The 57,671-nt window shown below is 63.2% G+C and carries 48 protein-coding genes (1 of these 48 running past the window's edge); 26 read left to right on the top strand and 22 right to left on the bottom strand.

The genetic code is table 11. From position 1 onward, the window contains the following. From BBX50_RS05920 to BBX50_RS05900, 5 genes are all read left to right on the top strand, one after another. A protein-coding gene (locus tag BBX50_RS05920; protein WP_065774396.1) for a type I polyketide synthase crosses the window boundary here: on the top strand, positions 1-2,851 show its 3' end. Its footprint begins 4,658 nt before the window's first position; only the last 2,851 of its 7,509 coding nucleotides appear in the window; the start codon falls outside the window, past its left edge; the stop codon is at positions 2,849-2,851. Continuing rightward, complete coding sequence (locus BBX50_RS05915; protein WP_065774395.1) at positions 2,848-4,263, top strand: aminotransferase class I/II-fold pyridoxal phosphate-dependent enzyme; 1,416 nt, start codon at positions 2,848-2,850, stop codon at positions 4,261-4,263. Before BBX50_RS05920 ends, BBX50_RS05915 begins: the two co-directional genes overlap by 4 nt. Before the next feature lie 140 nt (positions 4,264-4,403). Continuing rightward, positions 4,404-5,243: an SDR family oxidoreductase gene (locus BBX50_RS05910; protein ID WP_065774394.1), complete on the top strand. Its 840-nt coding sequence runs from the start codon at positions 4,404-4,406 to the stop codon at positions 5,241-5,243. A gap of 97 nt (positions 5,244-5,340) precedes the next feature. Beyond that, positions 5,341-6,933 carry an LTA synthase family protein gene (locus BBX50_RS05905; RefSeq protein WP_065774393.1) on the top strand — a complete coding sequence of 531 codons (1,593 nt, stop codon included), beginning with the start codon at positions 5,341-5,343 and terminating at the stop codon, positions 6,931-6,933. A 28-nt stretch (positions 6,934-6,961) separates the two neighbouring features. Beyond that, entirely contained in the window at positions 6,962-8,272 is a 1,311-nt protein-coding gene (locus BBX50_RS05900) for a capsule biosynthesis protein (protein ID WP_065774503.1), read from the top strand. A 24-nt stretch (positions 8,273-8,296) separates the two neighbouring features. Here the strand turns inward: BBX50_RS05900 and BBX50_RS05895 are convergent, their stop codons facing one another. Continuing rightward, a complete protein-coding gene (locus tag BBX50_RS05895) occupies positions 8,297-9,469 on the bottom strand; it encodes an MFS transporter (protein ID WP_065774392.1) in 1,173 nt (390 codons plus the stop codon). Between the two features lie 48 nt (positions 9,470-9,517). Here BBX50_RS05895 and BBX50_RS05890 point away from each other — a divergent pair, with 48 nt between their 5' ends. Continuing rightward, on the top strand, positions 9,518-10,042 hold the full coding sequence (locus BBX50_RS05890; RefSeq protein WP_065774391.1) for an Lrp/AsnC family transcriptional regulator: 525 nt from the start codon (positions 9,518-9,520) through the stop codon (positions 10,040-10,042). Positions 10,043-10,075: 33 nt separating this feature from the next. Here the strand turns inward: BBX50_RS05890 and BBX50_RS05885 are convergent, their stop codons facing one another. The 3 genes from BBX50_RS05885 to BBX50_RS05875 all read right to left on the bottom strand — a co-directional run bounded on the left by BBX50_RS05885 (position 10,076) and on the right by BBX50_RS05875 (position 12,137). Then, entirely contained in the window at positions 10,076-11,086 is a 1,011-nt protein-coding gene (locus BBX50_RS05885) for a KpsF/GutQ family sugar-phosphate isomerase (protein WP_065774390.1), read from the bottom strand. Positions 11,087-11,232: 146 nt separating this feature from the next. After that, the gene (locus tag BBX50_RS05880; RefSeq protein ID WP_065774389.1) at positions 11,233-11,688 is read right to left on the bottom strand and encodes an Rrf2 family transcriptional regulator; all 456 of its coding nucleotides are present in this window, start codon (positions 11,686-11,688) and stop codon (positions 11,233-11,235) included. A gap of 236 nt (positions 11,689-11,924) precedes the next feature. Beyond that, positions 11,925-12,137 (bottom strand): hypothetical protein, encoded by a 213-nt coding sequence (locus BBX50_RS05875; RefSeq protein ID WP_065774388.1) that lies wholly within the window; start codon positions 12,135-12,137, stop codon positions 11,925-11,927. A gap of 100 nt (positions 12,138-12,237) precedes the next feature. Between BBX50_RS05875 and BBX50_RS30205 the strand changes: the two genes are divergently transcribed. Further along, entirely contained in the window at positions 12,238-12,414 is a 177-nt protein-coding gene (locus BBX50_RS30205; protein WP_161952196.1) for a hypothetical protein, read from the top strand. Between the two features lie 290 nt (positions 12,415-12,704). On the opposite strand, the gene secD is transcribed toward BBX50_RS30205, so the two are convergent. From secD to BBX50_RS05850, 5 genes are all read right to left on the bottom strand, one after another. Beyond that, the gene (gene secD / locus BBX50_RS05870; RefSeq protein ID WP_065774387.1) at positions 12,705-15,245 is read right to left on the bottom strand and encodes a protein translocase subunit SecD; all 2,541 of its coding nucleotides are present in this window, start codon (positions 15,243-15,245) and stop codon (positions 12,705-12,707) included. 111 nt (positions 15,246-15,356) lie between these two features. Beyond that, complete coding sequence (locus tag BBX50_RS30695; protein ID WP_065774386.1) at positions 15,357-15,764, bottom strand: hypothetical protein; 408 nt, start codon at positions 15,762-15,764, stop codon at positions 15,357-15,359. Between the two features lie 164 nt (positions 15,765-15,928). Then, complete coding sequence (locus BBX50_RS05860; protein WP_065774385.1) at positions 15,929-17,536, bottom strand: 5-guanidino-2-oxopentanoate decarboxylase; 1,608 nt, start codon at positions 17,534-17,536, stop codon at positions 15,929-15,931. Continuing rightward, a complete protein-coding gene (locus BBX50_RS05855) occupies positions 17,533-18,723 on the bottom strand; it encodes a pyridoxal phosphate-dependent aminotransferase (RefSeq protein ID WP_065774384.1) in 1,191 nt (396 codons plus the stop codon). Before BBX50_RS05855 ends, BBX50_RS05860 begins: the two co-directional genes overlap by 4 nt. 17 nt (positions 18,724-18,740) lie before the next feature. Continuing rightward, positions 18,741-19,364 carry a TetR family transcriptional regulator C-terminal domain-containing protein gene (locus tag BBX50_RS05850; RefSeq protein WP_065774383.1) on the bottom strand — a complete coding sequence of 208 codons (624 nt, stop codon included), beginning with the start codon at positions 19,362-19,364 and terminating at the stop codon, positions 18,741-18,743. Between the two features lie 272 nt (positions 19,365-19,636). Here BBX50_RS05850 and BBX50_RS05845 point away from each other — a divergent pair, with 272 nt between their 5' ends. From BBX50_RS05845 to BBX50_RS05810, 8 genes are all read left to right on the top strand, one after another. Beyond that, a complete protein-coding gene (locus tag BBX50_RS05845; RefSeq protein ID WP_065774382.1) occupies positions 19,637-20,410 on the top strand; it encodes an ABC transporter ATP-binding protein in 774 nt (257 codons plus the stop codon). Positions 20,411-20,446: 36 nt separating this feature from the next. Then, positions 20,447-21,229 carry a transporter substrate-binding domain-containing protein gene (locus BBX50_RS05840; RefSeq protein WP_065774381.1) on the top strand — a complete coding sequence of 261 codons (783 nt, stop codon included), beginning with the start codon at positions 20,447-20,449 and terminating at the stop codon, positions 21,227-21,229. Positions 21,230-21,327: 98 nt separating this feature from the next. Then, the gene (locus tag BBX50_RS05835; RefSeq protein ID WP_065774380.1) at positions 21,328-22,053 is read left to right on the top strand and encodes an ABC transporter permease; all 726 of its coding nucleotides are present in this window, start codon (positions 21,328-21,330) and stop codon (positions 22,051-22,053) included. After that, on the top strand, positions 22,050-22,874 hold the full coding sequence (locus BBX50_RS05830; RefSeq protein ID WP_065774379.1) for an ABC transporter permease: 825 nt from the start codon (positions 22,050-22,052) through the stop codon (positions 22,872-22,874). The genes BBX50_RS05835 and BBX50_RS05830 overlap by 4 nt, the downstream gene beginning before the upstream one ends. Position 22,875: 1 nt before the next feature. Then, the gene (locus BBX50_RS05825) at positions 22,876-24,045 is read left to right on the top strand and encodes a M20 aminoacylase family protein (RefSeq protein ID WP_065774378.1); all 1,170 of its coding nucleotides are present in this window, start codon (positions 22,876-22,878) and stop codon (positions 24,043-24,045) included. Between the two features lie 309 nt (positions 24,046-24,354). Then, the gene (locus tag BBX50_RS05820) at positions 24,355-25,794 is read left to right on the top strand and encodes a cytochrome ubiquinol oxidase subunit I (protein ID WP_139108376.1); all 1,440 of its coding nucleotides are present in this window, start codon (positions 24,355-24,357) and stop codon (positions 25,792-25,794) included. Beyond that, complete coding sequence (gene cydB, locus BBX50_RS05815) at positions 25,784-26,788, top strand: cytochrome d ubiquinol oxidase subunit II (protein ID WP_065774376.1); 1,005 nt, start codon at positions 25,784-25,786, stop codon at positions 26,786-26,788. The genes BBX50_RS05820 and cydB overlap by 11 nt, the downstream gene beginning before the upstream one ends. Before the next feature lie 426 nt (positions 26,789-27,214). Continuing rightward, positions 27,215-27,523, top strand: a complete 309-nt coding sequence (locus BBX50_RS05810; protein WP_065774375.1) for a chorismate mutase family protein — start codon at positions 27,215-27,217, stop codon at positions 27,521-27,523. 30 nt (positions 27,524-27,553) lie between these two features. Here the strand turns inward: BBX50_RS05810 and BBX50_RS05805 are convergent, their stop codons facing one another. Next, positions 27,554-28,720 (bottom strand): pyridoxal phosphate-dependent aminotransferase, encoded by a 1,167-nt coding sequence (locus tag BBX50_RS05805; protein WP_065774374.1) that lies wholly within the window; start codon positions 28,718-28,720, stop codon positions 27,554-27,556. A gap of 206 nt (positions 28,721-28,926) precedes the next feature. Next, positions 28,927-29,355 (bottom strand): large conductance mechanosensitive channel protein MscL, encoded by a 429-nt coding sequence (gene mscL, locus BBX50_RS05800; protein WP_065774373.1) that lies wholly within the window; start codon positions 29,353-29,355, stop codon positions 28,927-28,929. Positions 29,356-29,615: 260 nt separating this feature from the next. Here mscL and BBX50_RS05795 point away from each other — a divergent pair, with 260 nt between their 5' ends. Next, positions 29,616-33,119: a PAS domain-containing hybrid sensor histidine kinase/response regulator gene (locus BBX50_RS05795; protein WP_065774372.1), complete on the top strand. Its 3,504-nt coding sequence runs from the start codon at positions 29,616-29,618 to the stop codon at positions 33,117-33,119. A 52-nt stretch (positions 33,120-33,171) separates the two neighbouring features. Here BBX50_RS05795 and BBX50_RS05790 read toward each other — a convergent pair whose 3' ends face one another. Continuing rightward, positions 33,172-33,822, bottom strand: a complete 651-nt coding sequence (locus BBX50_RS05790) for a response regulator transcription factor (RefSeq protein ID WP_065774371.1) — start codon at positions 33,820-33,822, stop codon at positions 33,172-33,174. Between the two features lie 81 nt (positions 33,823-33,903). Continuing rightward, on the bottom strand, positions 33,904-34,323 hold the full coding sequence (locus BBX50_RS05785; RefSeq protein ID WP_065774370.1) for a hypothetical protein: 420 nt from the start codon (positions 34,321-34,323) through the stop codon (positions 33,904-33,906). Between the two features lie 169 nt (positions 34,324-34,492). Between BBX50_RS05785 and BBX50_RS05780 the strand changes: the two genes are divergently transcribed. Continuing rightward, a complete protein-coding gene (locus BBX50_RS05780) occupies positions 34,493-34,840 on the top strand; it encodes a DUF952 domain-containing protein (RefSeq protein ID WP_065774369.1) in 348 nt (115 codons plus the stop codon). Then, on the top strand, positions 34,837-35,922 hold the full coding sequence (locus BBX50_RS05775) for a quinone-dependent dihydroorotate dehydrogenase (protein ID WP_065774368.1): 1,086 nt from the start codon (positions 34,837-34,839) through the stop codon (positions 35,920-35,922). The genes BBX50_RS05780 and BBX50_RS05775 overlap by 4 nt, the downstream gene beginning before the upstream one ends. Here BBX50_RS05775 and BBX50_RS05770 read toward each other — a convergent pair. The 3 genes from BBX50_RS05770 to BBX50_RS05760 all read right to left on the bottom strand — a co-directional run bounded on the left by BBX50_RS05770 (position 35,898) and on the right by BBX50_RS05760 (position 38,353). Continuing rightward, positions 35,898-37,256: an MATE family efflux transporter gene (locus BBX50_RS05770; protein WP_065774367.1), complete on the bottom strand. Its 1,359-nt coding sequence runs from the start codon at positions 37,254-37,256 to the stop codon at positions 35,898-35,900. The two genes, BBX50_RS05775 and BBX50_RS05770, sit on opposite strands and share 25 nt — an antisense overlap. Before the next feature lie 324 nt (positions 37,257-37,580). Beyond that, positions 37,581-38,084 carry a CAP domain-containing protein gene (locus BBX50_RS05765; RefSeq protein ID WP_065774366.1) on the bottom strand — a complete coding sequence of 168 codons (504 nt, stop codon included), beginning with the start codon at positions 38,082-38,084 and terminating at the stop codon, positions 37,581-37,583. Between the two features lie 2 nt (positions 38,085-38,086). After that, positions 38,087-38,353, bottom strand: coding sequence for a DUF6460 domain-containing protein (locus tag BBX50_RS05760; RefSeq protein WP_065774365.1), 267 nt, complete (start codon positions 38,351-38,353; stop codon positions 38,087-38,089). A gap of 162 nt (positions 38,354-38,515) precedes the next feature. Here BBX50_RS05760 and BBX50_RS05755 point away from each other — a divergent pair, with 162 nt between their 5' ends. Together BBX50_RS05755 and BBX50_RS05750 are read left to right on the top strand one after the other, a co-directional pair. After that, on the top strand, positions 38,516-39,469 hold the full coding sequence (locus BBX50_RS05755; protein ID WP_065774502.1) for a methyltransferase: 954 nt from the start codon (positions 38,516-38,518) through the stop codon (positions 39,467-39,469). A 106-nt stretch (positions 39,470-39,575) separates the two neighbouring features. Then, entirely contained in the window at positions 39,576-40,211 is a 636-nt protein-coding gene (locus BBX50_RS05750; RefSeq protein WP_065774364.1) for a YitT family protein, read from the top strand. Between the two features lie 23 nt (positions 40,212-40,234). Here the strand turns inward: BBX50_RS05750 and BBX50_RS05745 are convergent, their stop codons facing one another. Together BBX50_RS05745 and BBX50_RS05740 are read right to left on the bottom strand one after the other, a co-directional pair. Then, the gene (locus BBX50_RS05745) at positions 40,235-40,699 is read right to left on the bottom strand and encodes a carboxymuconolactone decarboxylase family protein (protein ID WP_065774363.1); all 465 of its coding nucleotides are present in this window, start codon (positions 40,697-40,699) and stop codon (positions 40,235-40,237) included. A 34-nt stretch (positions 40,700-40,733) separates the two neighbouring features. Then, positions 40,734-41,237 carry an Rrf2 family transcriptional regulator gene (locus BBX50_RS05740; protein ID WP_065774362.1) on the bottom strand — a complete coding sequence of 168 codons (504 nt, stop codon included), beginning with the start codon at positions 41,235-41,237 and terminating at the stop codon, positions 40,734-40,736. Between the two features lie 109 nt (positions 41,238-41,346). On the opposite strand from BBX50_RS05740, the gene BBX50_RS05735 reads away from it, so the two are divergent. Beyond that, positions 41,347-43,893, top strand: a complete 2,547-nt coding sequence (locus BBX50_RS05735; protein ID WP_065774361.1) for a ligase-associated DNA damage response DEXH box helicase — start codon at positions 41,347-41,349, stop codon at positions 43,891-43,893. 300 nt (positions 43,894-44,193) lie between these two features. Further along, entirely contained in the window at positions 44,194-44,919 is a 726-nt protein-coding gene (gene pdeM, locus BBX50_RS05730) for a ligase-associated DNA damage response endonuclease PdeM (protein WP_065774360.1), read from the top strand. 53 nt (positions 44,920-44,972) lie between these two features. On the opposite strand, the gene BBX50_RS05725 is transcribed toward pdeM, so the two are convergent. The 4 genes from BBX50_RS05725 to BBX50_RS05710 form a co-directional block, all read right to left on the bottom strand. After that, complete coding sequence (locus BBX50_RS05725) at positions 44,973-45,209, bottom strand: Lrp/AsnC ligand binding domain-containing protein (protein WP_065774359.1); 237 nt, start codon at positions 45,207-45,209, stop codon at positions 44,973-44,975. A gap of 121 nt (positions 45,210-45,330) precedes the next feature. Further along, entirely contained in the window at positions 45,331-46,131 is an 801-nt protein-coding gene (locus BBX50_RS05720) for a TIGR02186 family protein (protein ID WP_065774358.1), read from the bottom strand. Continuing rightward, positions 46,131-47,057 (bottom strand): sulfite exporter TauE/SafE family protein, encoded by a 927-nt coding sequence (locus tag BBX50_RS05715; protein WP_065774357.1) that lies wholly within the window; start codon positions 47,055-47,057, stop codon positions 46,131-46,133. The genes BBX50_RS05720 and BBX50_RS05715 overlap by 1 nt, the downstream gene beginning before the upstream one ends. A 362-nt stretch (positions 47,058-47,419) precedes the next feature. Continuing rightward, positions 47,420-51,268 (bottom strand): peptidoglycan-binding protein, encoded by a 3,849-nt coding sequence (locus tag BBX50_RS05710; RefSeq protein ID WP_065774356.1) that lies wholly within the window; start codon positions 51,266-51,268, stop codon positions 47,420-47,422. Positions 51,269-51,800: 532 nt separating this feature from the next. On the opposite strand from BBX50_RS05710, the gene BBX50_RS05705 reads away from it, so the two are divergent. From BBX50_RS05705 to BBX50_RS05690, 4 genes are all read left to right on the top strand, one after another. Continuing rightward, positions 51,801-53,597 carry an acyl-CoA dehydrogenase C-terminal domain-containing protein gene (locus BBX50_RS05705; RefSeq protein WP_065774355.1) on the top strand — a complete coding sequence of 599 codons (1,797 nt, stop codon included), beginning with the start codon at positions 51,801-51,803 and terminating at the stop codon, positions 53,595-53,597. A gap of 65 nt (positions 53,598-53,662) precedes the next feature. Continuing rightward, positions 53,663-54,871 carry an acetyl-CoA C-acetyltransferase gene (locus tag BBX50_RS05700; protein ID WP_065774354.1) on the top strand — a complete coding sequence of 403 codons (1,209 nt, stop codon included), beginning with the start codon at positions 53,663-53,665 and terminating at the stop codon, positions 54,869-54,871. Positions 54,872-54,882: 11 nt separating this feature from the next. After that, positions 54,883-55,284: a YbaY family lipoprotein gene (locus BBX50_RS05695; protein WP_161490851.1), complete on the top strand. Its 402-nt coding sequence runs from the start codon at positions 54,883-54,885 to the stop codon at positions 55,282-55,284. Positions 55,285-55,295: 11 nt separating this feature from the next. Next, positions 55,296-57,512: an FAD-dependent oxidoreductase gene (locus BBX50_RS05690; protein WP_065774352.1), complete on the top strand. Its 2,217-nt coding sequence runs from the start codon at positions 55,296-55,298 to the stop codon at positions 57,510-57,512. Positions 57,513-57,671 lie beyond the last annotated feature (159 nt).

Raw genomic sequence — 57,671 nt, 5'->3', positions numbered from 1 at the left:
CGAAGCACCGGCGGCCAGCCCTTACCTGCTGCTGCAGATCGCGGGCCGTGAGCATAGCCAGTCCGCGAGTTCAGCGATCCCCGTCGGCCTGACCGGTGATACGTCGGCGGACAAGGCAGCGCTTCTCAACGCCTTCGAGGCCCTTGGCGATCAGCCGCTGCGGGCGATCTTCCTCGCCTCGCCGACGGCGGCGTTGCGCGCAGACGATTCCGCTTCTCTGCAGACGCAAATTCTGGCTCTCGGCGCTCTCGCCGAAGCACTGCGCCAGCATCTCGGAGGGGCCGAGCCAACCGACGACAAGCGTCCCCGTCTTGTGCTTGTTGCACCCGGCGGCGCCCCGATTGCCAGCCGGATGGTTGGTTTGCCGGTTGCAAGCGATGGCGTGAATGCCGGCCTCTGGGCCTTCGCACGCGTGCTTCAGAACGAGTATGAGTTCCTCGACGTGCACGCGCTCGACATCGACGGTTCTCCGACGACGGCAAAGCAGCTGGCGGCGGCGGCGCCTCTGCTCAGCGCTGCAGGGGCCAACCGCGAATGGTTGCTTGAGGGAGACGGCGCAGCACTTTCGGAAGTCCGCGCCGTGCCCGGCCCGCTCGATAACGCGCACGCGGCAACGGTCTCTTTCAAGGCTGCGACGATCCGCCAGCGCGTCAGCTCTCAGGTCGGTAGCATCGTCTGGGAGGAAAGCGATGTTCCGTCCGCAGGTGCCGGCGACGTCGTCGTCGCGGTTGCCGCCACCGGTCTCAACTTCCGCGATGTGATGTGGGCGATGGGTCTTCTGCCCGAAGAGGCGCTCGAAGACGGCTTCGCAGGCGCGACGATCGGCATGGAGCTTTCGGGCCACGTCGTTGCCGTCGGCGAAGGCGTCGATGACCTCGCCGTCGGCGACGCTGTCATGGCGATCGCGTCCTCCGCTTTCTCCACTCACGCCGTCGTCTCGCGTGCCGGCGTTGCCAGGCTGCCGCAATCGGTCAGCCCGGTCGCGGCCGCAACGGTCCCGGTTGCCTTCCTGACCGCCTACTACGCCATGGTGGAGCTCGGTCGCATCCAGCCGGATGAGACGATCCTCATCCACGGCGCCGCCGGCGGCGTCGGCTTGGCTGCGCTGCAGGTTGCCAAGCTGAAGGGCGCCAAGGTCATCGCCACGGCAGGCACGCGCGAGAAGCGCCGCTTCCTGTCGATGCTCGGTGCCGATCATGTCTTCGATTCCCGCTCGCTCGGCTTCGTTAACGACGTTCGCGCCGTGACGGACGGAGAAGGCGTCGACCTCGTCCTCAACTCGCTCTTTGCGGAAGCGATGGAGCAGAGCCTGGCGCTGGTGAAGCCCTTTGGCCGCTTCCTTGAACTCGGCAAGCGCGACTACTATGCCGACAGCAAGATCGGGCTCCGGCCTTTCCGCCGCAATGTCAGCTATTTCGGCATCGACGCCGACCAGCTGCTGGTCAATCAGCCGAAGCTCACCAAGCGGATCTTCACCGAAATCGGCGCGCTGTTCGAGGAAGGCAAGCTCACGCCGCTTCCCTACCGCGCCTTCGACTTCGACGAGATCGGCAACGCCTTCCGTCTGATGCAGAATGCCGGGCATATCGGCAAGATCGTCGTCCTGCCGCCGGTTGCCGGCAGGCACCGCGTCGCCACGCGGCCGCATGAGGGCATGAAGGTCGATCCGAACGGCATGCATCTCGTTGTCGGTGGCATCGGTGGCTTCGGTCTTGCCGCTGCCAATTGGCTGGTGGAGAAGGGTGCAAAGACGATCGCGCTCTGCTCGCGCCGCGGCCAGGCCGATGCCGAGACGACGGCTATGATTGAAGTCTGGGCCAAGGCCGGCGTGTCGGCCACGGTCCACGCCTGCGACGTCACCGATCCCCAGGCGACCGAGCGGCTGCTCAGGGAATTGCGCGCGATCGCGCCGCTTCGCTCGGTGGTGCACGCCGCGATGGTGCTCGACGACGCGCTGATCAGCAACCTCAACCGCGAGCGCAACCGCCCGGTCATCGACACCAAGGCCAAGGGCGCGGCCGTTCTCGATCAGCTGACCGGTGACGACAAGCTCGACAATTTCATCCTGTTCTCGTCGGCAACGACGCTCGTCGGCAATCCGGGGCAGGCAAACTACGTTGCCGCCAACGGCTATCTCGAAGGTCTCGCCCGCGCCCGGCGCACCCGGGGCCTGGCGGGCCTTGCCGTCGGTTTCGGCGCAATCGCCGACAAGGGCTATCTGGTCCAGAACACCGATGTGAATGACCTGCTTGCCAAGCGCATCGGCAAGACGGCGCTGAAGGCGCAGACGGCGCTCGACATGGTCGAAAGCCACCTGGCCTTCGATCCGGGCACCGTCGATGCCGCCGTGGTCATGATCTCGGAGATCGACTGGTCGGCCGCGCGCAACCTGCCGGTTGCCCGCAACGCCCTCTTCGAAGTCATCCTGCGCAGCGCCGATCAGCACTCGACGGGCGGCGAAGGCACCAAGATGGACCTCGTCGCGATGATCGAGGGCAAGTCGTCACAGGAAGCCGAGGACATTCTCTTCGACCTCGTGGCCGGCGAAATCGCCGCGATCCTGCGCGTGTCGAAGGATACCGTCACACGAGCCAAGGTGCTGAAGGAAATCGGCCTCGACAGCCTGATGGCGGTCGAGCTCGGCATGAGCTTCCAGCAGAACACCGGCTTCGACATGCCGCTCAGCGGGGTTGCGGACAACACGACGGTTGGCGATGTCGCCCGCAAGCTCTATGAAAAGGTCAGCAAGCGCGACCAGAGCGACGACGCCGAGCCCGCCGACGACAAGATCGTCAACGAACTCGCACAGCGGCACGTCGGAACGGCGAAGGAAAAAGCACAGAGCCAATGAGCACGAACGGAAACGGTCCAGGCGCATCCAAGATGACCAGCAGCCTCAAGGAGAACCTGCTGGACCGGATGAGAAACACGCATCAATCCTCCGAGCGCAACCGCATGGCGCGCTCGGAACGGGAGATGCCGCCGCCGGCACGCCGGCAACAGGCGCGTTTCGAAGACCTGCCGGAATACAAGCAGGTCATGACCCAGAAGTTCGCAAGCGAGCAGCTCGGTATTGCCAATCCGTTTTATCGTGCGCACCAGACCGCGGCCGGGGCGACGACCGTCATCGACGGCCGCAAGCTCATCAACTTCGCCTCCTACGATTACCTCGGCCTGAACCGCCACGCCGAGGTGCTGGCCAAGGCGCGCGACACCATCGGCACCTTCGGTATCTCCGCCTCGGCGAGCCGCCTTGTCGCCGGCGAGCGTCCGGTGCATGTGGCGCTTGAAGACAAGATCGCCGGTTTCTATGGTGTCGATGCCGCAGTCTGCTTCGTCAGCGGCTACCTCACCAATGTTGCCGCCATCAGCTGCCTGATGGGGCCGAAGGATCTCGTCGTCCACGACGAGTTCATCCACAACAGCGCGCTTGCCGGCGTCAAGCTCTCGGGAGCGACGCGGCGCCTGTTCAAGCACAACGACGTCGCTGACCTCGAGCACGTGCTGCGCACGGTTGCCGGTGATTACCGCCGCATCATGGTGATCGTCGAGGGCATCTACTCCATGGACGGCGACGTCGCCGATCTGCCGGCTCTTTTGAAGCTCCGTGCCGAATACGGTTTCTGGCTGATGGTCGACGAGGCGCATTCGCTCGGCGTTCTCGGCAAGACCGGCCGCGGCCTTGCCGAACATTTCGGCGTCGATCCGCGCGAAATCGACATCTGGATGGGTACGCTGTCGAAGACCACGTCGAGCTGCGGCGGCTACATCGCCGGCAGCGAAGCACTGGTCGAGGTGCTGAAGGCCTCTGCCGGCGGTTTCGTCTACAGTGTCGGCCTCGCGCCCGTGCTGGCGGCCGCTGCGACCGCGAGCCTGGACGTGCTGGAACGCGAGCCGGCGCGGACAGCGGCACTGCGCCGCAACGGCGCCCTCTTCCTGAAGCTTGCCAAGGAAGCGGGGCTCGACACGGGCCTCTCAAGCGGCTTTTCCGTCGTTCCGGTTCTCGTCGGCGATTCCCTGCGCGCCGTTCAGCTTTCGAATGACCTGCTCGCTGCGGGGGTCAATGCGCTGCCAATCATCCACCCGGCGGTTCCAGAGGGGCTTGCGCGCCTGCGCTTCTTCATCACCAGCGACCACACGGAAGAACAGATCCGCCGCACCGTAACGCTCACAGCCGAACGGCTGACGGACCTTACCGAGCGCAACTTCGGGCTTGGCGGCATTGACATCGACCAGATGATGAAGGCGCTTTCGGCGCGCTAGGCCGAACCCGCATAGCCGCCGGACATGCCGGAGCGCTTCCAGCAAGCAACGAACCATGGAAGGGCTCTATCTTTTCACGCAATTCCGGACGAAAGCTGCTTCGCGCTTTTCCTGGAATTGCTCGAGAGCGGAAAGTCAGCATGACGCATGTGATCATCACCGGTGGATCGAGCGGTATCGGACATGCCGTCGCTTCGATTTACGTGGCGCGCGGCGCACGCGTCTCGCTGATCGCGCGCTCGCGCGATCACCTGGCGCACGCGCAAACAGACCTCGCTGCCTCCAAGGGAATGAGCGTCGACAACATCAGGATCGAGGCGGCGGATGTCGCTCGGGAGAGTGAAGTCGCTGCAGCCATACGGCGGTGCGAGACCGCCTTCGGACCCTGCGACATCCTGGTGGCTTCCGCAGGCATCGTCGAGCCGGGCCGTTTCGAGGAGCTCGACAGCGCCGCATTCCAGCGGCAGATGGAAACCAATTTTTCCGGCACGGTGCATGCGGTGCGGGCGGTCTATGACGGCATGAAGCGGCGCGGCCGCGGCAGGATCATGATGATTTCCTCCGGCGCCGGTCTTATCGGCATCTATGGCTATTCGGCCTATAGCGCCTCCAAATTCGCCCTGCATGGCTTTGCCCAGGCGCTCCGCTCGGAAGCGCGGCCGCACGGTGTCGGCGTCTCGGTTTGTTTTCCGCCCGATACCGAGACACCGCAGCTCCGCCACGAACTCGCAACCCGCCCGCCGGAAGCAGCCAGGATCATGGGCACCGTCCGGCCCTGGCCGGCAGATGCGGTGGCGAAGCAGATTGTCAGAGGCATCGACCGGGGTCCGTTCGAAGTCTATTTCGGCCTGACGCTTTACCTGCTCGGCCGTTTCGGACCGGCCGTCCGCCCGCTTCTCAACTGGTGGTTCGACAGGGCCATCGTTGAGGATGCCCCGCCCGCCGAGCATAACCGTGGAGTGTCGGAGCGACAAACCTGACGGCGCTTGTACCTGTGAGCGATAGGATTTAAGTGTCGAGCGGATGCTGTGCCGCATGAAGCGGCGTCGGCCGGCATGAAGACATGAAGGTTTCCGCTTGGCGTTGCTTCCGTTTCAACTGCATGACTACCCGATAACACTCACGCTCTGTTGTTATCTGCTGTCCTGTGCGGTGATTTTCTTCACAGACCGTTTTGCTCTGCCGAAGCGAGAGCGGCGCGCCAATCCGTCGCCCTTCGGGCGGACGCAGGACGTGATCGATGTGTTTGCCCGCCTGCCGGTCATCGCGCTGGTCTTTGCCGGCTTCTTCGCCGGTTCCTGGCGGCCGCTCTATGCGGCTGCCGGCACGATGAGCTTCTTCATCATCTTCACGGGCATCTCCCGCGCCAAGTTCAAGTTCATCCGTGAGCCGCTGATCTTTTCCGACATCGCGCTCGTCGTCGACGTGTTCAAGTACAAGACGATCTTCTACGCGAGCTCATTGAACGTCGTCTTCTGGACCGTCGCGTTCCTCTACGTGTTCGGCGTTTCCGGCCTCTATATGTATTTCGAGCCGGCCATTCTGCCCGACCGGGGCAAGGCCTTCTGGATCCTCGTGATGCTTGGCATCGCCTACGGACCGTGGCTCCTGCTCTTTTACGGCCCGGTGAACCGCCCGACCGCAGCACTGGTGCAGCGGCTGCTCAAGGTGCTCGACGTCAAGATGAACACGGTGCGCTTCGGCACCTTCGGTTCGGTCGTCTTCCGCTTCATCGTCTGGCTCGGGGTTCGGCGCGAGAAGATCGTCGCGGAACTCTCGGAAATCGTCAGAGCCGCCGTGCAGGATCTGATTGGCGACGATGGCTCGCCGCTGATCGTCGTCTGGCAATCGGAATCCTTCATCGACATGCGGCATTTCGGCGTCGATACGCTGAAGCTGCCGACGCTGGACCGGCTGCGGCGCGAGGCGGTGCAGTGGGGCCGGCTCAGCAGCGTATTTGAGGGCGGCTACACGCTGCGCACCGAATTCGCCGTCATCAGCGGCCTGGTGCCAGACGACATTCATGTCGACGCCAGCTACCCGTACCTGCGCGCCTCACACTATGCCGACGTCGTCTGGCCGGGAAAAATGAAGCGTGCCGGCTGGAACACCCACTTCATCCACCCCTATGACCGGACCTTCTTCCTTCGGCACAAGGCGATGCCGCAGCTCGGCTTTTCCAAGCTGACGATGCTCGATGGCTTCGATCACCGCCCCGAGAGAGACGGGCCCTATGTCTCCGACGAGAAACTCGCGGCGAAGGTGATCGACGCATGCGAGAAGCTGCCGGAGGATGAAAGCGGTTTCATCTTCGTCGCGTCCATGGCCAATCACGGCCCGTGGGAGCCGGGCCGTGTCGGTGATCTCGCCAATCCCATCGACATCTATCTCGCCATTCTCGCGCAGTCGGACGCAGCGCTGAACACATTGAGCGAACACCTCGACAAACTCGACCGTCCGGTCTGGCTTGTCTTTTACGGCGATCATGCGCCGCTGCTGAAGTCCTTCGCCGATCCCTTCCCGGATCCGCGCACGGACTATCTGATCGTGCCGCTCGCCAAGGCAAAACGGTCGTCGCACAAACCCGCGGAGCCGAGCAACGTTGAAGCCTGGAACCTGATCGAGGCGCTTCTCAACCACGCGAACCTTAGAAAGGATACGCTGCGGTAGCGGCGGTCGACGGATGGAGAACGCTTCGATGACATCGGCCGGCGCGGTCGGTCGGCCAAGGCAGCGGGTATTCCTGTTCCTGCAAGGCCCGTCCTCGCCGATCTTCCGCAAGATCGCCGACCGACTGGAGGCCCTTGGCCACCGCTGCCTGAGGATCAACCTGAATGCCGGCGACCAGATCTTCTGGCGGCGCAAAGGCGGCTTCAACTATCGCGGCACGGCGACGGCCTGGCCCGGCTATCTTGAGACTTTCATAGCAGAGCACGGCGTCACCGACATGCTGCTGCTCGGCGAGGAACGTCCCTATCATCGGGCCGCAAGCGCGGTCGCCCGGCGCGCGGGCGTGAGCGTCGCCATTATCGAGATGGGCTATCTTCGGCCGGACTGGCTGACTCTCGAGCGCAACGGCATGTCGTCGAACTCGCATTTTCCGATCGACGCCGGACAGATCCTTTCAGCCGCTTCGAACCTGCCGGAGCCGGACTGGCGCAAGCGTTACAGCCAGACGTTCCTGGCGGATGCGAGCTACGACCTGCTCTACAATCTGCCGAACGTCTTCTTCTGGTTCCTGTTTCCGCACTATCGCCGCCACGCGATCTTCCACCCGCTTGCCGAATATGCCGGCTGGGTGCGCCGACTTCTTTCTGAAAAGCGGCGCTCGGCGGAAGCCGAGGCGACCGTCGCCAGGCTGCTTTCTGAGGACGCACCCTATTTCGTCTATCCGCTTCAACTCGAAACCGACTTTCAGCTGCGAGCGCATTCGCCGTTCCATAGCCAGAAGGATGCCATCGCTGAAGTCCTCACTTCCTTTTCAGCCTTTGCAACGCCCGATGCGCGCATCGTCTTCAAGGTGCATCCGCTCGACAACGACCTGATTGCCTGGCGCAAGTTCATCGACGCGAAGGCGGCGGCGCTGGGGTTGAGCGGCCGTGTCTTCTACTTGGACGGCGGCAACCTCGACACGCTTGGCGAGGCGAGCGCAGGCATGATCACGGTGAATTCGACGGCCGGCTTGCATGCGCTCAAGCAGGGACGGCCGGTCAAGGTGCTCGGCACCGCCGTGTTCGATATCGCCGGATTGACCGACCAACAGCCGCTCGAAATCTTCTGGCGGGCGCCGCAGGCGCCGGAACCGAACCTGGCAAACGCGATGTTCCGTCTGCTCGCTGCCTCTATCCAGGTGCGCGGCAACTTCTATTCTCGCGCCGGAACCGATGCCGGCGCCGAAGCGATCGCCAAACGGCTGAACGAGAACAGCCTCAATGAACCCGGCGCCTTCGTCGATCCGCCGCCGCGCCGCAAGCCGGAAAAACGGGCCAGGGTCGCCTCGCTCCCATAACGGCTTTAGATGTCGGCTGTCGACCTAACGCGGCGCAAGCGCCGCGGCGGTAGCGGCGGCCAGCATCAGCCCTGCCGCCGCCAAAGGCAGCGCGGAAAATGAGGTCTCGGCATAGGCTGCACCGAAGCCGATCGTGCCGGCAAAGAGCGAGAGATAGGTGACGCCGCTGTTGAGCCCCATGATTGCGCCGCGTTTGGCGGGATCGAGCCCGGTTAGCCGCATGATGAGCACGTTGAGGCCGAAATGGTTGGCAAGCCCCCAGAAGAAGACAACGACCAGCATGGCAGAGTAGGAACCGCTCGCTGTCGCCATCGCGCCATAGACGCCGGCCACGGCAAGGAAGATCAGCGGCAATAGCCTGCCGGCGCCAAAGCGATCGATCAACCGATCGAGCAAGGCAGCGGCACCGAAGCCGAAACCATAGGAAACGGCGACGAGTCCATTGGCGCTGACGGGCAGGCCAAGTGCGGAATGCAGGTGCTCGCCGATATAGGCATAGACACCGTAAAAAGCGGCCATGAAGGCGGCGCAGGCAACCAGAAGCGGAGCAACGCCACGCACGCCCAGCGCCGCAAGCGGCGAAGTCGCCTTGCCCGCCTGTCCTTCCCGCACCGGTGCCAGCCGGACGGCGGCACATGCGACCAGTGTTGCGGCGGCGACGATAACGTAGACGGCACGCCAACCGGCGAGATCGGCAACCGCCGCCGACAAGGGCACGCCTGCCACCATGCTGAGCGTCCAGCCGGTCAGCACCAGGCCGATGGTCTCGCTCTCGCGGCCGGCCGGTGCGATGACAGAAGCCAGCGTATAGATTGAAGGAAGCGCTATGCCTGCGGCAAGGCCCACGACAAGCTGGGCTGCGACGAGGAACAGCAGCGTTGGCGCAGCCGCACTGCCGGCGAGCCCGGCCGCCAGAAGCAGCAAGGCCACAGCCAACATGCGACGCGGCCCATGGCGGTCGATAAGCCAGCCAAGAAAGACGGCGCTGACCGCGGTGCCAAGACCAAAGGCGGCCGAAGCAGTCATCACCGACGGAACGCCCGTGCCGAGGCTTCCTGCCACTTCCGGCGCGATCGGCCCAAGCGCCAGTGAATTGGAGCCGATGACGCCGATGCAGCCGGTCAGCAGATAGGCGAAAGGCGGTATCCGCTCCTTGGCGATCGAAACGCGTGAAATTGATTGATTGAGGTTCGTCATTCCCTCATGATCTCAGAATGACATTCAGCCACAAGAGGAAATCTCGGAATGGACCAAAATACAGATGACGTTCGGCGGAAGCGCCCGTCGGAGCGCGACCTCGACGCGATGGACCGAAAACTATTAAGCGTGCTGGTCGAGGATGCGACCACGAGCTATGCCGAACTCGGCGAGCGTGTCGGGCTTTCGCCGCCAGCGGCGCACGAGCGCGTGAAGCGGCTGAGGCGATCCGGAGCGATCCGCCGCGTGTCGGCCCTGATCGACCCGGAGGCACTTGGCAAGACACTGCTCGCCTTCGTCCATGTCGACACGACCGGCTGGGGCAAGACACAGGCGCTGCTGGCCATCGAAGAATGCCCTGAAGTGGAGGAGATCCACTCGGTCGCCGGCGATACCTGCATGTTGCTCAAGGTCCGCACTGAAAGCACCCATGCACTCGAAGGGCTGCTGGCGCGTCTCTACGACACGCCCGGCGTCAAGGCGACACGCAGCTATGTGGTGCTTTCGACCTATCTGGAACGACCGGTGCAGCCGGGCACGACGAGCGACTGGCCCGCCGTGGTGAAGGGTTAGGCTGCTTTCGCCAGACGACCTGGCCTGCTGCGCTCAGACCACGCCGGCACGCAGCAGGTCGTGGATATGCAGGATGCTGACGGGCGCTCCGCTATCGTCGACGACGAACAGCACCGTGACCTTGTGCTGCTGCATGAATTCCATGGCGCCGCTCGCCAGCACGTCGCCGCGGATCACGCGCGGACTGCGCGACATCACCGCTTCGACCGGCTGCAAGAGCAGGTCACCCGACATGTGCCGACGCAGGTCACCGTCGGTGATCACACCGACGAGCTTGCCGTTGTCCTCGACGATACCAACGACACCGAAGCCCTTCGACGACATTTCGATCAGAGCTTCGCTCATCGGACGCCCCACGCTGAGCAGCGGCATCTGCGTGCCCTCGTGCGCCAGTTCACGCACCAGGCGCAACTGCGCGCCGAGCTTGCCACCCGGATGGAAGGTCTTGAAATCCTCGGCGGAGAAGCCGCGCCGCTCCAGAAGCGCGATCGCCAGGGCATCGCCGACGGCGAGCTGCAGCATCGCCGATGTGGTTGGTGCGAGGCCGTGCGGACAGGCCTCCGGCACCCTTGGCAGCACGATCGGCACTTCGGAGTTTCGCGCCAGCACACTGTCGCGGTTCGCGCAGATCGATACGATCGGAACGTTGAAGCGCTTGGCATAGGTGAGCATGTTGGCGAGCTCGGCCGTTTCACCCGACCAGGAAAGCAGGATGAGGACATCCTGCGAGGTGACCATGCCAAGGTCGCCATGGCTCGCTTCGGTCGGATGCACGAAGTAGGCGGACGTGCCGGTTGAAGCCAGGGTCGCAGCGATCTTGCGGCCGATATGACCGCTCTTGCCGACGCCGGAGACGACGACGCGCCCCTGGCTTTCGCCGATCAGTTCGACGGCATCTACGACGCTGCGGGCAAATGCTTCGTCGGAGCCGAGGTGATCTACCAGAGCCTTGATGCCGACCATCGCGGTCGTCAGCGTCCGGCCGATCGACTCCAAAGCCGCAACTGCAGTGCGCTCATCCGCCGATGCATGTCTCAAACCCATGATGCCCCCAATCCTGCGAAGACGTTGCTGCCGGCCGCAATTGATGCCTGCCAGACCATTGAGGGCAGATAGGCGCTTTTTCTGGGCAAACCAAGCCTTAGAAGCAGGTTCCGGGGGAAAACTGGCGCAAAGGGGGACGTTTTTCGTCAGCCTACCCGTTTTTCTTCCACCGTTTCGAGCGGCATCGACTTGTCGGCGGCGAATTCCTCGAGCGTCATGGAATCGAGGATCGCGGCAACGGCATCGCGCACCGTGGTCATCGACACCCGCACCTGACAGGTCTCGGGGTCGTTGCAGTCTTCACAGACCTCATAGGCGGTGCGGCTGGCACAGCGGATCGGGGCCAGCGGCCCGTCCAGCGTGCGGATCACATGGCCGATGCGAATTTCAGACGCGGGACGCGACAGCGAATAGCCGCCGCCAGGCCCCTTTTTCGAACGCAGCATGCCGGCATTGCGCAATTCGAGCAGGATCGTATCGAGAAACTTCTTCGGGATATTGTTGCGCTGGGCGATCTCGGTGATGAAGGCGGTCTCTCCCGGCCCCAGCCGCGCAAGATCGACCAACGCCTTCAGTCCGTATTTTCCCTTCTTCGTCAGCATTCCGGCACGCTTTCCCTGCGGCGGCGCCCAGAAAACGGGAATCGTCCGCGCAAATGCAAATATAGCTTGGCATAGCACAAGAAACGTACTGCCAACATATATTTATAGTGGGGAATTGACCGAGGCCGTGGCGATCATTTCAGCGACCGACGCAATACCGTGAGGTCGGGAAGCAACAGGGCGGCGGCGGCAGGAAAGCCGCCCACGGCTTTCCTCGCTGGTCCCGCCAATTGCCCTCAGGCGGCCGCGCTATGGCCCTGCCGCCGCGCCTGGACTGCCTGATGGGCCAGCAATTGGCGGATTGCGGCGCGCGCCTCATCGGCCGAACCGAAGCGCTTCGCGTCCAGATCCCAGACGTGATACTTCACGGCGAGGAACTTGAACCGATCTTCATCCGGGACAACAACACCGACGGCTTCGCCGCCAAATTCGATAACCTGCTTGCTCATGCAAATAACGCTCCTTCCACGCCGGGGGCGCGGAGACTTTCAATTTCGGCAAAAGATAAACTTCGAGGGATTCGATGGTCACATTCGGCAGAGATTGCGAATGAGCCGTTTTTTCTCTGTTGCGCGACAAAGGAGACGCGTGCCGAAGAAGGCGGCGGTCGAGACGTTTCCGAACATGTCACTCTCCTTTGGCTGGCCCGGCATCAGCATGCCGGAGCGTTTGATGAACAACCGTGAGGCGGACTCCCCGCATCACGTATTTTGCAAACTAGAATAATCTACCAATTACGTCAATTAAAAAGATGAAGACGCAGAAAAAAATTCTTCACCCTTCAAACTTTAGGGGGAGTAGACGCAATATCCATTCTCCCGCCCCGGAACCGGTGACCTTCGCTATCTAGGAAGCGAAGAATCAGTCTGCAAGGCACGGATGGGATAAAGACAGCACATTCGGACAAAAAAGGGGCGGCCCGTCGGGCCGCCCCTTCACGTTTCATGTCATTTCAACGGAATGAGGAAGAGCGCAGGCGGATCTGCGCCTGCCTCTCCGCTCGATCCGCGGAGGGATCAGACCGTCGGCGTACCGGCCTGCGGAGTGCTCGCGCCCGTACGGGACCCTTCGCGATCCTTCCACCAGCGATTGAGGAAGAGCAGGATCGGGCCGCCGATGTAGATCGACGAGGTCGTCGCAACGATGACGCCGAAGATCATCGGCCAGGCGAAGCTCTTAACCGCATCGCCGCCCCAGATCGCCATCGGCACCAGTGAGAAGGCCGTCGCCATCGAGGTGAAGATGCATCGCGCGATCACCTGGTTGATGCTCATGTCGATCAGATCGGAGAACGGCATCGACTTGTACTTGCGCAGGTTCTCACGCATGCGGTCATAGACCACGACCTTGTCGTTGACCGAGTAACCGATCATCGTCAGCAGCGCAGCGATGGCCGTCAGGTTGAAGTCGATGCCTGTCAGCGCAAAGAAGCCGATGGTCTTGGTGATATCGAGCAATAGAACCGCGATCGCGCCGACGGCGAAGTGCCATTCGAAGCGGAACCAGATGTAAAGCAGGATCGCCACCATGGCGAGGCCGACGGCGAGGAAGCCCGAACGGGCAAGCTCGGTGCTGACGGTCGGACCGACCACCTCGGTACGCTCGAAGCTCGCATCCGGGATCGTCTGAACCACGGCGTCCTTGATGCGGTTGAGTGCCGCCGTCTGCTCCTGTTCACCGCCAGGCTGGCGCTGAACACGGATCAGCACGGACTTGTCCTGGCCGAACTCCTGCAGGGCGACTTCGCCGATGTTGAGCGCTTCGAGGTTGTGGCGCAGCGCCGGAAGATCAAGCGTGTTCTTCGAGGTGGTCTCGACCTGGATGCCGCCGACGAAGTCGATGCCGTAGTTGAGGCCCGGCGTGAAGAACAGCACCACGGAGCTGATCGACAGGAAGGCAGACATGCCGATGGCGACGAAGCGGCCCTTCATGAAGGAGAAGGACGGAAGCTTCGGAACCTTGCCGAACAGCGACGGAATTTCGAGCTTCTTCATCTTCCGGCGAACGACGACCTCGCGCATCATCAGGCGCACGACGGTGATCGACGTGAACATCGAGATGATGATGCCGAGCATCATCGTGACGGCGAAGCCCTTTACCGGGCCGGAACCGAAGGCGAACAGCAGCACGGTGCCCGAAAGCGTCGTGACGTTGCTATCGATGATGGTTGCATAGGCCTTGTTGAAGCCGATATCGAGCGCCTTCATCGCACCGGCGCCGCCTTCCGTCTCTTCGCGAATACGCGCGTTGATCAGGATGTTGGCGTCCACCGCCATGCCGATGCCGAGAATGATACCGGCGATGCCGGGCAAGGTCAGCGTCGAGCCGAGCATGGCCAGCAGCGCGATCGTCAGGATCGTGTGCAGCACCAGGCCGACATTGGCGATCATGCCCCATGCGCCATAGAGCACGACCATCAGGGTGACGACGAGGGCAAAGCCGGCAAGGCCGGTATAGATGCCCATGCGGATCGAATCGCTACCGAGGTTCGGGCCGACGGAGCGCTCTTCGATGACGGTCAGCGGTGCCGGCAGCGCGCCCGAGCGCAGGAGCGCCGACAGAACGGTTGCTTCCTGTGCGGTGAAATTGCCACTGATCTGGCCGTTGCCGCCGATGATCGGCTCGCGGATGACCGGCGCCGTCAGAACCTTGCCGTCCAGCACGATCGCGAAGGGCCGGCCGACAGCGGCCTGGGTGATTTCCGCGAACTGGCGCGCACCCAGTGAATCGAAGGTGAAGGAAACGATCGGCTCGTTGGTGCGCTGATCGAAGCCGGCCTTGGCATCGGCCAGCCGCTCGCCCGAAATCGCAACGCGGCTTTCGACCGCATATTTGTTGGTGTCGTGCGCACCCGGCAGGATGTCGACGCCACGCGGTGCCGGCTGGTTGGGATCCACGGTCTGGTCGACCATGTGGAAGCTCATCTGGGCTGTGGAGCCGAGAAGCTGTCGCAGCGCCGTCGGGTCTTCGAGGCCCGGAAGCTGGACGAGGATGCGGTCGGAGCCGACGCGCTGGATCAGCGGTTCGGCGACACCGACAGTGTCGACGCGCTGACGAATGATCTCCAGGCTCTGCTCGACCGCCTTGGTCGTGCGGTCGGCAAGGCCGGCCTCGGTCATCGCGACGGTGATGGTATCACCATCTTCAGTGACCTCGATGTCGGAAGCCGAACCGCTAAAGCCGAGCGTGCCGACGGGCGCTGCCAGCTCTTTAAGCTTCGGCAGAACTTTTTCGCGGTCAGCGGGGTCTTCGATCTTCACGGTCACGGTATCGCCGGCGATACGGGCCGAAGAGGCAGGGACCCGCTCGGTGCGGAGCGCCCGACGCGTATCGTCGAGCAGGGTTTCGATCCGCGCCTTGCGCAGGCCGGCGGCGTCGACTTCGAGGACGAGGTGCGACCCGCCCTTGAGGTCGAGGCCGAGGGTCACGGGCTTGACCGGCAGCCAGGCGGCGAACTGTTCACGCTGCGCTGGCGTCAGCACGTTGGGAAGCGCCGCGACGCATCCGAAGATGATCACGGCGACATAGACGAGAATCGCCCATTTGGATGTACGCATGTTGTGGTTCCAGGAGTGCCTGCACGGACACGGGGGCGTCGTCAGGACTTTGTTTCGTCAAAGGCAGGGTCGCAGCCGAAACCGCCAACCAACCATAATCTGATTGATGGGTCAGGCGCTGGGTGGTGCGCGAATGTGGGGGCCATGGTTCGCAGCCCCACCGATATGCTCGGCGAGACGACGCAGAAACCGGTCATCCGACGACTGGGGAAGCTGAAGCTCGACAGACGCCGGCAGCAACGCCGGCAGGCCGTCATCGGTCGAGGACTTGGCGTCCTTGCGCTCGGCCGTGAAGCGGAGATCGGAAAGCGGGGTTGCCCGCGTAATCTGCCGGGCGACGGGCCGGTCGCTCGAACCGGTGTCCGTGACGTTGCCGGCCTGCGCGCCGGACGACGAGCGCGACGGGATGCTCTGGCCGACCGAAATGACCTGCATCGCCATGGAGGCGCAGAACAGCCACAGCACGGCAAGAAGCCGGCTGGCCTGGATGTTCCTGCTGCCACCACCCATGCGGTCCATCAAGGACGCGGTCCCTTTCCTTGGCGCTCAAGCGCCAGCGAGACGAAAATTCAGCCCGAATGCCCGACCTTAACGAAAGAACGTGGCCGGAATCGAGCATGGGCGCCCTTAACACCATTCCAGGCCGGAAAAGTCAAATCCGGCCCGCTACGCGACCCACGGGATCAGGCTGAAAGGCCGGTCGTTCGCCGCTCATGGATTTCAATCAACGACGGTCCCTTGCGCTTCGCCGCTTCGGCAAGTGCCTGAGAAAGATCGGCAATCGAGGCAAGCCGCTGACCTTCAACGCCGTAGGCCCTGGCCGCCAGCAGGAAGTCCGGAGCCGAAGGCTTGACGCCCTCGGGCGTGACGCCGGCGTCGACCATGTAACTTTCGATCTCCTGGTAGCCGTCATTGTTCCAGACGAGGAAGATCACCTTCGCCTGCGCATCGACAGCCGAGCCGATTTCGGCGAGCGAAAACTGGAAGCCGCCGTCGCCGACGAGGCATACCACCGGTCGCGACGGATCGGCGACCGCAGCACCAACGGCCGCAGGCGGAGCGTAACCCAATGAGCCGTAGCCGGTCGCCGAATTGAACCAGCTGCGCTGCCGCGGCGCGTCGCAGTAAAGGTTGCCGGCATAAACGGCCTGGGTCGAGTCGCCGACGATGGTGCAGTCCGGCAGCGTCTTGTAGACGGTTTCGATGATGGCAATTTCGGCTCGCATCTTCGGGGTCAGTTCCTTCAACGCCGCTCGCCGCGCGGTTTCGGCGCGCACCGCACCATCCTTCGCGGTATGGCCGGGCAGGAAGGCGAGGATGCCCGATGTCGCCGCCTTGGCACCGGAGAGGATCGAAAGCGTTGCATGCGGCCCGCGCGCGAGCTGTGCCGCGTCGATGTCGGTGCGGATGAGGTTGCGCAAGGCCGGGAAGCCGCCATCGGCATACATGTCGTAGTCCGTCTGGCCCATTTCGGTGCCGAGCGCCAGCACCAGATCGGCCTCCCTCAAGAGCGATCGCACCGCCTTCAGGCTTGGGCTTGCCGGAACGCGCAAGGGATTGCCAGCGAGCATGCCGCGGGCGTTGACGGTGGTGACAACAGGCGCGCCGATCTGTTCGGCAAGGGCCTTCACTTCCGGTTCCGCCGTCAGCGCGCCGCCGCCGCAGATGATCACCGGCCGCGAGGCGTCGGCGCAGAGGATCGCGGCACGCTGCAGCGTCTCGCTGTCGGAGCGCGGTCGCGTCGCCGTCGCCGGGCGCACTGCCTGCGGCACGATTTTCGCCGACATCACGTCGGTCGGAATTTCGATATGCACCGGCCCCGGCCGGCCGGAGACGAGCACCGAGAAGGCCCGGTCGACGACGAAGGGCAGGTCTTCCGGGTTGAGCAGCGTGTGCGAATAAAGCGCCAACGTCTTCATCATGCCGTGCTGGTCGGGCAACTCGTGCAAAAGCCCCCGGCCATGGCCGAGCGAATCCCGGCGGTTGACGCCGGAGATCACCAGCATCGGGATCGAATCCTGACGCGCCTGCGCCATGGCCGTGATCGTGTTCGTCAGCCCCGGCCCGGTGATGACCAAGGCGACACCCGGCTTGCCGCTGACGCGGGCGTAGCCATCGGCCATGAAGCCGGCGCCCTGTTCGTGCCGCGGCGTCACATGGCGGATCTTCGATGCCGCCAGCCCACGATAGAGCTCAACCGTGTGAACGCCGGGAATACCGAAAACCACTTCGACGCCATTGGCCTCGAGCAGATCGACGAGGACTTCGCCAACCGTCTTTTCCATCGTCATGCGCGGCGCTCCTTGCGCAGGCTGGACCGCTCGGCGAGCGCTGTGATGCGGCGGCAGGCCTCGTCGATATCGCTGTCGGGGACGGTCAGGCTGACGCGCAGATAGTTCTGTGCCTCATCACCAAAGGACGATCCGGGCATGACCGCAACCCCCTCTTCTTCGAGCAGCGCCCAGGCAAACGCGTCACCATCGAGGCCGGTTCCGGAAACATCGATCAAGATGAACATGCCTGCCTCCGGCGCGAACACCTCGATGCCCGGCGCCTCGGCAAGCCCGGCAACAATCTGCGCGGCGCGCGACTTATAGGATTCGCGCATCTGCCTGGAGGTATCGATATCATGGGTCAGCGCATAGGCGGTCATATCGGCAATGAAGGGCTGGGTGCCGAAGAGCATGGTTTCCGAGACCGGCAGCAGCCGGTTGGTGAACTCGACCGGGCCGATCGCCCAGCCGCTGCGGAAACCGGGGGCCGCATGGGACTTGGAGATCGAGGAGACGACGACGGTGCGCTCGGCAAGATCCGGATTGTCGAAGGGCGAGGCGAAAACCGCGTCGAACACCAGTTCCTCGTAAACCTCGTCGCAGACGATCCAGAGATCATGTCGGCGGGCGACTTCGCCGATGGCAATGACCTCGTCGGCGGTCAGGACGGCGCCGGTCGGATTGTGCGGCGTGTTGAGCAATAGCACGCGGCTTTCCGGCGTGATCGCCTTTTCAAGGTCGGAAGCCTGCATATGAAAGCCGAATTCGGGCTTGAGCGGCACCAGCACCGGATGGGCGCCGGTGGAGCGGATCACGCCTTCGTACGTCGCATAGAGCGGATCGCCGACGAGTACGGCGTCGCCGGCCTCCGCCAGCCCCAGGATCACGGCGAACAGCGCCGTCTGCGTGCCAGGGAAACACATGACGTTTTCCGTCGTCACGTCGGGGCGGCGCTTGCGGTATTTTTCGGCCAAAGCCGCCACAACCGCATGTTCCCCGCGGCCGTTGGAGTAGCGATAACGGCCGGCATTCATCGCGCGCTGGCATTCGTCGAGAAGGGCACGATCCGGCGGCAGATCCGGTTCGCCGATCGTCAGCTCGATGATGTCGGCACCACCAGCCTTCAGCTGGCGGGCACGAATATGCAGCGACCATTTTCCGGAGCCGAGATCGGCGAGACGTTCGGTGATGGACGCGTAGCGCATGGTGCTTTCTCCCAATTTCATTGTTTTGCAGTTCCGATCGAGGTGCCGAGGAGAGCCTCGACCGAGGACATGGCGATGGCGACGAGCTCACCCTCGCGAAAAAGATCGCCCGCCAGGCACCCTTCGACCCAAAGACCGTCGACCAGTCCGTTGATGGCGATGGCAAACGCCCGGCAGGTTTCAGCGTCCGCCGGCTTGCCCTTGGTGGCAAGGAAATCGGCCAGCAGTTCCTGCAGCGAATTGCGGAAGGCGAGATAGCCTTCGCGATGGATCTCGGAGAGTACCGGATCGACGCGCACCTGGCTGATGAAGGCGGCCCAGAGCGAGATGCTGCGGCTGTCGGCAACCGGCTCGGTGAGGTTGATCGCGATAAAATCTCGAAGCCTGGTTTCCGGATCGCCCTCGACCTTGCTCGCCTTCTCCGTCAAGGAGGCGATAACGGCGCGATAGGCTTCGGCGACCATCTGGTCCTTCGATTCGAAGTAGTGGCGCACCAGTCCGGCGGTCACGCCGGCGCGAATCGCGATCTGTCTGACCGTCGCGCCCTTGAGACCGAATTCGGAGATGCAGTCGAGCGTCGCCTCGATCAGTTCCTGGCGACGCTCTCCCTCCGGCGCGCGGTGAAAGCTGCGCCTGTTCATGCCGCAGACTGCCTTGGCGTCGCAGCATCCACGGTCGACAAAGGCTTCGGCCGAAACCGGAACATGGGGGACTCCTTCGGGAAATCAGGGCTCGGGGCGGGCGTCAAAAAATCGACGATGCGTATTATTATACGCTTGAATAATAGCTGCACAAGTGCAACCATGCCTGTCAACAAAACCGTGACAGGACAAAGATGCCGCACGGAAAACGACAGGGGAACTGTTTTGATGCTGACAGCAAAAGCTCGCAGAGCCATGGGACAGGCGCGCCGATGACGGATGCGGCCCAGGCAATCGCGGTCACTGACCTGCACAAGCGTTTCGGGCCATTGGAAGTGCTGAAGGGTGTTTCGCTCACAGCGAAGCAAGGCGATGTGATCGCCATCATCGGCGGCAGCGGCTCCGGCAAGTCCACCTTCCTGCGCTGCATCAACCTCCTCGAACTACCATCCTCCGGCAGCGTCAGCGTGCACGGCGAAAAGATCAGGATGAAGTCCGACGGGCGCGGCGGCCTGGTGCCGGAGGACCGCAAACAGGTCCAGCGCATCCGCAGCCAGCTCGGCATGGTCTTCCAGAGTTTCAATCTCTGGCAGCACATGACCATCCTCGAAAACGTCATCGAAGCACCGATCCATGTGCTCGGCAAACCGAAAGCCGAAGCGATTGCGACGGCCGAAACGCTGCTCAAGCGCGTCGGCCTTTACGAGAAGCGCGACGCCTACCCGGCCTTTCTGTCCGGCGGCCAGCAGCAGCGCGCGGCAATTGCCCGCGCGCTCGCCATCCAGCCGCTCGTCATGCTCTTCGACGAACCAACCTCGGCGCTCGATCCCGAGCTTGTCGGCGAGGTGCTCTCGGTCATCGGCGATCTGGCGCGCGAGAAACGTACGATGGTCCTGGTGACGCACGAAATGAAGTTTGCGCGCGACGTCGCCAACCACATCGTCTTCCTGCACAACGGCGTCATCGAGGAACAGGGCCCGCCAGAGGCCATTTTCGGCGCCCCGAAATCGGAGAGACTCAAGAAGTTCATCAGTTCCATTCACTGAATTCCAAAATGCTAAACAACCAAAAAGGGGAACAGCATGAAGAAGGCATTGAAAGTCCTGGCCGTTGCGGCGGCAATTGCCGTCAGCGGCGGCGTGGCCGCCTCGGCCGAAGCGCTGAAGGTCGGCGTTGCCGCAGAACCCTACCCCCCGTTCACGGCACCTGACGCCAGCGGTAATTGGGAAGGCTGGGAAGTCGAGTTCATGAATGCGATGTGTGCCGAAGCCAAGCTCGAATGCGTGCTGACGCCGGTCGCCTGGGACGGCATCATCCCGGCGCTGACTTCGAAGAAAATCGACATGATCATCAGCTCGATGTCGATTACCGACGAGCGCCTGAAGACGATCGATTTCTCGGATAAATATTACAACACGCCGACCGGCATCATCGGCACCAAGGGCGTTGACATCAAGTCGACCCCGGAAAGTCTGAACGGCAAGACGCTCGGCGTCCAGGTCTCAACGGTCCACCAGGCCTACGCCGCCAAGCACTTCGCGCCGGCGGGCGTCGAGGTCAAGGAATACCAGACGCAGGACGAGGCCAACAACGACCTCGCCGCCGGTCGTCTTGATGCCGTGCAGGCGGACGCCATCGCGCTCAAGGCGTTCCTGGCGACCGACCAGGGCAAGGAATGCTGCGACTACAAGGGCGATGTCGCCGAAGACGTTGCCGTGATCGGCCCGGGTGTCGGCGTCGGTTTGCGCAAGGGCGAAACCGAGCTCAAGGACAAGGTGAACGCCGCGATCAAGGCGATCCGCGACAACGGCAGCTACGATACGTTCTCGAAGAAGTACTTCGACTTCGACATCTACGGCGAATAAGGCGCGATCGGCCGGCGATCGAACGGTTACGGCGTTGCCTGCCCGCAGGGCATTCAACGCCGCATCTGCCGCCGGCCGGCGCCATCGGAGCACGACGCATGGCTGCGGATTCCCTCATCAATTGGGGCCTGCTCTCGCTCAACGCGCCCGGCTGGGGCGGCGTGTTGCTGCAGGGCTTCTTCAATTCCATCCAGATCGCCGTCGGCGGCTTTACGCTCGGACTGGCACTCGGCATCGGCGGCGCCTTCGGCAAGCTCTATGGCGGCCCGGTGTTGCGCGACCTGCTCGAATGCTACACCACCGTCGTGCGCGCCGTGCCGGAGCTGGTACTGATCCTCTTGCTCTATTATGCCGGAACGGACCTGCTCAATCAGGTGCTTGCACTCTTTTCGATTGGCCCGGTCGACATCAGCGGCCTGATGGCCGGCATCTTCGTGATCGGCGTGGTGCAAGGGGCCTACTCGACCGAAGTACTGCGCGGCGCGATCAAGGCGGTGCCTGCGGGCCAAATCGAGGCGGCGCGTGCCTATGGCATGTCGCCGACCAAGGTCTTGCGGCGCATCACGCTGCCGGCAATGCTGCCCTACGCCATCCCCGGCCTTTCCAATCTCTGGCTGATCGCCACCAAGGACACTGCCCTTCTCGCGGTCGTCGGCTTCAGTGAACTGACGCTGGTCACGCGCCAGGCGGCGGGCACGACCAAGGCCTATCTCCTGTTCTTCCTCGCCGCCGGCGCGCTCTATCTGGCACTGACGCTCGTTTCCAACGTCTTCATCGGCATGCTCGAACGCCATGCCCGACGCGGTTTTGCGGAGAGCCGATGACCGACGAAACCACCCACGCCGTTGCGTTTACGCCCGAGGACCTGCCGACGGCGAAGAGCTTCTTTGTGCCGCATCGCATCGTCATGATGCTGGTGTTTGCCGCCTTCGTCGTCGCCGTCGCCGTCTTCATGCGCTGGGACTGGCTGCCGCGCTACCTGCCGCGGCTCGGCTGGGGCATTCTCGTCAGCCTGGTGATGTTGTTCAGCACCGCGATCCTCGGTTTCCTATTGGCAGTGCCGATCGGCCTCGTGCAGGTGACGGGTCCCTGGTTCCTGAAGCTGCCGGCGAAGATCTTCTGCACCGTCATCCGCGGTACGCCGCTGCTTTTGCAGCTCTGGCTGCTTTACTACGGGCTCGGTTCGCTGTTCCCGCAGTTCCCGGCGATCCGCCAGTCCTTCCTCTGGCCATACCTGCGTGAGGCATGGCCCTATGGTGTTGCGGCGCTGACCATTTCCTTTGCCGCCTATGAGGGTGAGGTCATGCGCGGCGCCTTTGCCGGTGTTCCGCCCGGCGAACTGGAGGCCGCGAAAGCCTATGGCATGGGCCGCTGGGCGATGTTCCGCCGCATCTGGCTGCCGCGCGCCATCCATCGGGCGCTGCCGACGCTTAACGGCGAAACCGTGCTGCAGCTGAAATCGACGCCGCTGGTCGCCACCGTGACCGTCGTCGACGTTTATGCCGTCATCTCCAAGGTCAGGCAGGAAACCTTCCTCACCTACGAGCCGCTGCTCCTGCTCGCGCTCATCTACATGTGCCTCACCGGCATTCTGGTGGTGGCCTTCCGCACCTTCGAAAACCGCATCCCAACCCGTGGTGCCTGACATGAAACTTTCCCCCTCCATCACCAACGCCATGCCGGAGCTCGTCGCCATCCGCCACGACCTGCATGCGCATCCCGAGCTCGGGCTGGCGGAGACGCGCACCTCCGCCTTCATCGCCAGACATCTGACAAGTCTCGGCTACGAGGTGACGACCGGCCTGGCGAAGACCGGCGTCGTCGGCACGCTCAGAAATGGTGCAGGCACTCGGTCCATCGGCATCCGCGCGGATATTGACGCGCTGCCGATCCTCGAGGAAACCGGGCTCGACTATGCCAGTAAGAGCTCGGGCCTGATGCATGCCTGCGGTCATGACGGCCACACGACGATGCTGTTGGGTGCGGCTCGCGCACTTGCGGAACGGCGCAACTTCGACGGCACCATCCACCTGATCTTCCAGCCGGCCGAGGAGAATTTCGGCGGCGCCAAGATCATGATGGACGAGGGCCTGTTCGAGCAATTCCCCTGCGATGCCGTGTTTGCGCTTCACAACGAACCGGGTCTGCCCTTCGGCCAGTTCGCCCTTCGGGAGGGCCCGATCATGGCCGCCGTCGACGAGGCGCGCATCACGGTGCACGGCCGCGGCGGACATGGGGCAGAACCGCAGGAGACGGCGGACCCGATCGTCTGCGGCGCTTCGATCGTCATGGCGCTGCAGTCGATCGTCTCGCGCAACATCCACCCGATGGATCCGACCGTCGTCACCGTCGGCGCCTTCCATGCGGGCTCGGCCAGCAACATCATCCCGGAGCGCGCCGAGATCGTCGTCGGTATCCGCTCCTTCGAGCCTGATGTCCGCGACGAACTCGAACGCCGTATCCGCATGATCGCCGAAGCGCAGGCGGCAAGCTTCGGCATGCGCGCGACCGTCGACTACCAGCGCAGCTACGATGCGACGATCAACCACAAGGCCGAGACCGACTTCGTGCGCGATCTCGCGATCCGCTTTGCCGGTGCCGACAAGGTGGTCGATCTCGCCCGTCCCTTCATGGGCAGCGAGGATTTCGCCTATATGCTGAAGGAACGGCCCGGCACCTATTTCTTCCTCGGCTCGAAGGTCAGCGACGACGACAGACCGCTGCATCACCCCGGCTACAACTTCAACGACGACCTGCTCCCAATCGGCGCGGCCTTCTGGACCGAGCTTGCGGAGGCCTATCTCCCGCTCCGCTGACAGACTTCATCCCGTCCCCCACTGGTCCTTTGTCGCCCTCCAGTGGCGCTCCGCACCAATATGCCGCAGCGCAACATTGCCGCAGTGTGACAACGTGGCGGCCGCGCTGTCATTGACGTTTGGCAAATTTGGCGCAGATTCAAGCGCATGCTGAAAAGCCGCTGCAATCCAAGGATTTGCCGCGGGCCAGAGGCCAAAAACGTCCCGAGATCGCGCACGATCGAGGAACGATTATGCAGCAGCCAAAGCGCTACGGCCCGCGTGTCATCGCTGACACGCAGCGCCCGTATGTCTGAAAGGATTGCGCCTGTGTTTGAGAGTTTCGATGCGACCCTTCTCGCTCGCTTCCAGTTCGCCTTCACCGTCTCGTTCCACATCATCTTCCCCGCCTTTTCCATCGGGCTTGCGAGCTACCTTGCAGTGCTCGAAGGGCTGTGGCTCTTGAAGAAGGACGAGGTCTATCTCGAGCTCTTCAATTTCTGGAAGACGATCTTTGCGGTCGCCTTTGGCATGGGCGTCGTCTCCGGCATCGTCATGTCCTATCAGTTCGGCACCAACTGGAGCGTCTTTTCCGACAAGGCCGGGCCGATCATCGGGCCGTTGATGGGTTATGAGGTGCTGACCGCCTTCTTCCTCGAAGCAGGCTTCCTCGGCGTCATGCTCTTCGGGCTTCACCGCGTCGGGCCGAAGCTGCATTTCTTCGCCACCCTCATGGTCGCCATCGGCACGCTGATTTCGGCCACCTGGATCCTTTCGGCCAATTCGTGGATGCAGACGCCGGCGGGCTTTGCGATGAACGAGGCGGGGCAGTTCGTTCCTGTCGACTGGTGGGCAATCGTCTTCAACCCGTCCTTCCCCTATCGCCTGACGCACATGGTGCTCGCCGCTTACCTCACCACCGCTTTCGTCGTCGGCGCCTGCGGCGCCTGGCATCTCCTCCGCAAGACCGCGCCGCGGCGGGCGCGAAAAATGTTCTCGATGGCGATGTGGATGGCTGCGATCGTCGCGCCGATCCAGATCTTTGCCGGCGACATGCACGGGCTCAACACGCTGGAACACCAGCCGGCCAAGGTGATGGCGATGGAGGGTCACTACCAGAGCCATCCGGATGGCGCGCCGCTCATCCTCTTCGGCATCCCGAACTCGCCCGAAAAGCGCGTCGACTACGCGATCGAGGTGCCGAAACTCTCCAGCCTCATCCTGAAACACGATCTGAATGCCCCGCTTGCCGGGCTCGATACGATCCCGGAGGAATTGCATCCGCCCGTCGGCATCGTCTTCTGGTCGTTCCGGGTGATGGTTGGCCTCGGCTTTGCCATGCTCGGCATCGGCCTCTGGTCGCTCTGGTGTCGTTATCGCGGTACTCTCGACAGCAATGCCTGGCTGCATCGCGCCGCGGTCGCCATGGGGCCGGCCGGTTTCGTCGCCGTGCTCGCCGGCTGGGTCACCACCGAGGTCGGACGTCAGCCCTATACCGTCTACGGTCACCTGCTGACGGCGAATTCGGTAGCGCCGATTGCCGCCCCTGCCGTTGCCGCCTCGCTGATCGCTTTCATCATCGTCTACTTCTTCGTCTTCGGCGCCGGCACTTTTTACATCCTGAGGCTGATGGCGCGATTGCCGCGTGATCCGATGCCGGATCTCGACGAAGGGCCGCTGCGCAGCTCTGGTATCATGCCCGGCCCTGCCATCCGCAGCACGCATCCCAGCACCCATGCCAGCACTCAAGGAGGTCATCATGGACTTTGATCTGCCGCTCATCTGGGCCGTCATCATCGCCTTTGCGGTGCTCGCTTATGTCATACTCGATGGTTTCGATCTTGGCGTCGGTATCCTCTTCCCGTTCTTCCCGCAGAAGCATGATCGCGACGTCATGATGAATTCCGTCGCGCCGGTCTGGGACGGCAACGAAACCTGGCTGGTGCTCGGCGGCGGCGGCCTGATGGCGGTGTTTCCGCTCGCCTACGCGACCATCCTGCCGGCGCTCTATGCCCCCATCATCGCCATGGTCATCGGCCTCATCTTCCGCGGCGTCGCCTTTGAATATCGCTGGCGCACGAGGCGGGCCGAATATCTGTGGAACTGGGCCTTCTCCGGCGGTTCGATGCTCGCCGCCTTCGCGCAAGGCATCACGCTGGGCGCTCTGGTGCAGGGGATCCCGGTCGAGAACCGCGCCTATGTCGGCGGCTGGTGGGACTGGCTGACGCCCTTCTCGATCATGACCGGCATTGCTGTCGTCGTCGGCTATGCGCTGCTCGGCGCCACCTGGCTGGTCATGAAGACCCATGGCGAGCTTGCCGACCGGGCCCGTGATCTCGCGCTTAAATGCTCCTTCGGCACCGTCGCCGCCATGGGCATCGTCAGCCTGTGGACGCCGTTTCTCGAACCGCTTTACCTGGAGCGCTGGTTCGGCTTTCCGACGGCGATCTTCAGCGTCATCGTGCCGGCGCTCGTGCTCGGCTGCCTCTATGCGCTGATCACGGGCATCCGCAATCGCCACGACAGCCGGCCTTTCATCGCAGCGCTCGGTCTCTTCGTGCTCGGCTATGCCGGCATCGGCATCAGCTTCTATCCCTACATGGTGCCGCCGTCGCTGACGATCTGGGATGCGGCAGCACCTGAGGAAAGCCTGTCCTTCCTGCTCGCCGGCGCGCTGGTGCTGGTGCCGATTATCGTCGCCTATAGCTGCTATGCCTATTGGGTGTTCCGCGGCAAGGTCGATCCGGAGGAGGGTTACCATTGACAGGCGAAACGGGAACCGGCCGCAAGCTTCTCTGGTTCGTCGGCCTCTGGTGCGCGGGGGTGGCGGCGGTCACCCTCGTCGGTCTGGCAATCAAATTGATGATCGGGACGTGATCGATTTTCCCATCGCGCTCTAAAAAGCCTCGCTCAAGTTTCGCCGGCTAACTTCACTCAACACGTCAGCAGGCGATCGCCGCAGACGGAGACAGGACCGCACCCTCCTCCCCTGCAAAGCGATCGCCTGCTGAGGTGACTACCCTCTAGGTCGCCGGCTGCGACCCTGTTGCCCCTTCTCATAAAGCCCGCCGTTTGTTAGCAGTGCGCCGCAAGGGCGCCCCGCTTCCGTGTCGAAAGCCGAGGGACGCTCGAACATCCTGGATCTGCGTTTGGCCGGAACGGTCACGCTTCAGGCAAATGGACGAGACAGATGCAGAAGACCCCCGCGCAATGCTCCACCATGGCCGATGTGCGTGCCGAGATCGACCGGCTCGACCAGGCGCTGATGACGCTGTTTGCCGAACGCTGGGGCTATATCGACCGGGCGGCCGAGATCAAACGGCCGCTGAAACTGAAGGCCGATATCCCGGCCAGGGTCATGGAAGTGCGTGAGAACGCCCGCAAGAACGCCGCAAACTTCAATCTCGATCCTGACTTCTACGAGGATATCTGGGCACGGCTCATCGGCCACGCGATCGCCCATGAGCAACGGCTGCTCGGAGAAACCGGCGACGAATAGCCGCCCTTTCGGCCAACCCCTTCGCCGACGTCAGCGGCCGAGGATGTAGCTTTGAAGACGGTCCGCGGCTTCCTTCACCTGAGCCGGGTCGCGCAGGAAACAGGCACGCATGAACAGCGAGCCGCCATCGCCGAAAGCAGTACCAGGCGCCAGGCCCACGCCTGTCTTGTCGACGATATCGATCGCGGCCGCGCGCGAATCGGTGACGCCGTCGATTTTCAGGAACGCATAGAGCGCACCGTCAGGCTTCAGCGTTTCCACGCGGTTGGTGGCAATCAGCGCGTCGCAGAAGACGTCACGGTTTTTCGCGGCCTTGGCGACATTGGCATCGACGAAGGCATCGCCTTCGTCGAGCGCCACGACGGCACCGCGCTGCATGAACTGAGCGACGCCTGACGTCGAATACTGTACCAGGTTCTCGAGCACCTGCCCGATCTCAGGCGGAGCGACGATCCAGCCGACGCGCCAACCGGTCATCGACCAGTTCTTCGAGAAGGAATTGACGAACAGGATCCGGTCGCCTTCCTCCATGACGTCGAGGAAGGACGGCGCGCGGGCGCCAGCATAATAATAGAGCGCATAGATCTCGTCGGCGATGATCCAGAGGCCGTGTTTGCGCGAAAGCGCCAGGATCGCCGCCAGTTCTTCGCGCGTCGCGGTCCAGCCCGTCGGGTTCGACGGCGTATTGATGAACAGCGCTTTGGTCTTCGGACCGATGGCTGCTTCCAGCCGCTCGAGATCGAGCTGCCACTTGCCGTGTTCGAAGCGCAGTTCGACGGAGACAGGACGGACGCCGGAGAGGTCCGCGGCGGCTGCAAAATTCGGCCAGGCCGGCGTCAGCAACACCATTTCGTCGCCGGGCGATGCGATCGCCTCGATCGAGAGCTTGATCGCCTGCATGCCGGAGCCGACGACGTAGAAATGCTCGGGCGAAAGGGCCTTCTGGAAGCGCCGCTGATAGTAGCGCGACAGCGCCTCGCGCAGCGGCGGGATGCCGCGCTGCCAGGTGTAGAAGGTCTCGCCGGCGGCAAGTGCATCGCGCGCAACATCGCTGATGAAGGCAGGCGTCGGTAGGTCGCCCTCACCGACCCAGAGCGGGATCAGGCCGTCACGTCCGCGGGCATAATTCACCACCTCGACGATGCCGCTTTCGGGCGCCGCGAGTGCACGAGGGCTGATGGTGCTCAGGATAGTCATCGGCGGGCTCCGAAGGCACGATGTCTCAGGCAGGACCGCCTGAGGCCATCGTGAAAGATTCCAATGGATTGAGCGGAGGTGGACCGCTCTAGACTGCCCGTCGCTTCTAGCCGCTTTCGCCCATGCGATCACGCGACTTTATCTGACCGGTTTATCGATTTCTGTGATGTTTCGCGGCCCCGGTTGGCCGGGGCCGCGAGGAAGGGTCACGCCCGCTGTTTCAACAGGTCGCGGATTTCCGAGAGAAGCTGAATGTCCTCCGGCGGCGGAGCCGCCGGGGCCTCGTCCTTCTTTTTCTCGACCGACGCACGTAGGCGGTTCACGGCCTTGATCATCAGGAAGATGATCCAGGCAAGGATCAGGAAGTTGATGAGGATGGTGATGAAGCTGCCGTAGGCGAAGACCGCGCCCTGCTGGCGGGCAGCGGCGAGAGACGTCGCCGTGACGTTGGCCGAGAGCGGCACGAAGTAGTTGGAGAAATCGAAGCCGCCGCCCGTCAGCGCGCCGACGATCGGCATCACCAGGTCATCGACGACCGATGTCACGATCTTGTTGAAGGCGGCCCCGATGATCACGGCGACGGCGAGATCCATCACGTTCCCGCGGGCAATAAACTCCTTGAACTCATTCAGCATACGTCTCTCCGTACTATCCCCGTTGAAAACGACCGCCGGCGCTGTCCCGCGCTGCAACCGTTTACGGAAACTAAACCAAAGCGGGCAGCGAGAAAACCTTTCTTTGCCTTTGATCAATTGGCGCCTGCGAAAAGAAGGATGCCCCACCGCCACACGCACTGGACCATTTTCTCTTGCAGCACCTTGGACTTAAGACTCATACGCCGGGCAATTCTCAACCCGGCGGACTTGTCCTATGCTTTGCCCCGGAGGAATGAGGCATGCTTTCAGGTTCGGTCATCTTTGCCTCGGCCTTCGCCTATCTGCTGCTGCTGTTTGCAGTGGCGAGCTATGGCGACCGGCGGGCCAGGAGGAACAGCGCTGCGCTGAAGGGCAGACCGCTCGTCTATGCGCTGAGCCTTGCCATCTATTGCACCTCCTGGACCTATTTCGGCGGCATCGGGCTTGCCGCCGAGCGCGGGCTCGAATTTACCGGCATCTACATCGGGCCGATCCTGATGTTCACACTGGGCATGCCGCTGATCCGCAAGATCATTCGCCTCGCCAAGACCGAAAAACTGACCTCCGTCGCCGACTTCATCGCCGCACGCTACGGCAAGAACCCGGCCGTGGCGGCGATCGTCGCGCTGATTTCGCTGGTCGGCGCCATTCCCTATATCGCACTGCAGCTCAAGGCGATCTCGAGCTCGGTCGCGGCAATGATCAATACCAGCGATTACGGCATCGGCAAGGGGCAGAGCTTCATCGACCTGCCCCTGCTCGTTACCCTGTTCCTCGCCTGTTTCGCCATCGTCTTCGGCACACGCCACACGGATGCGACGGAGCACCAGGACGGGCTGATCCTGGCGATTGCGATGGAATCGCTCGTCAAGCTCGTAGCGCTCGTCACAGCAGGCTTCTATATCGTCTTCGTCGTCTTCAACGGCCCTGCCCATCTCTGGTCGCTGGCACAACAGAGCCCAGCGGTGCAATCGGCGCTTTCCTATGAGACGCCGACGGCGCGGTGGGTCCTGCTGATCGTGACCTCCGCCTTCGCGATCATCATGCTGCCCAGGCAGTTCCATGTGACCGTCGTCGAAAACCGTACCGAAGGAGAGCTTCGCACCGCGGGCATCCTCTTTCCACTCTATCTGATCGGCATCAATCTCTTCGTGCTGCCGATCGCCATTGCCGGCATCCTGACCTTTTCCGGCACCGGCGACGCGGATCTCTACCTGCTGACCTTGCCGCTCGCCAACGATCTGCCGGTGCTGACGCTGATCACCTTCATCGGCGGCTTCTCGGCGGCAACGGCCATGGTCATCGTCGCCTCGGTGGCGCTGTCGATAATGATCTCCAACGACATCGTCATGCCGGTGTTCCTGCGGCGCAATCTCAGCCAACGCGGCGGCCTGCAGGAAAACCTGGCAGGCACGCTGCTCAACATCCGCCGCTCGGCGATCTTCGTCGTGCTTCTGCTCGGCTACGGCTACTATCGCTCCGCCGACATCAGCGCCGGTCTCGCCTCGCTCGGCCTCCTGTCCTTCGTCGCCATCTCGCAGATGGCGCCGGCATTGCTCGGCGGTCTCGTCTGGCGCCAGGCCAATGCGCGCGGGGCCATCACGGGCATGGTCTCAGGCTTCCTCGTCTGGGCTTATCTCTTGTTCCTTCCGAGCCTCGGCGGGCCCGACAATTCCCATGTGGCAACGACGGTCCTAAGCTTCCTGCTGCCGTTCACCGATCTCTTTTCGGGCCCCAATGCAGACCCGCTGGTCAATGCCACCGCGCTGAGCCTGCTCGTCAACTGCACCAGCTATGTGCTTGCGTCGCTGACGCGCACACCGAAGCCGATCGAGCGCTTCCAGGCCGGCGTCTTCATCACCCGGCGCTCGCGAACCGAAGGCGCCTTCCGTGGCCGCAAGACCAAGGTCACGGTGCGCGACCTCAAGGCGACGATCGCCCGCTACATGGGGGCCGAGCGCATGCAGCGCTCGTTCCATACCTATGAGCGCCAGACCGGCCGCTGGCTCGACGACAACGCGCCCGCGGATATGGCCGTCGTGCATTTCTCCGAGCAATTGCTCGGAAGCGCTATCGGCTCGTCCTCGGCGCGGCTGGTGCTTTCCCTGGCGCTGCAGCGCGGCGACGACACATCGTCCGAGACGGCCTGGCTGCTGGACCAGGCGAGCGAGGCGCTGCAATACAATCAGGACATGCTCAACACCGCGCTTGCGCAGATGGACCAGGGTATCGCCGTTTTCGACAACGCCAACAACCTGATCATCTGGAACCGGCGTTTCCGCCAGCTGCTCGATCTGCCGGAGGCTGCCGGCCAGGTCGGCTTTCCGCTTGCCGATATCGTCGCAGTCCTCAGCAAGCGCGGCGATATCCGCAAGGACGAGGAAAAGGGACTGATCGCCAACTTCCTGACGCTCGACAAACCTTTCCTGCTCGAGCTCGGCAATGGCGAACGCATCATCGAAGTGCGCACCAACGCCATGCCCGACAAGGGTATTGTCACCACCTATACCGACATTACCCAGCGCGTCGCCGCGGATATGGCGCTGAAGCAGGCGAACGAGACGCTGGAGCTGCGCGTCGCCGAGCGCACCGGCGAGTTGACCCGCGTGAACCACGAACTCGCCGAGGCCCGCGCCGCAGCGGAAGAGGCCAATATCGGCAAGACACGCTTCTTCGCAGCCGCCGGCCACGATATCCTGCAGCCGCTCAATGCCGCCCGCCTCTATTCGTCCTCACTGGTCGAGCGGCTCGGCGATTCCGACAACAGCACGCTCGTCGAAAACATCGATTCCTCGCTGGAATCGGTCGAGGCCATTCTCGGCGCCGTGCTCGACATTTCGCGCCTCGACACCGGGGCGATGAAGGCGCGGGTGCAATCCGTCCCGCTCAATGACCTGCTCCGGCGCATCGAGACCGACTTCGCCCCGATGGCGCGCGCGAAGGATCTTGAGCTCGTGGTCATGCCGACCTCGCTCGTCGTGCGCAGCGATCCGAACCTGCTTCGGCGCGTTGTGCAGAATCTCGTGTCCAACGCGATCAAATACACGCTCACGGGCAAGGTGCTGGTCGGTGTGCGCCGGCGCGGTGCGATGGCGACGATCGAGGTGCTCGATTCCGGCATTGGCATCCCCTCGTCCAAGTTCCGCACCGTCTTCAAGGAATTTGCGCGGCTCGACGAAGGCGCACGAACCGCTTCCGGCCTTGGCCTCGGGCTTTCGATCGTCGACCGCATCTCGCGCGTGCTCAACCATCCGGTCGGCCTGCAATCGACACCAGGCAAGGGTACGGGCTTCAAGGTGACCTTGCCGCTCGACGCGAATGCGGGTGAGCGGGTTGCGGTCCGCCCGGTGGCTCCGAGCAAGGCCAGTGAAGCGCTGAATGGCCTGCGCGTGCTTTGTATCGACAACGAACCGCGCATCCTTGAGGGTATGCGAGTGCTGCTTTCGGGCTGGGGATGCATCGTCAGCACGGTGGAGTCGATCTCCGCCTGCGCGGAGATCGAAGGGCAGCCAAGTGAACGGCCGCATGCGATCATCGCCGATTATCATCTCGACGATGGCAGCGGCATCGAGGCGATTGCAAAGCTCCGGGCACACTTCGGCGAGGCAATACCGGCGCTTCTGGTAACAGCCGACCGTTCGCCGGAAGTCCGCGCGGCGGCGGAGCGCGACGGCGTCGCCGTGCAGAACAAGCCAGTGCGGCCGGCGGCGATGCGCGCCTGGCTGACGCAGCTTTCGACGACGGCGAGAGCTGCCGCGGAGTGAGCGTTCCAAGTTACACGGGGAGAATGCGGCTGCAGCGTTTGACTGGCCGCCCTCAGGCGGCCGCGACCGAGCCGATCTTCGACAGCTGGATGACGGCCTGGGTGCGGCTGTCGACGTTGAGCTTCAACAGGATCGCCGAGACATGCGCCTTGATCGTCGCCTCGGACACGCCGAGTTCGTAGGCGATCTGCTTGTTGAGCAGGCCCTCGCCCAGCATGCTGAGGACACGCGACTGTTGCGGTGTCAGCGTCTGCAGGCGCTGGAGCAGGTCGGCGACCTCCGGCTCGTACTCTTGCGCCTGATCGTAACCAGCCGGCACGAAAACTTCTCCGGCCATGACTTTCTCGATGCCGTCACGGATCTCCTCGATACCGGCCGATTTCGAGAGGAAGCCGGAAGCACCGAGGTCAAGCGCGCGGTGGATCGTGGCCGGATCGTCGTGGGCAGAGACCACCATGACCGGCAGGCTCGGAAACTCCGCGCGAAGTGCTATCAGGCCTGAAAGACCGCTCACACCCGGCATGGTCAAATCCAGCAGCAGGAGGTCGGCGTCGGGACGATCGGACGCCGCCTTGCGGGCGGTCGCAAAATCGCCCGCCTCGACAACATTGGGCGCTCCATCCAGGCCGCTCAAGGCCTGGCGCATTGCGCCGCGAAACAGCGGATGGTCGTCGGCGATGATGATGGTCATGTCCGGTGTCATGCTGCTCCCTCCCAAGAGCCCGGAATGAAATCTGCACGCCCCCACGCGCTGACCCGCATCCCGCATGGCCGCTCCGGCGTCTCAGGTCTTCTGCGGCTCCTGCTCAGGATCGCTGCCTTCGAGGTCCTTCACGATATCCATGAATTTACGCATCATTCTTTCCATGATGCCCATTGCCCGGTCAATCTCTTCCTCAGCCGGAAGGTCCTGTTTTGCGGCACTTTCACCGGATTTCACGGCCTTTTCCAAAGCCTCGACCCGTTTCGCCAGGAGGTCGATCTCCTGATCGAACGCGGCCCGTTCGTCGGCTGCCATGCGGCAGACGAGCTGGCCGTCCTTCTCCTGACAGAGCGACACTTCGCCGGTCTGGGTATCGAGCCTGGCAATGCCGGTCTCGGACTTCTGCATGCTGTAACGACCGGGCGCCGGATCCTGGGCGCTTGCGCTGCCGGCCATTGCCAGACCGGTACCGATCAGAAATGCGACAACAACAGTTCTCATGACGTCCTCTCCATTGCGACCCTTGCGAGGACAGCGCCTGCGCTTGAACGAAAAGAGCGAAATCGATCTTCGCCAGCGATTATGCGCGAATCGTCGTCCTTCTGCGATGGACAATCGCTCATATTTGCGGCAAGGCCACGACAGAAGATTACGGGGACAAAAAGACACCATGGATTCCACCATCTACAAGATCGTTCCGGCCTCGCTATGGCAGGAAGCCAAGCGTAGCGGTCGCTTCGACGGCGCGCCGGTCGATCTCGCCGACGGCTTCATCCATTTTTCGACCGCCGAACAGGCCGTCGAGACCGCCGCTCGGCATTTCGAGGGGCAGGAGGGCCTGCTTTTGGTCGCCGTCGATGGCGACGCGCTCGGTGAAGAGCTGGTCTATGAGCCCTCGCGCGGCGGCGCCCTCTTCCCGCATCTCTACGCCCCGCTCTTCCTCTCCGCCGTCGTCTGGGAAAAACCGCTGCCGCTTGGCGCCGACGGCCTGCATAGCTTTCCGGAACTTGACGCATGAACCCGCTTGCCAGTATCGCCCGCCGCGGCCTCTTTCTGTTCGACCCCGAGGCCGCGCACGGCCTGTCGATCAAGGCGCTGAAAACAGGAATGGTGCCGAGCTGTCCGGCCAAGGCCGACAAAAGGCTTTCCCAGACGGTCGCCGGCCTTAGCTTCCCGAACCCGATCGGCATGGCCGCCGGCTACGACAAGAACGCCGAGGTGCCGGAAGCGCTCTTAAAGATCGGTTTCGGCTTCACCGAGATCGGAACCGTGACGCCGAAGCCGCAGGCCGGCAACGACAAGCCACGTATCTTCCGGCTGGTCGAGGACGAGGCTGTCATCAATCGCCTCGGCTTCAACAATGAAGGTCACGGTGCGGCGCTCGCGCGACTGAAGGCGTGTTCGCGCGATGCGCTGATCGGCGTCAACATCGGCGCCAACAAGGACAGCGCCGATCGGATCGCCGATTATGTCAGCGGCATCCATACGTTCTATTCGGTCGCCCGCTACTTTACCGCCAACATCTCGTCGCCGAACACGCCGGGCCTGCGCGACCTGCAGGCGCGCGAGAGCCTCGCCGCGCTGCTCTCGGCCGTGCTTTCCGCCCGCGACGAGGAGGCCCTGCGCAGCAACCGGCGTGTGCCGGTGTTCCTGAAGATCGCACCGGATCTGACCGAAGAGGGCATGGACGATATCGCCGCCGAAGTTCTTGCCCACGGCCTCGACGGCCTGATCGTTTCCAACACGACGCTGTCGCGTGACGGACTGAAGGACCAGCGCCAGGCGCAGGAAGCCGGCGGTCTCTCGGGCAAGCCGCTCTTTGAAAAATCGACGGCGGTGCTTGCCCGGATGCGCAAGCGCGTCGGACCGAAGCTGCCGATCATCGGTGTTGGCGGTGTCAGCTCTGCGGAGACCGCGGCAGAGAAAATCCGTGCCGGCGCCGACCTGGTGCAGCTCTATTCCTGCATGGTCTATGAGGGCCCGGCGCTTCCCGGCCGCATCGTTCGCGGCCTCTCCGATCTCTGCGACCGCGACCGGCTCGCCTCGATCCGCGACATCCGCGACAGCCGCCTCGACTATTGGGCCGGCCGGAACGTCTGACGCGCCTTTGCGGGGATCCGCGATAGCAGGAACAGGCCACGCATCAGCAGAAACAGGTTGAGACCCGCCCACAGGCCATGGTTGCCAAAGGCGGGTACCAGCACCGCAAGCGCTGCGACATAGGCTATGAAAGCCGCGACCATCATGTTGCGCATTTCGCGCGACCAGGTGGCACCTATGAACACGCCGTCCATCAGGAAGGCAAGCGCGCCGGTCATCGCCGTTACCGCCGCCCAGGGCAGATACTCGTAAGCGACAGCACGAACGTCGGGCGCCGTCGTCAAGAGATCAATGAGTCCGTCGCCAAATAGCAGGAAGGCGGCGGTCGTCAGCAAAGCAAGCCCCAGCGACCAGGCGGCCGTCAGCCGCAGCGCGCGATCGAAAGCCGGGCGGTAGTGCGCCCCGATCGAGCGGCCGATCAATTGCTCGGCAGCGTTGGCGAGGCCGTCGAGATAGTAGCCGGCGACGAGGAAGATCGTCATCAGCACCGCGTTGGCTGCAAGTGTCACCGGCCCGAAGGCCGTGCCGATGCGGGTCATCAGCGTGAAGGCGGCCAAGAGCACGAAGGAGCGGATCATGATGTCGCGGTTGAGGCCGAAGAGCGGCTTCAGCCGCTCGCGATCGACGATTTCAGCCCAGCTCGGCGCATCCTTGCGGTCGAAGCGGCCATAGACGATGGCAAAGCCGGCGAGCGCGCCGATGATCTCGCCGGTGACCGTTGCAAGCGCGACACCCATCACGCCCCAGCCGAGAACGAGGCCGAGCAGGATCGACAGCACGATGTTGATGCCGTTGATGAGCGTCTGCAGCATCAGCCCGATGGTGCCCTCGCCGCGGCCGAGCACGAAGCCGAGGATGGCATAGTTGGCGAGCGCTGCCGGAGCGGAGATGATGCGACAGAGGAAATAGGTGGATGTCACCGCCGCCACCTCCGGCTCCGGCCCCATCAGCCAGAGACCGCCAGAGAGCAGAAATGGCGAAATGAGTATACTCGCCGCGCCGCAAGCGAGTGCGATGATCAGGGACCGCCAGAACACCGCCTGCTGCTCGCGTCGGTCGCCGCGGCCGTAGGCCTGGGCGACGAGGCCGGTTGTGGCGGCGCGCAGGAAATTGAAGGTGGTGAAGATCAGATCGAATATGATGGCGCCAACCGCAAGGCCGGCGAGCAACGTTGCCTGCCCCATCCGCCCGACAACCGCCGTGTCGACCAGGCCGAGCAAGGGCGTCGTCAGAAAGCCGAGCGTCATCGGCAGGGCGATTGCCAGGATCAGCCGGTGGGAGACGTGGAAAGCGCCGGCGGTATTGCTCGGCGAAGCGGGAGAAGCGGCGGTCATCGAACGGTCCGGGTGCGACAGGAGAGTGATGACCTTTTTAGGGAAAGTCCATGGGCGGATGCAAGCACGCCGTGCAGTTGTGGCGATCTAATGGCGTGCCCTAGCGACGCCTCTCACCCTAGCCCTCTCCCCGCAGGCCGGGAGAGGGGGCGTGGCAAACGCAACCATTTCCGACGGCTAGCCGGCAGAGGTTCGGGTGCGCGGGGTGCGCGAATTGCGATGGGTTGCTTCACGGTCGAGCGAGCGCCACACGTCTCCTTCTCCCCGCCTGCGGGGAGAAGGTCCCGGCAGGGGATGAAGGGCGGAAATCTTGGCGAAGAGCAGTTAAGCCGACAGCACCATCGCCCAGAACGGGCGATTGTCGGAGGCGGCATTCTGGGCGACGGCGACGCCGAGGCCGCGGTAGTTGCCGAGCATGTTTTCCAGATGCCTGGGCGACTTGTACCAGGCGTCATAGGCACGCTCGGCATCGTCCTGGCCCATCGCGATGTTTTCGGCCGCCGGCAGGGTTACCCCCTGGCCCTTCATCCGGTCGTAGAAACTGTCGTTCCAACCGATGAGGTGCTGCATCTTGCCTGATTTGGCCATGCGCGCCGCCTGGTTCATGGCGGCGACCGACGCAGCGCGGTCCTGAACGAGCGGGGTCAGCCCCCTGCCCTTCCTGAGCTCGTTGACGTAACCGAGGCTCGCCCCGGTCTGGTCGCTGCCGGTACCGCTGGCGGACGTCAGCACCTGAGACGTGGTGCAGCCGGCGAGCGCACCGAGCGAGAGGATGGCGGTGGCGCGCAGCAGGCCGCGGCGCTCGATCACAAGAAACCGGTCCTGCATCGTCAGCGTCGGTAGCTCAGGACACGCAGGATGACGAAGGCTGGAACGACGATCGCCGCACCAAGTAGCAGATAGTCGCCCACCCGGCCAAGTGCGGCAAAGCCGGTGTACCAGAGGTCGAGCAGGAAGTTGCGCACGGCGAAATAGATATCGGTCGGATACCAGCCGAAGATGGTCATGACGAAGCCGACGAGGATCGATACCACGACGAGCTTGACCAGCACACGCAGCGGCGAGTCGCCCAAAAATCTGTTCATTCCGTCCGACATGCGCGAACTTCTCCTGTTTGTCTTCACATAAGCCGCGATCAGCACCGTCGCAAGTCGCCGGGCGTAACAGACGGAGCCATGCTCTTTGTTTCCGCCAGATTCCGCTTGTATTTTGCGGCCTACGGCGTCAGAAGCGCTGATCGCAACCAATATCTCACATTGATGACGCTCAACCAGCTCTCCTCCGGCGACCTGATCGCCGACCGCCGCGCCGACTACGCAAAAATGCTTGCCGAGGGGGGCGAGCCCGCAAGTGCTGCCGAACTCATGGCGCAAGCGCTGGAACAGGCACCCAACTGGGCAGCCGGCTGGTTTCGGCTGGCGGACTATGAGGAAAAATCTGGCCGGAAAGAGGCAGCGATCGACGCGCTCAGAAAAACCCTGGCGCTCAGCCCCGACGACATTTTCGGCGCCGGGCTGAAACTGGCGCTTTTGGGGGCCACCGCCATGCCGGACCAGCCGCCGAGCCTCTATGTCGAACGCCTCTTCGACGACTATGCCGACCGTTTCGACAAGGCCCTGGTAGAGAAGCTCGGCTACACGGTGCCGCAGAAGCTCGCAGCGCTCATTCAGGGCCATACCGGGCAAAGCCACACCGGAGGCCTGATCTTCGAGCATGTGACGGATCTCGGCTGCGGCACCGGCCTCTTCGGCGAACGCATCCGGGATCAGGCACAGTTCCTCGAAGGTTTCGACCTTTCCATCAACATGCTCGCCAAGGCCGAGGCGAAATCCACCTACGATCGGCTGGCCCGCGCCGACCTTTCGCTCTCACCGGATGCCTCCGGCATCTTCGGCAACTTCGCCGCCCACCGCGCCGACCTCGTCAGCGCCGCCGACGTGCTGATGTATCTCGGCAATCTCGACAGCGTCTTCGACATCACTTCGCGCCTCCTGACCGCGGGAGGTTACTTTGCGTTCTCCGTGGAAGATGCGGGAGAAGGTCCGGAGTTCCTGCTGCGACCGTCCCTGCGTTACGCCCATAGCGAAGCCTATATCCGTGGCCTCTGTACGGCGCATGGCCTGGATCTGCTGGCCATCGAACGTACCGTCATCCGCATGGACGCCGGCGAGCCGGTGTTCGGCATTCTGTTCCTGGCGCGCAAGCCTGCATAAAACGCAAGGCAGAGTCGCAAAAATAGGTCAGCATAACTGACATATTTTTCTTGATTGTTGTTGTGCGTTGCAGCATTGCTCAGACCATCGCAATCGAGGATTTGCCATGGCTCAGATCAGCAGCGTTTTCGGTCTCTGGAACACCAGCCCGACCCGGCACACGGTCGTCGAGGACCTGCAGGGCATCTTCACCGGCAGCCTGATTGCAGCGCTCGGCCTCTATTTCCTCGCAAGCGCGGGCTTGCTTACAGGCAGCACGGCGGGCGTCGCCTTCCTTTTGCACTATGCGTTCGGCATCAATTTCGGCCTGGCCTTCTTCCTGCTCAACCTGCCGTTCTTCTACCTGTCGCTGAAGCGGCTCGGCCCGGCCTTCACGGTGAAGACCTTCATCGCGATCGGCCTGACGTCGTTCCTCACCGACATCCAGTCGCGCCTCTTCCAGATCGGCACGATCCAGCCGGCCTGGGCAGCCCTGCTCGGCGGCCTGCTTCTCGGTTATGGCTTGCTGGCGCTCTATCGCCACCGCGCCAGCCTTGGCGGCGTCGGCATTCTCGGCATCTATCTGCAGGAGCGCTTCGGCATTCGCGCCGGTCTCGTGCAGCTCGCGATCGACATGGTCGTACTCGTCATCGCCTTCGGCGTGACCTCGCCCACAGTCGTCGCCTGGTCGGTGCTCGGCGCGGTCGTCTTGAACCTGTTCGTGGCCATCAACCACCGCGCCGATCGCTACATCGCGCTATAACAGCGCGGAACGCGGAGCAGACCTCAGGCAGCCTTTACCGGTTGGTCGACCGGGTGCTGCGACCGCAGGCCGACAGCGACCCGGTTCCAGACATTGATGACGCCGATCGCCATGGTGATCTTGGTGATTTCCGCCTCGTCGAAATGCTCCCGGAGCGGCTCGAAGTCCGCGTCGGGCGCGCCGGTCTGGGCAAGGTTGGTGAGCGCTTCGGTCCAGGCCAGCACCGCGCGTTCGCGGGCGTCATAGATCGGCGATTCGCGCCAGGCGCAGATCAGGTGAATCCACTGCTCGCTCATGCCGGTGTGGCGCGCCTCTTTCACATGCATGTCGATGCAATAGGCGCAGCCGTTGATCTGCGAGGCGCGCAGCTTGATCAGGTGGATCAGGCGCGGCTCCAGACCCGATTCCTTGATGATGTAGCTGTCGAAGGCGGCCGCGGCCTTATAGGCGTCGGGAGCGGATTTGACGAAGTTCAGACGCGGTTGCATACTCTTCTCCTTGGATTGAACGAGGATTGATGGTTCAGGCGCTGGCGGTCGATTTGCGTTCGTTGATCGCCAGAAATGCACTCGTTCGCGCTGATACGCTGCCGTCATCCTTGGCATTGAGATCGTCCAGGATGCTGGCGATGGTCACGCGCCGCAGCTCGGCGCGATAAGCCTGTTCCGCCTTCAGCATCGCGACATTGATCGTGCAAGGTGCGGTCGGCTTGCAGGCATAGGGATTGGGCCCGCGCAGGCGGATCTCGTTGCAGCGGAACGCCGGCTCCGGTCCTTCGACCGCAAGCACGATGTCGAGCAGGGTAATCTTCTCCGGCGTGCGCGCAAGGCGGTAGCCCCCCTTCGGCCCCGGAACCGCTTCCAAAATACCAGCGCCGGACATCGCCTGCAGGTGCTTCAACAGGTAGCTGGTGGAGACGCCGTGGAACTCGGCAAGGGCGGCGGCCGACAGCGTGCTGCCTGGCTGAAGACAGCTCAGCATCGTCACACTGTGAATGGCTTGCTCCACTCCATCTCCGAGTTTCATCGGCACCTCCTAAATCGTGGATATTTTTTATCTACGATTTAGGAGGTGAGTCAATAGGCGGCCGGCGGCCGGCCCGACGGGCTTCTCTTTTGACGAATTTGATCTACCTTTGTTCTCCGTGAACAGGATCGATTCCAGAGAACCGCAGGGCGATGCCCTGACCTTGCCCGCTCCCTTTCTGCGCTGGTTCGGCGAAAAGGGCTGGCAGCCGCGCGCCCACCAGCTCGAACTTTTGGCCCGCACCGAGGCCGGGGAAAGCACGCTCTTGATCGCGCCGACGGGTGCCGGCAAGACGCTGGCCGGCTTCCTGCCTTCGCTGGTTGACCTCACCCACCGTGGCAAGGTTCCACCGGGCTCCGCCTTCGTCGGCATCCATACGCTCTACATCTCGCCGCTGAAGGCGCTGGCCGTCGATATCGAACGCAACCTGATGAAGCCGGTCGGCGAAATGGGGTTGCCAGTGCGCATCGAAAACCGCACGGGCGACACGCCCACCGCCAAGCGCCAGCGGCAGAAGCTCAATCCGCCCGACATCCTGCTGACCACGCCGGAGCAACTGGCACTGCTGCTCGCCAATGGCGAAGCAAGCCGCTTTTTCAAGGATTTGCGCTACGTCATCTTCGACGAACTGCATTCCCTCGTCACATCGAAGCGCGGCCACCTCCTGTCCCTCGGACTGGCGCGACTTCGCCGGCTTGCGCCCGGCCTGCAGACGATCGGCCTCTCGGCAACGGTCGCCGACCCCATGGATCTGCAGCGCTGGCTCGCATCGCAGGAGCCGGATGCCCGCAATCATGCCGGCCTCGTGCAGGTGCAGGGTGGCGCCAAGCCGAAGATCTCCATCCTCAAGACGGAGGAGCACGTGCCCTGGGCCGGACACTCGGCACGCTACGCGATCCCCGACGTCTACGCCGCGATCAAGGAACACGGCACCACCCTGCTCTTCGTCAACACCCGCAGCCAGGCGGAGCTTCTCTTCCAGGAGCTTTGGACGAACAACGACGACAATCTGCCGATTGCCCTGCATCACGGCTCACTCGACGTCGCCCAGCGCCGCAAGGTCGAGGCGGCGATGGCGGAGAACCGGCTGCGCGCCGTCGTCGCGACCTCGACGCTCGATCTCGGCATCGACTGGGGCGATGTCGATCTCGTCGTGCATGTCGGCGCGCCGAAGGGCGCAAGCCGCCTCGCCCAGCGCATCGGCCGCGCCAACCACCGCATGGACGAGCCGTCGAAAGCGATCCTGGTGCCGGCCAACCGCTTCGAGGTGATGGAATGCCAGGCGGCGCTCGACGCCAACTATGTCGGCGCCCAGGACACGCCGCCGGTCGGCAAGGGCGCGCTCGACGTGCTTGCCCAGCACGTGCTCGGCATGGCCTGCGCCGCGCCCTTTAATCCGCTCGACCTCTATGCAGAAATCACCAGCGCCTCGCCCTATGCGGCCCTTGCCTGGGAGACCTTCGAGCGCGTGGTCGATTTCGTCGCAACCGGCGGTTACGCGCTGAAGACCTATGAGCGCTATGCCCGCATCCGCAAGACCAAGGACGGGCTCTACCGCGTCTCCAATCCGCTGGTGGCGCAGCAATACCGGCTGAATGTCGGCACCATCGTCGAATCGCCGATGCTCAACGTGCGCATGGTGAAGCGCAACCAGCGCGGCTCGCTCGGCCGTGGCGGCATGGCGCTCGGCAAGGTCGAGGAGTATTTCCTCGAAATGCTGTCGCAGGGCGATACTTTCATGTTCTCCGGCAAGGTGCTGCGCTTCGAAGGCATCCGCGAGAATGAATGCCTCGTCAGCCAGGCCTTTTCCTTCGACCCGAAGGTGCCGAGTTATGCCGGCGGCAAGTTTCCGCTCTCGACCTATCTGGCGCAGCAAGTGCGCAAGATGCTTGCCGATCCGGCACGCCGGGCGCCGCTGCCGGAACAGGTGCGCGACTGGCTGTCCTTGCAGAAGGACGTCTCGATGCTGCCGCGCGAGGACGAGCTTTTGATCGAGACCTTCCCGCGTGGCAGCAAGCACTACATGGTCATCTATGCCTTCGAGGGGCGGCTGGCACACCAGACCCTCGGCATGCTGCTTACCCGGAGGCTCGACCGCGCCGGACTGAAGCCGCTCGGCTTCGTCGCCACCGATTATTCGCTGGCCGTCTGGGCGCTCGACGACCTCGGTACGACCTTCGAACTCAGACGCGGCGCGCTCGCCGAGCTCTTCGACGAGGACATGCTCGGTGACGACCTCGAAGCCTGGCTGAACGAATCCTTCCTGCTGAAGCGCACCTTCCGCAATTGCGCCGTCATTGCCGGCCTGATCGACCAGCGCCATCCCGGCAAGGAAAAGACCGGCCGGCAGGTGACGGTCTCGGCCGATCTCATTTACGACGTATTGCACGCGCACGAGCCGGACCACCTGCTGCTCGAGGCCACCCGCAACGATGCGGCAACAGGGCTTTTGGACATCGCCCGCCTCGGGGATATGCTGAAACGAATCAAGGGCCACATCACCCACAGGCGGCTCGACCGGATCTCGCCGCTGGCGGTGCCGGTCATGCTGGAGATCGGCAAGGAAATGATCCAGGGCGAGGCGCAGGACTTCCTGCTTTCGGAGGCTGCGGACGACTTGATCCTTGAAGCCATGGGCGGGTTGGATGTGGAATGACGGGAAGGTCGTCTTGAGGAAGAGCAGACTGTCGCGTTGGGCGGGTTACCCTCCTCTGGGCGCTCTGGCACGTCCGGCGGGTTACCCCCCTCTGGCCTGCCGGCCATCTCCCCCACAAGGGGGGAGATCAACTCGTGGCTGGCTGCTCGTTCCAACGGGAAAGTTCATGCAGCCGGCGAGACTCCAGACGGGTATGCGGAGCGTGCCGCACGCAATCTCCCCCCTTGTGGGGGAGATGGCCGGCAGGCCAGAGGGGGGTGCTGCCCCGGGCAATTCTCACCCCAGTGTGGCGGCGTGACCATGCATCGCCTCGCTCACACTCTATCCGCTCCAGCGACAGCCCCTCTCCTCCACGCACAGACGACGATCAACAGCGTCGCGGCGATCTGCGATCCGCTCGGCGGCCTCTATCTGCCGGAGACAGGTACGCTCGTTGTCTCCGACCTGCATCTGGAAAAAGGATCCGCTTTCGCGCGCCGCGGCATGCTCTTGCCACCCTACGATACGCTTGCAACGCTGCGCGTGCTCGAAGCGGCGATTGCCCGTCACAACCCGAAACTCGTCATCAGCCTCGGCGACAATTTCCACGACCGCGTCGGTTCGGCCGTCATGCCCGATGCCTTCCGGCATATGATCGCTGCAATGGCGCTCGGGCGGGAATGGATCTGGATCAATGGCAACCACGACCCGGATGGCGCATTCGGCCTGCCGGGCGCCTCGATGGACGAACTCAATCACGCCGGCCTCGTCTTCCGGCACGAGCCGAAACGTGGCGAAGCGATCGGAGAAATCGCCGGCCATCTGCATCCGGCGGCAACGGTGGTGCGGCGAGAAAAGGCGGTGCGCCGCGCCTGTTTCGCGACGGATGGCACGCGTATGCTGATGCCGGCCTTCGGCGTCACCACCGGCGGGCTCGATCTTAGGCACCGGGCGATGACCGGCCTCTTCGACCGCAACAAACTCGTCGCCCATATGCTCGGGCGCGACCGGATCTATTCGGTCCGGTTTGCCAATCTGATTGCCTGAGATGTGCCTGGGGTGATGCGGCGTTGCGCGCCTATCCCGGCATTCCCTTGTGATCAGAAGGCGTTGAAGGTCAGTGTCGTCAGCGAGCGCGAGATGCCCGGCACCGTCGCGATGTTGTCGTTGATGAACTTGCCGATGTCCTGACCTTCCTCGATGTAGATCTTGATGATCAGGTCGTAGTCGCCGCTCGTCGAATACATCTCCGAAACGATCTCCTTGCGGTAGATCTCGTCGGCAACCTCGTAGGTCTTGCCGGGAGCGCACTGCAACTGGACAAAAATCGGTTTCATCGAGCTTCCTCTGCTTCTTCTTGTAGCGGCGCATGTTGGCGGAACGCGCGGCATCTCTTTCCTTAGCGCTCTGACGCGCAAAAGGAAACGTCAGTGCGCATTTCCCCACGCCGTTCCAAGGCTATTCCTTGCGGAAGATCAGGCTCGCGCCCCAGCCGGTGATGACCGCCAGCAATACGGCCATAAGGCCGTAGAGCAGCGGCTGCTGGTGTGCCGCCTGGGTAATGAACTGTTCCAGGCCGGTCTTGACGACGCGCAGCGGCAGCGCCTTGGCGGCAACGAATACACCATCGCGGAAGAGATAGGCGCGCACGACGTGCACGCCGTTCGGCACGTTGGCCGGCAGGCGCACCGAGGCCTTGAACAGGCTGGAGCTGATGAACTGCACCCCGCCGGGATCGCGCTCATAGACGCCGCTCGTCTCGCGAATACGACGAAAGGCGTTGCGGAACTCGCCGAGATTGCTGCCGTCACCGACGAAGCCGAGCGGCACCAGCCGCATGTGATCGACACCAATGCCCATATTGCCCATCTCGCCGGGCGGCGCGATCGTCTCGATGTCGCGCGTCGACGACAGCGAATAGGATTCCGGCACCAGTTCGAAGGTCATGGAGCTGGTGTTGACCCAGATGCCGAAGACCCGCTCCTTCTTGCGCACCGTCGCATTGTCCTTCGGGCCCTCAAGGCTCACGACGATGTTGTATCTGCCTTGCACCAGAAGACCCTGGTCGAAGCCGTCGACGGCGCCGAAGATCGTCAGATCCGCGCCGCGGAAATCGGACGTGATGGCGATTTCGTCGGTCGATATGCCGATTTCCAGCTTCTCGGTGAAATCGGCGTTTTCGTCCTGAATGGCCGCGTGGGCCGGCCCGGCAAGGGTCAGAGCCAGAAGAGCCAGAGCTGTGCGGGCGAAGCGGAGCATCAGAAGCCGAACCCCGCTGATACCACCGAATAGATGTCCTTCGGCGGAATGACGAGCTCGATCGCCAGACGAATGCCGACGGCAAGGACGAGCAGTGCCAAAAGCGCCCGCAACTGTTCGCCACGCAGCTTCTGGCCGACGCGAACGCCGTATTGCGCACCGATGACGCCCGCGATCATCAGCACGAAGGCGAGCACGATATCGACGGTATAGTTGGTCGATGCCTGGACGATAACGGTATAGGCCGAGACGAAGATGATCTGGAACAGCGACGTGCCGACGACGACGTTGGTCGGGATGCGCAAGAGATAGATCATCGCCGGCACCATGATGAAGCCGCCGCCGACACCCATGACGGAGGTCAGGATGCCGATGCAGAAGCCAAGGCCGGCAACCGGAATGACGCTCAGATAGATCTTCGATTTCTTGAAGCGCATCTTCAGCGGCAGGCCGTGCACCCAGTTGTGCTGGCCGGGGCGGCGCAAGGTCGTCGCCTGGTTCTTCGCGGCCTTGCGCATGGCAACGATGCTTTCCCAGAGCATCAGCCCGCCGACGGTGCTGAGCAGCACGACGTAGAGCAGCGAGATCACCAGATCCAGCTGGCCGATGCGACGCAGCAGCGAGAACAGCCAGACGCCGAGCGTCGCGCCGGCGAGGCCGCCGCATAAGAGCACCGTGCCAAGCTTGATGTCGATCGTGCCGCGCCGGAAATGTGTGATCGCGCCCGAAATCGACGAGGCCACCACCTGGTTGGCGCCGGTTGCCACGGCCACGACGGGCGGAATGTTGTAGAAGATCAGGAGCGGCGTGATCAGGAAGCCACCGCCGACGCCGAACATGCCGGACAGAAAGCCGACGGCAGCGCCCATACCGAGAATGATGAGTATGTTCACCGACAACTCTGCAATGGGCAGATAGATCGTCACGCCGGGACCTCGATATGCCAACGGCCCGCGATGCGGGCAAATCTGTTAGTGTGGCAAGCAATTCACCACCAATGAGGGATTGTCTCGAAAAGCCGATCCCTCTGCCAAGAGAGAAGCGGCTTCCGTCATGCACGCCTGCAGCGCTGCACTCCTGTCGGAAGGGCCAAGGTCGCAGCCGGACCTTGATTGGCTGCATCCTCCTACCCTTAGCCCGATTCCGATTAAGGAATTATGCAGCAGGCCCGACCGGTCAACCTTTTCAGCCACATGGCAGACAGCTTCGCCACCCGCAAACCCGTGTCGCCCGGCTCTGCGGCTTTATTGCGGCGACAGCCCCGACGAGAACTCGGGGCTGCTGCAGGTCAGGAATTGCGCTTCAGCAGTTCCTTGACCAGTTGCTCGGTGATTTCGCCCGTCGGCTCCTGGCCGACCGACTTCTGGAAGGCCTTGATGGCGGCAACCGTCTTCTTGCCCATTTGTCCGTCCGGGGTGCCGGCATCAAAACCGTTGTTGTTGAGGATCGCCTGGATGTTGCGGATCGCCTTGCTCATGTCGACGCTGGCGGTCTTGTTGGCCGGGCCGACCCATGCATCCGGCACGTCAACCGTGTTCGCCTTGGCATCGGCCCGCTGCGCCTTCCAGGCGTCCGCCTTCGTCTTGGCGGTTTCGAGCTGCTCGGGCTTCATCGCCTTGGCAACCTCGTCACGCTTGGCGCCGGCATCCAGGTCGCCTTCCTTGGCCGCCGCCGCGAACCACTTGTAGGATTCGGTCAGGTCCTGCGGTACGCCGTTGCCGCGCGCATAGAGGACAGCGAGGTTGAACTGGCTGTCTCGAACGCCAAGTTCGGCGGCCCTGGCAAACCATTTCGTCGCCTCGGCGAAATCCGGAGAGCCATCGCGACCGCTTGCCAAAAGGACGGCGAGGTTGTGCATGGCGCTGGCGTTGCCCTGGCCGGCGGCTGCGAGATAAAGCGCCTTCGCCTTGGCGGCATCGCGTGTCACGCCCGTGCCCTTCTCATACATGCTGGCGAGGCGATACTGCGCCGGGACGACGCCGGCGTCAGCTGCGCGCTGATACCACTTTGCCGCTTCCGCCATGTTTTCCTGAACGCCACGTCCTTCGGTAAAGCGTGCACCGATTTCATAGAAGGCGAGCGGGTCGCCGCCCTTGGCAGCCGTCACCAGTGCCGCCGGGCCGAAACCTTCGGGCAACACGATCTCGCTCGGCGTCGCCACGGGTGCCACGGGGGTCATGGCTGGCACCATGGCTGCGCCATCGGCCGGCGCATTCGCAACCGAAGCGCTCGCTGAAGGCGCATCACCGACAGAGGTCGGCTGGAACGCATTGGTTTGCGCCTTCGTTTCTGCGGTCGGCGCCAGCAAGGGTGCTTTTTCTTCCGTCGGCGTCGCAATCGTGGTCGTCGGCACGGCCGTCGCCGTCACCGCAATCGAAGCTTCGGCTGTCTTCGCCGGCGCCTCAACAGAATCGAGAGGCGCGGCTTCAGATGCAGCGGGCGCCTCCTGCGGCGCAACGGCGGCAGTCTGCAACGGGCGGTCATCCGCGACCTTGAATTGCTGTGCTTCCGGTGCAGCCTGCTGCTCGATGATTGCCACCGGTTCCACCGGCGCCGCATCCTGCTTCGTCAGCATCGTGCTGACCAGCGGATAGGACATGATTGCCAGCAGCACCGCGCCCACGGCCATGAGGATCGGCCGGCGGTGGCGGGCAAAGGCGCCGCCGATGCCCGAATGGGTGCCGTTTTCCCCGACCTTGTTGAGCGTGTCCGCCTCCTCGACGGCGAGCTGAGCCGCGCGGCGGGCGGCGGCAATGAAATCCGATTTGTCGCCATCGGCCGGCTGGATACCGGCCTTGCTCATCTGCCCGGCGCGCACGCGCTCCAGGATCTTCTTGACATCAGGAACACCGGAACCCGGCTCAAGCAGTTGGTTGGCTTCCTCCGGCGCGAGCATTTCGGAGGGGTCGATCGACGGCGCCGGTTCAACGAGTTGCCGTGCCTGGTCCGGCGTCGGCCCGGAACGCTTTGCGGAAAAGCGCCGGGTGAGCCCTGCAAGCAAGCCCGTGCGCGCCGTCGCGGCCGGTTCGCGCGCCTCTTCGACCTCGACGGTCGAGATCTGTTCTTCATCGACAAAGGCCGTTGCCGCCTCGGCGCCCTGCGCTGCGACAGCCTGGTCTTCCGCCTGAAGGGCGCGCACGTTGCGCTGAAGGTCATCGTAGCGATCGTCGAGATCGCTGCCGCCGAAGGGATCGTTGAATTCGGGCTGCACGGCTCTCGGCATCTGCGCCGCGTCGCGCGCGAGCGGCATTTCGATCCGAGCAGGCGATGTCGGCTCGCGATTTTCGATGCGTTCCAGCTTGTCGGCGATGTGCACGAGGGTTTCGTGCAACGCCTCGAACGTCCGCGCCGTCCGCTCCTCGCTGGAGCGGCTGAGGTCCTCGAGCGTCCTCAAGTCCTCGGCAAGCGCCGAGATCGCGGCAAGATCGCCGCCGGCAACCGGAGCCGAGGTGTTCTTGGAATAGGCTTCCATCACCGCTTCTGCTGCCTGCCGGGCGGCTTCGACGATGTATTCGTCACTCGTCGAGAAGTAATCCTCCAGCGCGGTCATACGGCTTTCGAAATCGACCGGCATCGTGCTAGCACCGGCATCCGCACGCGGCTGACTGACCAGCGTCGACAGATTGGCGATCTGCGCCTCGAGGTTCTGCAAGGCGGCGCGATCGTCGAAGGGCGCAGCGTGGGTCTCTTCAAGACGCTGCGCGATGCCAGCCAGACGATCCTCGAGCCGGTCGAAGCGGGGGTCAGAGGTGGGCTGCACACCGTGGGCGTCGAGTTCGTCGATCCGGCGCGCGAGGTAGTCGAGCCGCTCGGCGAGCACGTCGTTGACGCTCCCCTGGTCGAGCGCCTCGATCTTGCGGGAGATGTCCGAGAGATAATCGTTAAGGTCCGATTGCGCGGTCCTGCTGCTGCGCTCCATCAGGGTTGAAAGCTGGTCGAGCCGCTCCTCCAGCCGGGCGGCCGCCTTTTCGCTGGCGAGATCCTCGACACGGGCGGTCAAGGCTTCGAGACGGGCGCCGAGCCCGGCATCGTTCGGGCGCGAAAGATTGTCGATCTGACGCGAAAGGTCGCCGAGCCGGCCTTCGAGACGATTGACGAAACCGCTGTCGAGGCCAGTCGCCGTGCGGCTGCTGGCGGCAATGGCACGGCTGATTTCATCGAGCCGGCCATCGAGATCGGCAAATTGCGACACGAGGCGACGGTCGTCGGGCTGGATCTGGCGACCCAGCATCTCGATTGCCTGGGCGACGGCGATCAACTTATCTTCGAGCGCATCGACGGCGGAGCTGTTCTTCAGCGAACCGATCTGCGACTTGATCTCATCGAGCCGATAGGCAAGCGCCACCAGCTCGTCGTCACGGTTCTGATCAAACGCGATCAGCCGGTCCTCGACGCCGTTCCAGCGGTTTTCCATGCGGCGCATGCTGTCTTCGCGCGCGAGACCGTCGATCATTGCGCGCAATTCGTCGAAGTCGCCGCGAAGCGCGTCGGCCTGGGCGGGCGATGCCTGGCGGCCCAGGTGCTGGATGCTGTCGGCGAGACGCTGCATGTCACCGCGCACGTCTTCGGCGAAGCTGTGATCCTGCGCCTGCGCCTTGATGCCGCGAATTTCGGAACGCAGCGAGTTCATCTCGCGCGTCAGGCCATCGGTTATGTCGCGCTTCAGGTCCTGGCGCAGGCCAACAAGCGCCTCGGCGATATCGTTGACAGCTGACGTCTGACGTTGCGGCTGGCTGTGAAGCGGCTGCGGACGGGGCTCGTCGGCAAAGCGGTCGGAGACTTGGCGGTCAGAGACATGGCGTTCGGAAACGGAGCGTTCGGGGGCATAACGTTCCGGCTCGCGCTGCGGCAGCCGATCGCGAAGGGTCGGACGCTCGCGCGTAGCGCTGAGGCTGCGCTGGCGCTGCATGATCTCTGCTACCGCGTCGCGGGTCGTTGCCGGCTCCCTGGCGGGTTCGCGGGCCGGCAGGCGCTCGCGCTCGGGCGGCCTTGGCGCCGCGTCGCGGGCTGTTCCGCTCATCAGGCCCTCGATCCGCGCCTCCAGTCCTTCGATGGTGCGGTTCAGGGCGTCGAGCGACGGCCGCTCGCTATAGGACTGGCTGCCTGCGCGCTGAGGATTTGATCGCGATCCATTCATGGTGTTCTTCGCCCCTGTCGTCGGCCATCTCGAAAGACGTCACGGAAGAAAACAGCTTTCTTCACCCCTGTGGCGCTTCCGACGTGGGCAAAACTACAACGATGCGACGCCAGGACAGGTTGCAGCTTTGACCATCTCAACACGCACCTTTCACGAAACGTGGTAAATAAGCGGTTAACCTGCCCATGATTTTTTAACGATTTGGCAGGAACGCGCGATCTGGACGCACAAGTGATGATTGGTCCTTCCCGCTGACGCCGTCGACGAAACTGCGCAAGGCGCAATTTTTGACGTTTACGCAAACGTCAAAATTTTGTAGCATCCCGTCAACGATGCGAGACCGCCTAGAGCATCCCGCTTTCATGTGCGAACACTGGAAGCGGAAAGGTGCTCTAGAATCAAAATGCTGGAGCGTCCTTCGTGCGTTCATTTGAACGCATGGCGCTTTGGAGGAGCGGCGGCGCATCAGGCATCCTGCAACCGGGTCGATGACGAGATACGGCGGCCCGAAGCATCAAAAGGCGAGGAAAGAATGCCCATCTACAAGGCCCCGGTCGACGATACCCTCTTCATCCTGAACGATGTGCTCGGCATTGAGCGCTACAACAACCTGCCCGGTTTCGCGGACGCGACGCCTGACATGATCGAGGCTATCGTCGGCGAGGCAGCCAAGCTTGCCGAAGAGGCTCTGTTCCCGGTCAACCTCTCCGGCGACCAGGAAGGCTGCAAGCGCCGCGACGACGGCTCGGTCAGCGTGCCGAAGGGTTTCAAGGAAGCCTTCGATCTCTATCGCGAAGGCGGCTGGCTCGGCCTCGCCGTTCCTGAAGAATTCGGTGGCCAGGGCCTGCCCTACACGCTGCACACCGCCGTCGGCGAGTACATGTCCTCGGCCAACATGGCGCTGACCATGTATCCGGGCCTCACCCAGGGTGCGATTGCGGCCATTCTCGTGCACGGCACGGACGAGCAGAAGCAGGCCTATCTGCCGAAGATGGTTGCCGGCACCTGGACCGGCACGATGAACCTGACGGAACCGCATTGCGGCACGGACCTCGGGCTCCTGCGCACCAAGGCGGTACCAACCGGCAACGGCGCTTACAAGATTTCCGGCCAGAAGATCTTCATCTCCGCCGGCGAACACGACATGTCCGACAACATCATCCATCTGGTGCTTGCCCGCATCGAGGGTGCTCCGGAAGGCGTGAAGGGCATCTCGCTGTTCATCGTGCCGAAGTTCAAGCTCGATGCCGATGGCGAACCGGGCGAGCGCAACGGCGTTTCCTGCGGCGCGATCGAACACAAGATGGGCATTCACGGCAACTCCACCTGCGTCATGAACTATGACGAGGCCGTGGGCTACCTCATCGGCACGGAGAACAAGGGCCTCAACGCCATGTTCGTGATGATGAACGAGGCCCGCCTCGGCGTCGGCCTGCAGGGCCTTTCGATCGCCGAGATCGCCTACCAGAACGCCGCCAACTATGCACGCGACCGCATCCAGGGCCGTTCGCTCTCCGGCCCCAAGGCCCCGGACAAGAAGGCTGACCCGATCATCGTGCATCCGGACGTGCGCCGCACGCTGATGACGATCAAGGCCTTCAACGAGGCCGGCCGCGCCTTCACGCTGTGGACCGCACTGAAGTCCGACATCGCGCATCGTTCCGACAGCGAAGCCGATCGCCAGACGGCGGACGACATCCTTGGTCTGATGACGCCGATCCTCAAGGGCGTTCTCACCGACAAAGGCTTCGACCACGCCGTCATGGCGCAGCAGATGTTCGGCGGCCACGGCTACATCGAAGAACACGGCATGAGCCAGTATGTCCGCGATGCCCGCATCGCGATGATCTACGAAGGTGCCAACGGCATCCAGGCGCTCGATCTCGTCGGCCGCAAGCTGGGCCTCAATGGCGGCCGCGCCGTCATGGCGCTGTTTAAGGAAATCGGTGATTTCTGCGAGGAAAACCGCAATAACGACAAGCTGGCGAGCTACACCAAGGCGCTGAAGAAGGGCCTCAACGACCTGCAGGCCGCCACCATGTGGTTCATGCAGAACGCGATGGCCAAGCCCGACAATGCCGGCGCTGGTTCCACCGACTACATGCACCTCTTCGGCCTCGTCGTCCTTGGCTACATGTGGGCGAAAATTGCCAAGACCGCTGAGGAAAAACTTGCCTCTGGCGAAACGACGCGCGCAGACTATCTGAAGAACAAGCTGATCACCGCGACCTTCTTCATGGAAAGGATCCTGCCGGAAACGGCGCTGCGCAAGGCCCGCATCGAGACCGGCGCCGACACGCTGATGGCGCTCGACGCGGCCGCCTTCTGAGCCGTTCGATTTCAAACTGTTTTGACGGGCAGCACCTGATGGTGCTGCCGAAAGGGAGATGAGACATGACGAAAGTCTTCGTTTACGACCACGTGCGCACGCCGCGCGGCCGTGGCAAGAAGGACGGATCGCTGCACGAAGTGCCATCCGTTCGCCTGGCCGCCAAGATGCTGGAAGCGGTGCGTGACCGCAACGACCTCGATACTTCGACCGTCGACGACATCATCATGGGCTGCGTCGATCCGGTTATGGACGCCGGTTCGGTGATCCCGAAGGCTGCCGCCTTTGAGGCCGGTTACTCCACGCGCGCGCCGGGCATGCAGATCTCGCGCTTCTGCGCTTCCGGTCTCGACGCCATCAACTTCGGCGCGGCCAAGATCGCTCAAGGGGCGGACGACATCGTCATTGCCGGCGGCGTTGAATCGATGTCTCGCGTCGGTCTCGGCATGTCCGGCGGTTCCTGGTTCATGGACCCCTCGGTCAACCTGCCGGCGTTCTTCATGCCGCAGGGCGTTTCCGCCGACCTGATCGCCACGAAGTACGGGTTTAGCCGCGACGACGTCGACGCCTACGCGGTGGAGAGCCAGAAGCGCGCAGCGCATGCCTGGGAAAAGGGCTACTTCAAGAACTCGGTCGTGCCCTTCAAGGACCAGAACGGCCTGACGATCCTCGATCGTGACGAGCATATGCGTCCGGGCACCGACATGCAGGCGCTCGCCTCGCTCAACCCGTCGTTCCAGATGCCGGGCGAGATGGGCGGCTTCGAAGCCGTCGGCATTCAGGCGCATCCGGAGATCGAGAAGATCAACTACGTGCACCATGCCGGCAACTCGTCGGGCATCGTCGACGGCGCCGCCGCCGTGCTGCTCGGCTCCAAGGCCGGCGGCGAGAGCATGGGCCTGAAGCCGCGCGCCCGCATCCGCGCCTTCGCCAATATCGGCTCCGATCCGGCGCTGATGCTGACCGGTCCGGTCGACGTCACCGAAAAGCTCCTGAAGCGCGCCGACATGAAGCTGTCGGACATTGATCTTTTCGAGCTCAACGAAGCCTTTGCCGCCGTCGTTCTGCGCTACATGCAGGCCTTCGACATCCCGCACGACAAGATCAACGTCAACGGCGGCGCGATCGCCATGGGCCACCCGCTCGGCGCAACCGGCGCGATGATCCTCGGCACCGTGCTCGACGAACTGGAACGTCGCGATCTCAACACCGCGCTCGTCACGCTCTGCATCGGCGCCGGCATGGGCACGGCGACGATCATCGAAAGGGTCTGACGATGGACGTGATGCGCCGCTCTCTTCTCGCACTGATGGGCCTGGGGCTGCTTGCAGCCGCCGGCTGCGTCTCCGACGACGAAGGCGGCGACAGCTTCACGCTCACCGGTGCGATCAGCAATGTCGCGAGCGGCCCGGTTCCGGCCGGCACCGTCACCATAAGGCTCGAGGAGCAGGGCGTCATGGACGTCGCCGCCAAGCTGATTGCCGAGACATCGGTTGTCAGCGACGGCAAGGCTGCCCGCGTGCCCTTCGTGCTGCAGGTGCCGAAGCCCGAGCTCGACAAGGCCGTCGATGCGGGCTTCACCATCCGCGTCGAGCGCGACGGACGGCTGATCGCCACCAACACCAGCAAACAACGTTACAGCGGCGGATCGAACGTCTCGCTGCGCATCGAACCCATTCTCTACTGAGGGGGAGAACCATGACGAAGTACACCAATTTCAAGATCGAGACCGATGCCGACGGCATTGCCCTTGTCACCTGGGACATGCCTGAGAAGTCGATGAACGTCTTCACCCAGGAGGTGATGGAAGAACTCAACGCCATCGTCGACCAGACCACTGCCGATGCTGCGGTCAAGGGTGTCGTCTTCACATCCGGCAAGTCGAGCTTCTCCGGCGGCGCCGATCTCTCGATGATCAAATCGATGTTCACTTTCCAGCAGGAAGAAAAGAAGAAGGACCCGGATAACGCGGCCCAGAAGCTTTTCGACCTGGTTGGCCGGATGACCGGGCTCTTCCGCAAGCTCGAAACCTCAGGAAAAGCCTGGGTCTCGGCGATCAACGGCACCTGCATGGGCGGCGCCTTCGAGCTTTCGCTCGCTTGTCACGGCCGCGTCGCTTCGAACTCGAAGTCGGTGAAGATCGCGCTGCCGGAAGTCAAGGTCGGCATCTTCCCGGGCGCCGGCGGCACCCAGCGCGTGCCGCGCCTCACCAACGCGCAGGATGCACTGCAGATGATGACGACCGGTTCGTCGCTGACGGCAGCGCGCGCCAAGGCGCTCGGCCTCGTGCATGAAGTCGTCGATGCCGACAAGCTGATCGATGCCGCCAAGGCGATGATCAAGAACGGCCTGAAGCCGGTCCAGCCCTGGGACGAAAAGGGTTACAAGGCGCCGGGCGGTGGCATCTGGACGCCGGCCTCGGCACAACTCTGGCCGGCTGCTTCCGGCATCCTGCGGCGTGAGACCTACGGCAACTATCCGGGCGCCGTCGCCATCCTGAAATGCGTCTATGAAGGCCTGCAGGTTCCCTTCGACACGGCGTTGAAGATCGAGCAGCGCTACTTCACCGAGATCCTTCAGACGACCGAAGCCTTCTCGATGATCCGCTCGCTGTTCGTCTCGATGCACGAACTCGGCAAGGGTGCCCGTCGCCCGGCCGGCGTGCCGAAATCGGAATTCAAGCATGTCGGCGTCGTCGGTGCCGGCTTCATGGGCGCCTCGATCGCCTATGTGACGGCGGCTGCCGGCATTGCCGTGACGCTGATCGACCGCGACATGGAAGCAGCCGAAAAGGGCAAGGCGCATTCGGAAGGCCTGGTCAAGGAATCGATCGGCAAGGGTCGCCTGACCAAGGAAGAGGGTGAAGCCCTGCTCGCCCGCATCACGCCTTCGGCCGACTATAACGACCTGAAGGATGTCGGCCTCGTCGTCGAGGCGGTGTTCGAAGATCGCCAGGTCAAGAAGGACGTGATCGAGAAGGTGGAAGCGGTGATCGGAGAAGACACGATCTTTGCCTCCAACACCTCGACGCTGCCGATCACCGGCCTTGCCAAGAACTCCAAGCGCCCCGGCCAGTTCATCGGTATCCATTTCTTCTCGCCGGTCGAGAAGATGATGCTGACGGAAGTGATCCTCGGCAAGGAGAGCGGCGACAAGGCGCTCGCCACAGCACTCGACTATGTCGCCGCGATCAAGAAGACGCCGATCGTCGTCAACGACACGCGCGGCTTCTACGTCAACCGCTGCGTCTTCCGCTACATCCACGAAGCCTACGACATGCTGATCGAAGGCGTGCCGCCGGCGATGATCGAGAACGCCGCCAAGATGGCCGGCATGCCGGTCGGTCCGCTGTCGCTCAACGACGAAGTGGCGATCGACCTCAGCCAGAAGATCCTGAAGGCCACCATCGCCGACCTCGGCGAAAAGGCCGTCGATCCCAAGCACATGGCGCTGATCAACAAGCTGGTCGACGACCTCGACCGCCGCGGCCGCAAGAACGGCAAGGGCTTCTATGAATATCCGGCCAAGCCCGCCAAGAAGTATCTGTGGCCGGAGCTGAAGACGCTCTATCCGCAGAAGAACGCCGACACGATCGACGTCGAAGTGCTGAAGCAGCGCTTCCTCGCAACGATCGCCCTTGAAGCGGCCCGCACGATGGAAGAAGGCATCGTCACCGACCCGCGCGAAGCGGACGTCGGCTCGATCCTCGGCTTCGGTTTTGCGCCCTACACCGGCGGCACGCTTTCCTACATCGACGGCATGGGCGTGAAGGCCTTCGTCAAGATGTGCGACAAGCTGGCCAAGGACTATGGCGATCACTTCAAGCCGACGGCGCTCCTGAAGGAAATGGCCGAACGCGGCGAGACCTTCTACGGCCGCTTCGATCCCTATGGCGAGAAGAGGCAGGCGGCCTAAGCTCTGACCATCACCCTTGCGAACGGGCCCTCACGGGCCCGTCAGACCGCTGACAAACCCGTCGATTTTTCGGCGGGTTTTGTTTTGTGGATTTGGTGCTGACGTTGGGGCGGGTTTCCGGGTGGCAAAAGTGGCGGCCTGCGCTCACGCCGGTCTCGG

It is taken from the genome of Ensifer sp. LC11, from assembly GCF_001695835.1.
Classification (GTDB): Bacteria; Pseudomonadota; Alphaproteobacteria; order Rhizobiales; family Rhizobiaceae; genus Ensifer.
This window is presented reverse-complemented; position numbering and strand designations above follow the sequence as displayed.

Excerpts from the sequence above, each read along its gene's own strand:
- BBX50_RS05915 (WP_065774395.1), top strand. The coding sequence starts at position 2,848 with ATGAGCACGAACGGAAACGGTCCAGGCGCATCCAAGATGACCAGCAGC.
- BBX50_RS05910 (WP_065774394.1), top strand. The coding sequence starts at position 4,404 with ATGACGCATGTGATCATCACCGGTGGATCGAGCGGTATCGGACATGCC.
- BBX50_RS05900 (WP_065774503.1), top strand. The coding sequence starts at position 6,962 with ATGACATCGGCCGGCGCGGTCGGTCGGCCAAGGCAGCGGGTATTCCTG.
- BBX50_RS05895 (WP_065774392.1), bottom strand. The coding sequence starts at position 9,469 with ATGACGAACCTCAATCAATCAATTTCACGCGTTTCGATCGCCAAGGAG.
- BBX50_RS05890 (WP_065774391.1), top strand. The coding sequence starts at position 9,518 with ATGGACCAAAATACAGATGACGTTCGGCGGAAGCGCCCGTCGGAGCGC.
- BBX50_RS05885 (WP_065774390.1), bottom strand. The coding sequence starts at position 11,086 with ATGGGTTTGAGACATGCATCGGCGGATGAGCGCACTGCAGTTGCGGCT.
- BBX50_RS05880 (WP_065774389.1), bottom strand. The coding sequence starts at position 11,688 with ATGCTGACGAAGAAGGGAAAATACGGACTGAAGGCGTTGGTCGATCTT.
- BBX50_RS05875 (WP_065774388.1), bottom strand. The coding sequence starts at position 12,137 with ATGAGCAAGCAGGTTATCGAATTTGGCGGCGAAGCCGTCGGTGTTGTT.
- BBX50_RS30205 (WP_161952196.1), top strand. The coding sequence starts at position 12,238 with ATGAGCCGTTTTTTCTCTGTTGCGCGACAAAGGAGACGCGTGCCGAAG.
- secD (WP_065774387.1), bottom strand. The coding sequence starts at position 15,245 with ATGCGTACATCCAAATGGGCGATTCTCGTCTATGTCGCCGTGATCATC.
- BBX50_RS30695 (WP_065774386.1), bottom strand. The coding sequence starts at position 15,764 with ATGGACCGCATGGGTGGTGGCAGCAGGAACATCCAGGCCAGCCGGCTT.
- BBX50_RS05860 (WP_065774385.1), bottom strand. The coding sequence starts at position 17,536 with ATGACGATGGAAAAGACGGTTGGCGAAGTCCTCGTCGATCTGCTCGAG.
- BBX50_RS05855 (WP_065774384.1), bottom strand. The coding sequence starts at position 18,723 with ATGCGCTACGCGTCCATCACCGAACGTCTCGCCGATCTCGGCTCCGGA.
- BBX50_RS05850 (WP_065774383.1), bottom strand. The coding sequence starts at position 19,364 with ATGAACAGGCGCAGCTTTCACCGCGCGCCGGAGGGAGAGCGTCGCCAG.
- BBX50_RS05845 (WP_065774382.1), top strand. The coding sequence starts at position 19,637 with ATGACGGATGCGGCCCAGGCAATCGCGGTCACTGACCTGCACAAGCGT.
- BBX50_RS05840 (WP_065774381.1), top strand. The coding sequence starts at position 20,447 with ATGAAGAAGGCATTGAAAGTCCTGGCCGTTGCGGCGGCAATTGCCGTC.
- BBX50_RS05835 (WP_065774380.1), top strand. The coding sequence starts at position 21,328 with ATGGCTGCGGATTCCCTCATCAATTGGGGCCTGCTCTCGCTCAACGCG.
- BBX50_RS05830 (WP_065774379.1), top strand. The coding sequence starts at position 22,050 with ATGACCGACGAAACCACCCACGCCGTTGCGTTTACGCCCGAGGACCTG.
- BBX50_RS05825 (WP_065774378.1), top strand. The coding sequence starts at position 22,876 with ATGAAACTTTCCCCCTCCATCACCAACGCCATGCCGGAGCTCGTCGCC.
- cydB (WP_065774376.1), top strand. The coding sequence starts at position 25,784 with ATGGACTTTGATCTGCCGCTCATCTGGGCCGTCATCATCGCCTTTGCG.
- BBX50_RS05810 (WP_065774375.1), top strand. The coding sequence starts at position 27,215 with ATGCAGAAGACCCCCGCGCAATGCTCCACCATGGCCGATGTGCGTGCC.
- BBX50_RS05805 (WP_065774374.1), bottom strand. The coding sequence starts at position 28,720 with ATGACTATCCTGAGCACCATCAGCCCTCGTGCACTCGCGGCGCCCGAA.
- mscL (WP_065774373.1), bottom strand. The coding sequence starts at position 29,355 with ATGCTGAATGAGTTCAAGGAGTTTATTGCCCGCGGGAACGTGATGGAT.
- BBX50_RS05795 (WP_065774372.1), top strand. The coding sequence starts at position 29,616 with ATGCTTTCAGGTTCGGTCATCTTTGCCTCGGCCTTCGCCTATCTGCTG.
- BBX50_RS05790 (WP_065774371.1), bottom strand. The coding sequence starts at position 33,822 with ATGACACCGGACATGACCATCATCATCGCCGACGACCATCCGCTGTTT.
- BBX50_RS05785 (WP_065774370.1), bottom strand. The coding sequence starts at position 34,323 with ATGAGAACTGTTGTTGTCGCATTTCTGATCGGTACCGGTCTGGCAATG.
- BBX50_RS05780 (WP_065774369.1), top strand. The coding sequence starts at position 34,493 with ATGGATTCCACCATCTACAAGATCGTTCCGGCCTCGCTATGGCAGGAA.
- BBX50_RS05775 (WP_065774368.1), top strand. The coding sequence starts at position 34,837 with ATGAACCCGCTTGCCAGTATCGCCCGCCGCGGCCTCTTTCTGTTCGAC.
- BBX50_RS05770 (WP_065774367.1), bottom strand. The coding sequence starts at position 37,256 with ATGACCGCCGCTTCTCCCGCTTCGCCGAGCAATACCGCCGGCGCTTTC.
- BBX50_RS05765 (WP_065774366.1), bottom strand. The coding sequence starts at position 38,084 with ATGCAGGACCGGTTTCTTGTGATCGAGCGCCGCGGCCTGCTGCGCGCC.
- BBX50_RS05760 (WP_065774365.1), bottom strand. The coding sequence starts at position 38,353 with ATGTCGGACGGAATGAACAGATTTTTGGGCGACTCGCCGCTGCGTGTG.
- BBX50_RS05755 (WP_065774502.1), top strand. The coding sequence starts at position 38,516 with ATGACGCTCAACCAGCTCTCCTCCGGCGACCTGATCGCCGACCGCCGC.
- BBX50_RS05750 (WP_065774364.1), top strand. The coding sequence starts at position 39,576 with ATGGCTCAGATCAGCAGCGTTTTCGGTCTCTGGAACACCAGCCCGACC.
- BBX50_RS05745 (WP_065774363.1), bottom strand. The coding sequence starts at position 40,699 with ATGCAACCGCGTCTGAACTTCGTCAAATCCGCTCCCGACGCCTATAAG.
- BBX50_RS05740 (WP_065774362.1), bottom strand. The coding sequence starts at position 41,237 with ATGAAACTCGGAGATGGAGTGGAGCAAGCCATTCACAGTGTGACGATG.
- pdeM (WP_065774360.1), top strand. The coding sequence starts at position 44,194 with ATGCATCGCCTCGCTCACACTCTATCCGCTCCAGCGACAGCCCCTCTC.
- BBX50_RS05725 (WP_065774359.1), bottom strand. The coding sequence starts at position 45,209 with ATGAAACCGATTTTTGTCCAGTTGCAGTGCGCTCCCGGCAAGACCTAC.
- BBX50_RS05720 (WP_065774358.1), bottom strand. The coding sequence starts at position 46,131 with ATGCTCCGCTTCGCCCGCACAGCTCTGGCTCTTCTGGCTCTGACCCTT.
- BBX50_RS05710 (WP_065774356.1), bottom strand. The coding sequence starts at position 51,268 with ATGAATGGATCGCGATCAAATCCTCAGCGCGCAGGCAGCCAGTCCTAT.
- BBX50_RS05705 (WP_065774355.1), top strand. The coding sequence starts at position 51,801 with ATGCCCATCTACAAGGCCCCGGTCGACGATACCCTCTTCATCCTGAAC.
- BBX50_RS05700 (WP_065774354.1), top strand. The coding sequence starts at position 53,663 with ATGACGAAAGTCTTCGTTTACGACCACGTGCGCACGCCGCGCGGCCGT.
- BBX50_RS05695 (WP_161490851.1), top strand. The coding sequence starts at position 54,883 with ATGCGCCGCTCTCTTCTCGCACTGATGGGCCTGGGGCTGCTTGCAGCC.
- BBX50_RS05690 (WP_065774352.1), top strand. The coding sequence starts at position 55,296 with ATGACGAAGTACACCAATTTCAAGATCGAGACCGATGCCGACGGCATT.